The sequence below is a fragment of the Prevotella sp. BV3P1 genome (assembly GCF_000479005.1).
In the GTDB taxonomy this organism is placed as follows: Bacteria; Bacteroidota; Bacteroidia; order Bacteroidales; family Bacteroidaceae; genus Prevotella.
On the sequence record NZ_AWXC01000009.1, the window covers coordinates 1 to 43,776 of the forward strand.

The 43,776-nt window shown below is 44.7% G+C and carries 25 protein-coding genes and 1 pseudogene; 5 read left to right on the top strand and 21 right to left on the bottom strand.

What is annotated here, in order from left to right; genetic code table 11:
- Window positions 1-692: 692 nt before the first annotated feature.
- The 12 genes from HMPREF1254_RS03055 to ychF form a co-directional block, all read right to left on the bottom strand.
- Window positions 693-2,267 carry a PKD-like family lipoprotein gene (locus HMPREF1254_RS03055; RefSeq protein ID WP_023057197.1) on the bottom strand — a complete coding sequence of 525 codons (1,575 nt, stop codon included), beginning with the start codon at window positions 2,265-2,267 and terminating at the stop codon, window positions 693-695.
- Between the two features lie 23 nt (window positions 2,268-2,290).
- Window positions 2,291-3,034: a DUF4843 domain-containing protein gene (locus tag HMPREF1254_RS03060; protein WP_023057188.1), complete on the bottom strand. Its 744-nt coding sequence runs from the start codon at window positions 3,032-3,034 to the stop codon at window positions 2,291-2,293.
- 7 nt (window positions 3,035-3,041) lie between these two features.
- Entirely contained in the window at window positions 3,042-4,571 is a 1,530-nt protein-coding gene (locus HMPREF1254_RS03065) for a RagB/SusD family nutrient uptake outer membrane protein (RefSeq protein ID WP_023057196.1), read from the bottom strand.
- Between the two features lie 13 nt (window positions 4,572-4,584).
- A complete protein-coding gene (locus HMPREF1254_RS03070; protein WP_023057190.1) occupies window positions 4,585-7,917 on the bottom strand; it encodes a SusC/RagA family TonB-linked outer membrane protein in 3,333 nt (1,110 codons plus the stop codon).
- Window positions 7,918-8,386: 469 nt separating this feature from the next.
- Entirely contained in the window at window positions 8,387-10,930 is a 2,544-nt protein-coding gene (locus HMPREF1254_RS03075; protein WP_036871918.1) for a zinc-dependent metalloprotease, read from the bottom strand.
- Window positions 10,931-11,295: 365 nt separating this feature from the next.
- The gene (locus HMPREF1254_RS03080; RefSeq protein WP_023057187.1) at window positions 11,296-15,303 is read right to left on the bottom strand and encodes a hybrid sensor histidine kinase/response regulator transcription factor; all 4,008 of its coding nucleotides are present in this window, start codon (window positions 15,301-15,303) and stop codon (window positions 11,296-11,298) included.
- Window positions 15,304-15,763: 460 nt separating this feature from the next.
- Window positions 15,764-17,677 carry a RagB/SusD family nutrient uptake outer membrane protein gene (locus HMPREF1254_RS03085; protein WP_036871921.1) on the bottom strand — a complete coding sequence of 638 codons (1,914 nt, stop codon included), beginning with the start codon at window positions 17,675-17,677 and terminating at the stop codon, window positions 15,764-15,766.
- An 18-nt stretch (window positions 17,678-17,695) separates the two neighbouring features.
- Window positions 17,696-20,869, bottom strand: coding sequence for a SusC/RagA family TonB-linked outer membrane protein (locus HMPREF1254_RS03090; protein WP_231385793.1), 3,174 nt, complete (start codon window positions 20,867-20,869; stop codon window positions 17,696-17,698).
- 1,766 nt (window positions 20,870-22,635) lie between these two features.
- Window positions 22,636-23,151, bottom strand: a complete 516-nt coding sequence (locus HMPREF1254_RS03095) for a GNAT family N-acetyltransferase (protein WP_036890912.1) — start codon at window positions 23,149-23,151, stop codon at window positions 22,636-22,638.
- A gap of 57 nt (window positions 23,152-23,208) precedes the next feature.
- Window positions 23,209-25,596 (bottom strand): DUF4982 domain-containing protein, encoded by a 2,388-nt coding sequence (locus HMPREF1254_RS03100; RefSeq protein ID WP_036890914.1) that lies wholly within the window; start codon window positions 25,594-25,596, stop codon window positions 23,209-23,211.
- A 104-nt stretch (window positions 25,597-25,700) separates the two neighbouring features.
- Complete coding sequence (lgt, locus tag HMPREF1254_RS03105; RefSeq protein WP_023057193.1) at window positions 25,701-26,549, bottom strand: prolipoprotein diacylglyceryl transferase; 849 nt, start codon at window positions 26,547-26,549, stop codon at window positions 25,701-25,703.
- 66 nt (window positions 26,550-26,615) lie between these two features.
- Window positions 26,616-27,719, bottom strand: a complete 1,104-nt coding sequence (gene ychF, locus HMPREF1254_RS03110) for a redox-regulated ATPase YchF (RefSeq protein ID WP_023057184.1) — start codon at window positions 27,717-27,719, stop codon at window positions 26,616-26,618.
- 225 nt (window positions 27,720-27,944) lie between these two features.
- Here ychF and HMPREF1254_RS03115 point away from each other — a divergent pair, with 225 nt between their 5' ends.
- Together HMPREF1254_RS03115 and HMPREF1254_RS03120 are read left to right on the top strand one after the other, a co-directional pair.
- Window positions 27,945-28,865: a hypothetical protein gene (locus tag HMPREF1254_RS03115; RefSeq protein ID WP_023057199.1), complete on the top strand. Its 921-nt coding sequence runs from the start codon at window positions 27,945-27,947 to the stop codon at window positions 28,863-28,865.
- A complete protein-coding gene (locus tag HMPREF1254_RS03120) occupies window positions 28,846-31,122 on the top strand; it encodes a hypothetical protein (protein WP_051331267.1) in 2,277 nt (758 codons plus the stop codon). Before HMPREF1254_RS03115 ends, HMPREF1254_RS03120 begins: the two co-directional genes overlap by 20 nt.
- A gap of 183 nt (window positions 31,123-31,305) precedes the next feature.
- On the opposite strand, the gene HMPREF1254_RS03125 is transcribed toward HMPREF1254_RS03120, so the two are convergent.
- A complete protein-coding gene (locus HMPREF1254_RS03125; RefSeq protein ID WP_023057195.1) occupies window positions 31,306-32,928 on the bottom strand; it encodes a BspA family leucine-rich repeat surface protein in 1,623 nt (540 codons plus the stop codon).
- A 407-nt stretch (window positions 32,929-33,335) separates the two neighbouring features.
- Between HMPREF1254_RS03125 and HMPREF1254_RS12495 the strand changes: the two are divergent.
- Window positions 33,336-33,482: pseudogene (locus HMPREF1254_RS12495) on the top strand (cation diffusion facilitator family transporter); the annotation flags it as partial.
- A gap of 15 nt (window positions 33,483-33,497) precedes the next feature.
- A complete protein-coding gene (locus HMPREF1254_RS12500) occupies window positions 33,498-33,668 on the top strand; it encodes a cation transporter dimerization domain-containing protein (protein ID WP_442792394.1) in 171 nt (56 codons plus the stop codon).
- Between the two features lie 307 nt (window positions 33,669-33,975).
- Here HMPREF1254_RS12500 and nadC read toward each other — a convergent pair whose 3' ends face one another.
- From nadC to ruvB, 6 genes are all read right to left on the bottom strand, one after another.
- On the bottom strand, window positions 33,976-34,857 hold the full coding sequence (nadC, locus tag HMPREF1254_RS03135; protein WP_023057209.1) for a carboxylating nicotinate-nucleotide diphosphorylase: 882 nt from the start codon (window positions 34,855-34,857) through the stop codon (window positions 33,976-33,978).
- A 65-nt stretch (window positions 34,858-34,922) separates the two neighbouring features.
- A complete protein-coding gene (gene nadA, locus HMPREF1254_RS03140) occupies window positions 34,923-35,915 on the bottom strand; it encodes a quinolinate synthase NadA (protein WP_023057191.1) in 993 nt (330 codons plus the stop codon).
- Window positions 35,916-35,936: 21 nt separating this feature from the next.
- On the bottom strand, window positions 35,937-37,523 hold the full coding sequence (gene nadB, locus HMPREF1254_RS03145; RefSeq protein WP_023057186.1) for an L-aspartate oxidase: 1,587 nt from the start codon (window positions 37,521-37,523) through the stop codon (window positions 35,937-35,939).
- Between the two features lie 121 nt (window positions 37,524-37,644).
- Complete coding sequence (gene ybeY / locus HMPREF1254_RS03150) at window positions 37,645-38,070, bottom strand: rRNA maturation RNase YbeY (RefSeq protein WP_023057189.1); 426 nt, start codon at window positions 38,068-38,070, stop codon at window positions 37,645-37,647.
- Window positions 38,071-38,118: 48 nt separating this feature from the next.
- On the bottom strand, window positions 38,119-38,592 hold the full coding sequence (gene coaD, locus HMPREF1254_RS03155) for a pantetheine-phosphate adenylyltransferase (RefSeq protein WP_023057198.1): 474 nt from the start codon (window positions 38,590-38,592) through the stop codon (window positions 38,119-38,121).
- A 16-nt stretch (window positions 38,593-38,608) separates the two neighbouring features.
- Window positions 38,609-39,643, bottom strand: coding sequence for a Holliday junction branch migration DNA helicase RuvB (ruvB, locus tag HMPREF1254_RS03160; RefSeq protein ID WP_023057203.1), 1,035 nt, complete (start codon window positions 39,641-39,643; stop codon window positions 38,609-38,611).
- 207 nt (window positions 39,644-39,850) lie between these two features.
- Between ruvB and HMPREF1254_RS03165 the strand changes: the two genes are divergently transcribed.
- On the top strand, window positions 39,851-41,701 hold the full coding sequence (locus tag HMPREF1254_RS03165; RefSeq protein WP_023057205.1) for a heavy metal translocating P-type ATPase: 1,851 nt from the start codon (window positions 39,851-39,853) through the stop codon (window positions 41,699-41,701).
- 154 nt (window positions 41,702-41,855) lie between these two features.
- On the opposite strand, the gene HMPREF1254_RS03170 is transcribed toward HMPREF1254_RS03165, so the two are convergent.
- Window positions 41,856-42,653, bottom strand: a complete 798-nt coding sequence (locus HMPREF1254_RS03170; protein ID WP_023057208.1) for an ADP-ribosylglycohydrolase family protein — start codon at window positions 42,651-42,653, stop codon at window positions 41,856-41,858.
- A 98-nt stretch (window positions 42,654-42,751) separates the two neighbouring features.
- Window positions 42,752-43,075 (bottom strand): hypothetical protein, encoded by a 324-nt coding sequence (locus HMPREF1254_RS03175; protein ID WP_023057194.1) that lies wholly within the window; start codon window positions 43,073-43,075, stop codon window positions 42,752-42,754.
- Window positions 43,076-43,776: the final 701 nt, after the last annotated feature.

Consider the following 43,776-nt stretch of genomic DNA (forward strand, 5'->3'; position numbering starts at 1 on the left):
TTATTTTGGTACGCTCGGCATGAGCATTATCTAATGGGTGGAAGTCCCGAGTAAGCCCTAATAGCGGGAATTACATAGCCAAGAGCAAGGGTGTTCATCGTGAGGTGAAATCTGAAGGAAGCCGGCGGCAAACATCTGACCTAACGTACAGAAACTTCATACAAGGCATATGACCATGGGCAAGGTTGCTAAACAAACCAAAGTCCTATAGCTATTCGGAATGGTTGGTGGAGTTCCCTTGAGCTTAGCGAAAAAATGAAGTAGGTATAAGATGGAAAGATAATGTTCTTATCCGAGGAGGTCTCACGGACGTTTCAAATAGTTGTTTTTACGAAAGAAGCGGAGTAAAGCTTGCCGTGAGAAGTCAGTAGAGGTCATAGTACCCAAGGTACGTGTGCCTACAGGGAAGGACCGAATCGTGCAGTGCAATAGTAAATGAATGCTACTCTGCGAACCTCTTCGTCAGATGTCCGAAAGGAGCTCTCTATCCAAGACGATAGGATGGAATTCGACAATAGAATAGAAGTGACGTATCTCGAAGGGATAGCTGAAAACAACTTGCCACACACCGTGAAGTGTAAAAGAACGAAACTTCCGTATGCCGAACGGCACGTACGTTGGTGTGTGAGGTCGGTAAATGTGAAAGTAGGAGGAAAATGCCTTTAATGAGTAACATTTACCTCCTACCCAATTTATTCGTCAAGCACGGGTGCAATGGCACCATCTTCCATATCAGCCACCGTGGGATCAACGTATCCCAATGACTTTAAGATGCCTTTTCCTGAAGTTGTGTATTTGGGTGCACCTGCTGGTTCGCCACCGGTAACTTCGTAAAAATACAGCTTATAAGTATTGCCCGTCTGCGTTCCTACAATCAGATAATCGAAACTTGCCGTTTCATGTAGAAAATAACGGTTACTTAGGAATGTTATTTTTTCATTGGCAGGAAGCCCTTGAAACTTTAGTTCCTTCTCGTTTGCCAGTCCAGCAAGACTATATGAATAAATCTTATTCTGGTCAACGGCATAGGCTATTGTAGCCGATTTTGCACAAATTGCTCGTAAAGACGCCTTGGCATAGTGAGAAGTAGGCTCAATCACCTTGACATTATTTAATACAGCTTTGTCTTTTTGACACAAAATCTCATAAAGAAGTTTTTGATGATTCAGATTATTTTCAAATAAGAAATAAGCCTTAGCAGAAGACGTCTCCGCAAAATTTAACCCTGCATACAAGCATTCTAAGTTTTTTAGATTCGTTGTTTCATATTGAATTTCTTTTTCTCCAGCATTCTTTTCGATATCAAATAACTGTCCTCTGTAATTTAGCATTTTTATGTCATGCTCTGGCAATGACCAATATACTAAATAATAATTTTGTGCTTTTGTAGCCTGCACGACATGTCGGCTTGATCCATATCCTGCAATCTCTCCCAAAAGCCCATTTCCGTACTTAGCTGTATAGCCATTAAAAATTCCTTGATCCGTAAAGAGAAATTCTGAGTATGTTCCTCTTACTACCCTATAAGGTTTTATGTTGGAAACCTGCTCATAGTAGAAATTAGAGAAATCTTTGACGGTTTTGCCATCCAATGCACGTATCCAGTACACCTGGTCTTGCTCGGTTGTGATACATAGCATGTTGGTTCCAGATTTTTCATCTGTATTGGGATCTATATAAGCCAATTGATGATTGATGTCTAACGCACGCGGCTTACCACGCAACGCTTTTCCTTGGCTTGTCATAATAACATCAGAAATAAGCTTATTATCTGTATACTTGAACAAGTCGACATCAGTATCACCATCTTCATTTTCCTTTAAGATATAGAAACCATGCGAAAGCGAAGATTGTGTTTGTAGCTTAGCAACATATTGCTGAAAATATCCTGTACTTTTCGATTTAGCCGTAAACACTAACGTATATTCTCCATCACCAAGTTTTACGAGGAAATCTAAATCCTTATCTCTACCTATTGTATCAGGACTTATATAATATTTTCTTCCTTTTTTATCGGTTTTCTCTATTTCTGCATTTTTCGTATTATAATATGTCCAAAAATATGTCATATCCGACTCTGGAAAACTACTCTCAACAGAAGGCTTTATCTGAAGTTTTTCTTCAGAAAAAGAAACAACCTTGTACTCTTCTGCTATTCCTGATATTTTAATAAAATTATCAGAATTAAGGTATTCAGAACGATCTTCCGTACAAGCAGAAAAGAAAGATACTTCAGCTAACAATAATAATATAATATACTTTTTCATTGTTTCAGTTTTTCTCTTATTATTTATCTTCCTATGGTAACTATAGTACCATCTTTTTCTTTCAGCACAGACTTGCCAGCTTCTACGCGTTCTTTATTTAATTTGTCAAGCGCACGCTTCAATTTGCTTTGTAAATAACGTGTATATGATGAATCACTCCAAATAGACTGGATAAAATTATCATCCCACGCTTTACCTGTAGCATCAATCATAAACCTATGCTTAACTGGTCCCCAATCTCCAAAATAAAAAGCAATCTTTTTTATCCAACGAGCAGGTTTATTTATTTTATTGGTAATCGTTATTTGAAAGAAGTTTTGCTCTTGGTATCCCGGCATAAATATTCCGTTAGGTTCCACTTGTATGCGTAGATTATAGATGTCATTGTCTAACGTTGGATCACATAAAACAACAATTGGCACGTCTACACTTACTGCATTGGCTGGCACAATCAAATACGGCATCATTTCCTTTGTGTCGAATCCTACATAATGCTTGCCAGCTTCAGCATTTAGATTGCCAAAAGGAACCTGCTTTAACTTAAAAGCTCTGGGCTTATCAGATACGAATCCCATAGTATTGAGTCTAACCCACACTGTATCCTTTTGTTTACCTCCAGAAAGGGCAAAGGAATAATTCCTTATCGTATCTTCTTTGTGAGTATCAAAATTAAGATAAGCTTGCGTATCACTATACAAAGGTAGTTTCTCCTCACAAGACGATAGCAAAGCGATTATTGCGAATGCTAAAAATATTGTTTTTTTCATTTTGTCATCATTTTGAAAGTTTCACATTTGGATTTGCCTCAGTAGTAGGAAGAGGCAGAATATAATCTTCTTCTGCCATAGGAGCACGATTAAACATTAGTTGTTTCGCTGCCATACGCTTATATGTATAGAACATTACTCCCTCTGCATAGAACTCACGATGATAATCTTTCATCACCTCATGTCTTAAATCATTTAGCGAACTGAAATCCTCTGTTATATTCACATTGTGTGATTTCATATATGTCTTGTAAAGGGTGTTAGCCTCTGCCAAATCTTGTGTAGTTTCCATTGCAATAAGGTATATCTCTGATAAGCGGATAAGAGGCATAAACTGTAGCTTGGTAATCAACTCCGACCTTCTGCCAGCGCTCTCATACTCCTTGATTGGATAAATATATTTCAACAATGTAGGAGTTTTTTGTCCTGTCACATCTGTCGACATTTTATCCCATACTTTTAGATAACGATTGTCACTGGTGGTATTAGCGTTTTCATAAAGAACGTTATTCAACATACTTAACGTAATAACGCAGTCGCGCTCCATATTTACCTTTCCATTATAACCAAGCAACAAGTCTGGCACATATTCAGGAATTTTGTGATTACTCAAAGCAAAAATACACTCATTTGGCAAGTTATAAAGATTACGCGCAATATCTTCATTTCCAGACAATTTCATAAAAGGTTTGCCATTTACTTTTGCATCAATAATGTATTTGGCCTCTTGATAAGCCTTTTCATTTTGACCTATGTAAAGAAACAGACGTGCCTTCATGGCTCTAACAGCAAAATAGTTAAGTCGGAATTGACGGAATTGCATAAAGTCATCATCCAAGGACACGGGATTTCTACCCATCTTATTTAGACCATCATAATCATATTGCTGTATGGGATCTGAACCATCTAAAAGTTTTTCTGCTTGTTCTATGTCTTTTTCTAACTGGTCCACAAACTGGCTAAATTCCAAATAGGGCGCAACATAATTTATTCCAGATGCAAGAGAATAAGGTAGCATAATTTTTTTTGTAGCGTTTTGCGGTATTTGTCCAAACAATCTTAATATGTCAAAATGACAATATGCACGCAAGGCGTACGCTTCTCCTAATACTACATTTCTCGACTTTTCATCATAGATTGCATGTTTTGCATCATTGCTGTGTTCTATAATTTTATTAGCCTGAACTATAACATTAAATAACGCACCATAAATATACTTTATTTCGTTATCTATATCTACATTATTATATTGATGATTGTACAAAAAGGAACCTACAACATTATAGTTAGCATTCGGTTTGTTCCACAGACATGCTAAATATTCGATGTCACTGATTGTAAGTTTTTCTCCATAGAGCTCACGCGAAGCCATTGTTGAATAACATCCTGATAACGAGGATTTAAATCCCACATACGTTTTGAACAAATCTTTCTCACGCTGCTGTGATTCTGGTTGTACATCTAACCAGTCATTGCAGGACGTAAAGCAACCAACTATCAAGAAAAAAATCGGTACAATATTAAAAAACTTTCTCATAAATTTATCACGTTTAGAATGTCAATGTAATAGAGCTTTGTATATTTCGAGCGAAAGGATAACTTGTACCACGCTCATATCTTACCGATGACCAATAAGCTAAATTCGACGCATTGATACCAAAAACCAACGACTCAATACCCGTCTTGTCATGTAGCCATTGATTATTCCAGCGATACTGAAATGAGATATTTTGCAATTCCAGCTTACGGTCTTTAAATACATAACGGGATGTTGCTCTTGTTGATTCATTACTAATACCCTTAAAGAAAGTAAGATCTCCAGGTTGTAACCAACGAGCTGACAACACACGCTCATCTACATTTTTATCTGCCAATGCATCTCGCCTTATTTCTACCCTGTTCTTTAGGGTTGAGTTATAAAGGATACCACCCCAATGATAACCAAAGGACACATTAAGTGTAAAGTTCTTATACATAATGGTGGAACGCAGATTACCTCTCCACAGGGGCTGCAAACTACCAACGAACACTCTATCTTGCGATTTCCAATCTTTCGATAAGTTTCCATCCTTGTCGTAATACACTTCTGTACCTGTACTTGGATCAATACCTGCCGATCGTACCACATAAAGGGCATCAACAGGTTCCCCCTCATAATACAGATGACTTATATCAGCACCCAGTCCCAATGCACGTTGGTTTTGGGCTTTAATGGCGTCTGAAAGTTTTACTATCTTATTTTGATTATAAGCAATTTGTCCGCCTAATATCCAATTAAATTTCCTTTCATAATTGCGAACTATATAGGTGTTAAGTGAGGCTTCTATCCCCTTATTATTCATCTCACCAATATTAGCTATATAGTTTGGGAACCCTGAACTTAAAGGTAAATCCATAGAAGACAACAAATTGGTCGTATTCTTATCATAATAATTAAACTCTATCATGATTCTATTTTTTAACAATCCCATCTCCGCACCAATATTCGTTTCTCGTGTATTTTGCCATGTAAGCCATGGATTGCCTAATCCCATGAGTTCTGCTGACGACCACAATAAATACATATTGTCAGGAGAGTAACGATAAGTCGCATTCACACTTTCTGTTGAAAAGTTTTGTGAGCCTGAAATACCATAGGATGCTTTGAGACGAAAATTACTAAATGCCTTAAGTTCTTTCATGAATTTTTCGTTATGGAGATTCCACCCTACGCCGAGGCTATAGAAAGGTGCAAAACGTTTCTCACTGCCAAATCTGGAGTTACCATCAACACGGAAGGAGATATCGGCATAATACCGATTGTCAAAAGTATAATTGGCATTTCCTGTCAATCCTACCATTCGTACGGTAGAACGATTCCCCCCAGGTCCTTTCTGAAACTTATATTGCTTGGCATTTGCCATAAAACTTAAATCAGAATTGGAAAATCCCTCTGCCTCAAAAGAATAATTTGTAATTGTTTGCGATGACACGCTATAATCCATTCCAACGTATATTTGATGTTTATCTGCAAGAGTTTTCGAATAACTCATCGTTACATTACCACTCAACAAATCACTCATTCCCGTACCATAATTATACAATCCCTTTCTCAACATTCCTGCAGCGGTATTGTATTCAGAACGATTAAAAAACGAATGCTCGGCTGGTAAAAAATAGTCTGAATGGCTACGATTAGTTGACACGCCTAATTTAGCCCGTAACCGTAAAGCATTAGTAATAAGCCATTCTATAGAGAAGTTATTGATAAACAGCTGATAAGCCGATGAATTGATTGTTTTAAGCGAGGCATCTCTTAATGGGTTGGGTAAGGGTGAAGCACCTATTACCAAATGAGGAAAATTGGGAACTAATCTTCCTTGTCTGTCATACGGAGAGAAATATGGAATAGCATCTACATATTGGCTAAATGTTCCATAATTACTCTCATTTGCATTGTTATTTGAAAAACTGGTATAATTTCTAAAGATTAACTTTTTTACCATATACAGCAATGTAATATCACCAGTGAGCGTATGCCTATGACTATTTTTCATGGCGCCTTCTATCCCATTATATCCCAATGACGCTGCCCACTTAAAAGCATTCGACCCACCACCTAACTGCACATTATAGCGTTGCCCTACACCTGTACGCAATGGTATATGTAGCCAATCGGTATCTATACCATCAATTACATTTTTCAATCTGCTTGCGTATACCTTATTATACAGCAACTGCTGACTCTGTTTATCCTGAGTATAAAGTCCCGCCTTAAGCTCTAAATCTAATTTTTGGGCTGCATTGAGCAAATGATATGACGAAAGGTCTGGTATCTCTAAGCTCAATCCTGCTCGAGCTGTCACTCTTAATTTCCCTTCTTTTGGTTGTTTTGTTATCACCACTATCACACCATTAGCCCCTCTCGAACCATAGATTGCCGTAGCAGCAGCATCTTTAAGTATATTAATGCTCTCTATCTGCTCATCATTGTAATCCATTAGTTTGGTAAGAGATATTTCAAAGCCATCCATAATAATAAGAGGTGTATTAACAGCCTGACTAACTCCCTTACTAAATTCTTCAACATTCATAGGCAATGATGCCTTGCCTCTAATATTGAAATTAGGTATCATATTAGGATTACTTCCTAATGCGTTGTCAAGAGGAAAATTTACCGATACGTCTATATTTCTAAGGGTTTGCAAAAGGTTTGTTCCTTTATACATATCCAGTTGCTTGCTATCGATTGAAGATACTGCACCTGTATAGCTTTCTTTTGCTTTTCTAAATATACCTGTCACCAATACACCTTTTAATTGCTTTATATCGCTTTCTAAATATATCCTCATATCCTTACTGATAGGCAAGATTATTGGTTTCATCCCTATACAGGTTACTTTAATTTGTTTTGAAGATGCCAAGTTAAAAGCATTGAGCCGAAACAAACCGTCCGGATTGGTAACTGCAGCTATTTTAGTTCCAACTACTTTTATCAGCGCGCCCACAACAGGCTCACCAGTATCTTTGTCAAACACATAACCCTTTACGCTTTGCTCCTCAACACCAGTAGTACTGTTATGAGCAACAACAGATCGATTGTTTCTTTCTACATTAATAATATTTCCATCAACAGTGTATTTCAATTCCGTCTTGCTAAGCGCAAGGTCTAATATGGAAAATACCGTAGCATTAGCGACATCCAATGTTACCGTATATTTTTCAACATCACTCTTATCATAGAGAATTTTATAATTGGATTTATCCTCTAGCAATTGTAATACACTTGCTAAGGCTTTGTTTTTAACATTCATAGTAATGGCGCTACCATTTTGTGCACAAGCTGGAAACGAAATTACGATAGAAGAAGCCAAGAGAAAAAGGATTAAAAAGGCTTTTTTCATAAGTTATATATGTTTAAATGATGTTACACCAAATACTTTTTTATTATAAAAAGGAAAAACGAATGTGTCTACCGTTATACATCATAAGAAATAGATACAAATAGATTTGCTATGTATCAGCATTTTATATCTTTTTGCAAATATAGTATTTTCGTTTATATTTTAATACTAATTTAAATATATTTTTTCAACAATGTCTTTTTAGAATAGAATAATCGTTCTTTTTATTAATAGAAATACAGTCTTCTGCAAAAGTTTTTCGTATGCGACTATTTGTTTTTTTACTTTTGCTGTCACCAATAGAACCCTATTGCCCTCTCTCGGGGTTGTTGGATTATTTGTTACTGCCACCGATTTAATGAGGCACTAATGAATTTTAATTTCAATCGTACTTATACCATAAGCATAAGCTAACCAAAAACAGTATTCCTACCTGCTATCGTTGTCGACAACGATAGCAGGTGGTTTTTTACTTCACCGTTGTACGTTTTTCTTTAATCAACTTTATTTGTCTCAACAAATCTGCATAATGCAAAGCATTTACATCTTTACTTACTAAGCTCTGCGCTTTACAGAAAGTTTCAACTTTATTCATAAGCATTTGTACATACAACAGTGCATCACTTGTTATACTCGAAGAAGATGATGGCTGTACTCCCATCAACGATGCTAAAGGATTAGGTGCAGCAGGCTTCTTATTTATAGGATTAAGTATTTGATCCATACATCCTAAAAACGAACGCTCTAAAGTTCTGCGAGTAATGTTTTTAATTTCAGAATCTTTCCCAAGAGGTTTCCATATTGCGTTAAACACATCTGTAAGATAGTCTGGCAACTGATAAGCTGCAGGATTATCAAACGATCTGTTGTATATTTTAGTCAATGTTTCCATAGAGAGTAATGAAGACAACACACGAGTTTGCTGACGAGAAATACTCGTGATGGCATCATGTCCTGTTATACAAGTAATGTTAGATGGATACAGCCATACAGGAGCATCAAAGAGCTGCTTTTCTAAAAAGACTATAGCCTCTTTCTGCCGATCTTTAGGTGTTGCTTCATAAGGTTTCCGCCCAGGCAAGTTATTAACATAACGTCCCCCAACATTCTTTAGGACGTGCTCTACATAATTATTAAATTGATTGCAAGTATTGGAATACATTAATTTAAGATGATTATACTTACCATCCGTCTGCCTTGTCCATTCGGGCAGTTTTACAATCAGACGCTTCAAATTCTTGATTCCATAATCAGATGCTTTCACATTGTTGTCACCCAAATCCTCAATCTGTGAACGTGGGTCCTCGTTCTTTCCTTCACCGCCAAACCACAGCTTTGGGTTATTGCTCAAAACCTTTGTTGTCTCCTTGCGCAAGGCGTCACGCTCTTTAAATTCATCTTTGAACTCTGGACGATATTGATACCCCCACTTAATAGCCCACTTGTCATAGTCATTAATTCGCGGGAACAGTCCTCGCTCACTAATTCCATCTTCAGGTTGGGCAACATAGTTAAAACGTGCATAATCCATAATAGAAACTGTATGCCCATGCTTTTCTACCCATGCTTTATCACGTAGCTTTTCTACAGGGGTAGCATAGCTTGCGCCCATATTATGGCGTAATCCCAAAGTGTGCCCTACTTCATGAGATGACACAAAACGGATAAGCTCACCCATCAGCTGATCGTCAAAAGGTATTTTCTGTGCTCGCTTATCAAGTACTCCACATTGGGTCATATACCATTTTGTCAACAAATTCATCACATTGTGGTACCAACATACATGACTTTCTATAATTTCTCCACTACGAGGGTCAACGACATGAGGCCCATAGGCATTTTCTATTTCAGCCGGTAAATAACGTATTACATTAAAGCGAGCATCATCAACGCTCATGTCAGGCCTGTTGTCAGGCCATTCCTTACCGATTATAGCATGCTTGAATCCTGCCGCCTCAAAAGCAACTTGCCAGTCATTTATTCCTTTTATGAGATAAGGTACCCATTTCTTAGGCGTTGCAGGATCGATATAAAAAACAATTGGCTTTATGGGTTCTACTAATTCGCCCCTCTTGTATCGTTTTACATCTTTCGGAACCAAACGAAACCTTCCAATAAATTCCTCTTTATCTGCTTTATGCTGCTTGTCGCTAAAATAAGTCACCTCATCTGTAAAATATCCAACTCGCTCATCCCACAAGCGCTTACGCATAGGTGTTTTTGGCAACAATACAATACTGGTATTCAACCCCAAGGTTACCGTCCCTGTCTGTGCTGCAGCTTGATTGTATCCTGTTGCATTATAAGTTCGTGTAGACACCACTTCGATATTGATAGGATATACCTTCAATGTATCTATGAAAGTCCTATCGTCTATCAGTCCACTCAAGCGGAGTGTTTTGCTGCCATTCGAAGAGAAGGACATTATTTTGTTCTCTGACTTAAAAAACTTTGTAACATCAATAAGATACATTTTAGGATCTTTGTTTTTCCCAATAATCTTGAAAGAAGCCACAATAGGATTTATCGTCGATGCTTTAAGTGTTCGCGAGATATTATCATTTTCATTGGCTAACTGTGACAACACATAGGCACGCATTAACATGGTTTTGTCATCGCGCTTCTCAAAGTAAACAGTGGCCTCGTTCATCTCTTCACCAGCATATTTACCAAAATCTTGCGGTGTACCAGTTAGTCGCGTCACAGCCAAGAAATATCGTCCTAACAAGCTGTCTGGAATTTCAAAATACCATTTATCCTCTATATGACGAACAGTAAAAAGCCCTTTTAGCTGGCTACCTCCTTTTTTTATCAATTCATCATACTCATTCTTCTTCTCTTTCTTCTTTACAGCTACTGTATCTGTCTTAGACTTGACACTGTCCGCGGAAGCCACTTTACTCATACCCATAGTATCTGTATGAATCACATGACGATAATACGGATGTCCATGAAGACAAATACTGATAAATAGGAAACAAATCCCAAAGGTTAATTTAGTTTTAAGAAACATGATAAAAAATATTTAGTAATCTTTATTCTTTTTGGATTAACCACACTACTTCGTTTATTTTGATTTTTATTGTACCTATAAATCTATTTAAATGCTTAGAGTCTGACACTCTGTAAATACAAATTGAGTTAAGGTGTAACATAAGGTTGTAACAACACCGTAGACCAACCGCAAAGTTAGGTTTTTTTTCTTATAACTATCATTTTTCAAGCAAAATCTTTCAAAAAAATCAATATTTAATTCCGCCAACGGGTATAGGTATTTTTTATTGCAATCGTTCTTCCACATAGTTGTTGACTGTTAGTCAACCTGTTTTAGGTAAAGACAAGATTGAATAGATAGATATAAAGTTGAGATGTTATTTTTTAAAGTGCGACGATAAATTCCGTGGGACTTTTTCCATAAAACTTTTTAAAGACTTTGGAGAAATAGTTGGGGTCTGAAAACCCGCAACGGTAAGCTGTCTCGGAAACAGAAAATCCTTTCATGAGCAATTCGGAGGCCAGCGCAAGTCGTTTGTGACGGATGTATTCACCGATAGACATGTTCAGAAGGTTTTTCATTTTGGTGTGCAGCAGACTTCGACTGATAGCCATTGCTTGCGTGATGTCGGTTACAGCGAACTCGTTGTTGCTGATATTCTTGTCAATCAGTTGGTTGATTTGCAAGATAAACTTTTTGTCGATGTCATTGAGCGAGCTGGTTTCAATGTCTTCGGTCTTGGTATTTTTAATCTCGGTCTGACGTGTCTTGACCAGTTGGATGATGTTCTTAACTTGCAGATCGAGCACCTGTGGGTCGAAGGGTTTGGACACATAGGCTTCAGCTCCGCTCTTGTAGCCCGCCACCACATCTTCCTGCTCGTTTTTGGCCGTCAGAAGAATGACGGGAATGTGAGATGTGGTGACGTCCGATTTGAGCTTGGAGCAGAAGCTGACTCCGTCCATGATGGGCATCATCACATCACTGATGACAAGTTGGATAGATTCGTTTTGAGCAACTTCAATTCCTTCTTTTCCGTTGGTAGCAGTGTAAACGTTGTATTTGGGAGAAAAGTAATTGGTAAGGAAAGTAAGCATATCAGCGTTGTCTTCGACGATTAAGATAGACATTTTGTAGTCTTCTTCCATCACAATATCTTTTGAGGCATTGTTGATGTCTGTCATCGAAGGTGAGAAATGATAGTCGGTTAGCGGTACAATGACTTTGTCGTCGGTGATGAGAGATTGCCGGTCGAAAGCCTTAGCGTCTACATTCAGCAATATCCGGAAGGTGGATCCGTGCTGCAGCTCGCTCTTCAACTCTATTGTTCCCTTGTGTATGGTTACCAGTCGTTGGACTAGAGAAAGTCCGATGCCCCATCCCTTGTTGTTGGTATTGTATCCTCGTTTGGTTTGATAGAACTTCTGAAAGATGTTTTTCTGTTCTTCCTGAGCAATGCCTATGCCCGTGTCGGCCACTCTCACGTCGAGATAGGTGTAGTTGTCTTCTTGTCCTGTGATGATAGAGGCCTTGACCTTCACCTCTCCATTTTCAGGAGTGAACTTGATGGCATTGGACAACAGATTGTTCATGATGCGTTCAAGATAGGAAGGTGAAAACCATACGATTTCATCGTTGTTTTCACAATCAACGCTCAAGTTTAAATGTTTTTCAGCAGCACTTCTGCGGAACAGGTTTGCGAGAATTTTAATAAACTCTAAGGGGTTGCCTTGCTGAATATAGAACGGGAAATTATCCGACTCGACCTTGTTGAACGTTACCAGTTCGTTGATAAGTTCCTCCATCTTGTTGGTATTCTCAAGAGCTGTCTCCAGATGATGTTGTTCCGTTTCGTTCAATTTATCTTTATGGATACTTTTAAGAGGTGCAATGATTAGAGAAAGAGGTGTTTTCAGTTCATGGGAAACGGTGGTAAAGAAGTCGAATTTGGCACGGTCTACCTCTTCTATCTTTTTCTTCTCCATCATGGCCATTTTGACTTTGTTCTTTTCGTTCAGTCTTATTTTATAGTAATGCTGAATATAGTAAACGATGATAGCGGCCAGCAAGAGGTAGAACAGATAAGCCCAAGTAGAGCGATAGAAAGGTGGTGCAATGATAATTTTAATTGCTTTTTCAGGTCGGTTTTCCCAACCGGTATTTGAATTATTGGCCCGTATTCGCAGTATGTAGGTGCCGGGTTCCATGTTGTAGCTCACAAAGGTATGGTCGTTGCCCATCTCTCGCCATTGATTGTCTATACCGTCTACTTTGGTTTTGTAAATGATAGACTCTGTTTGTCCGGGAGAAATAACACCATAATCAATCATGATGGAATGTCCCTGACGATAGGAGAGCCTGATTTCATGTGTGGCATCCAGCTCTTTCGTAAGTGGCGAGTTTGCTGATGCAGCGTTGATTTCTTCGCCGTTGATTCTCAAGGATTTGAGATGAACGTTTAGATTTGTGCTTTTGGAAACCATGTTTTCAGAACGAAACATAATCAGTCCGTTCACCGTTCCAAAATACATTCTGCCATCTTGTGTCAGCAGCGTTGAAGAGAAGTTAAACTGGTTGGTGGGCAAGCCATCGTCGGTGGTGTATCGGTTAATGGTCCGGGTCTTGGGAATATATTGGAATAACCCTTGACTTGTGCTAATCCAGATACGGCCTTGTGTATCGGCATTGATGCCGCATATCGTGCTTCTGGATAAGGTTATACCGTTCTCTATCTCAGAAAACTTTCCGGTTTTGGGATTGAGCACCTGCAATCCGTTGTTGTTGGTCCCCACCCATATCTTACCATCTTGGGCAGGATAAATGTATGTGATGTAGTTGTCTTTCAGCCCTTGTGCCTGTTGGGTGGCTTTCCAATGAATGATTTGATTTGTTTTGGTGTTGAGCTTATAAATTCCGTAGGCTACAGTACCAATCCACAGATTGTCTGCCTGATCGACAGCGAGCGCATAGATAAAGGCATGATTGAGCGAGGAGTGGTTTATCCTCCTGAATTTTTGGGCTTGCGGATCATACCAATGGAGGCCTTGTGTGGTCCCCACCCAAAGTTTTCCGGAGCTTTGCCTGGCAAAGTCAAAGATGGATACGGCAGACAGATTCATTGATAGTTCAAACCGTTTGACACTTCCGGAATTCAGATTATATCGGAACAACCCGTTTCTAAAAGTCCCAATCCAAATAATGTCGGCGGACTTGTCATGTAACAGACAATGCACGTTGGAGCCGAGTTGAGGAATGGAATTGAAAGGAGAGAAGGTTCCCCGCATGGGATTATAGATATTCAGTCCGCCATCTTCGGTTGCTATCCAGAGTTCATGAGGATTTCTTTCAATGATTTGTCGCACAACCTTCCCCTGTAGTTTGTTGGGGCTGTAACTCGGTCCTTCCCATGAGAAGGGGCTGCTATTCTTTATCATATCTACGCCACCAAAATAGGATCCAATCCAAATGTTATGGTTGGAGTCTGACAGGATGGAATAAATAGCATTGTCGGACAACTGATTGATATTGCCAAATTGTTGTTTCAGCGTTTTGATACTCCCGTCTTGCCCAATAATCGTTACGCCTTGTTCGGTACCCAACCATATATTGTGTTTGTGGTCTTCGGTGATCACTCTCACCGTTCCGTCAGAAAGCTGATTGGCCTCATACACTCGCGTATTGCCTGTTTTCACGTCCAACGCCATAACTCCCTTCCCGTTCCGTCCTATCCATAGCCTGCCGGCATGGTCAAAAGTCATGGGGATGATACCGTCGGAGCCGGTAATGAAGTCCTTGTAGATACCGGTGTCTAACTTGGAAATTTGATTGAGTTTGGTGTTGTAGGCATAGATGCAGGAATTGGTAGCGACGTAGAGTTGGTCATCTTTGTCTATGGCGAGTGAAAGAATAAAGCCTCCGCCTAACGAAGGGAGAGGCGTGAACTTCCTGGCTTTCTCATCAAAGACACACAATTTCATGCCACCACAGATAATTTTTCCATCGGATGTTTCGACAATCGATTCTATATAATATCCCGGCAGAATGAAGTTTTCAAAGTCGTCTGTAGCTGGTCTGTACAAACTGACGCCCTTCGAATGGGCCACCCAGACTCTGTGTTTTCGGTCGAGAAAAAGCGATTTCACAAAATTGTGGCTCAGCGAGGAGGGTTTGTGGGGTTCGTTGAAATAGTTTTTAATGGAATAGCCGTCGTAGCGGGCAAGTCCGTTGCGCGTTCCCAACCATATATTGCCTTGGTAGTCCTGTACCATTGCTTGTACCTGCTGATGCGGCAGTCCCTGCTGACTGGAGATGTGGAAGAACCTGTAATTGTTCGCCATCCCGGTACATAGAAATAGAAACGATAAGATGAAACTGTGGATTATTCTTGTCATAATGGGGTTGCAGATGTAGTAGGGCCATAATGAAGTATGCGTTTCCGCAAGGCAACACTATGGGCAGATTTGATATGTAAGTGCAAAGTTATACTATTTTTGCCTTAATCGTGTCTCTTGGCTTTATAAATGCGGTTTCCTCTCATAGTGAGTTATTCTATTTCCGGATAATGCCCTTGATGTACGTTCTTGACATTCCCTGTTGCATAGGCTTGGGCTATATATCACCTGATGACTCTATTCATATTTTCTATAGTTCCATTTTCCACGAATGGTATATATGGGCAAAGTAAAACGTATCCATATTGTCAGTTTCCATTATTATGAGGGCTGACCAAAGCAATATTTGCAGAACACAACTATTCAGCTTCCAAATGCTTAGTAGAAACAATATCTCCCCACCCCTTTAAGCAAAGGGGTGGGGAGAGAGAGCTGTAACTATATATTAATTCTATAGATATTAATATCCCGGATTTTGTACCAAGTTGGGATCTATCTGAATCTGGTCAATCGGAATAGCAAGCCAGTAACACTTGGGTGCTTCGATGGTGGAGCGATCAACATAATCACCATCATTCATCTCGGTGAGACGGTAATATTCTTTTGCTGTCCTTCCAGCAGTATTCCAAGATTTTTCCTTAGGTCTCAAAACCTTCTCGAGTATCTTCCAACGGCGAATGTCGTGAAATCTTCTACCCTCCATGGCCAATTCGTTAGAGCGTTCGTCTCGAATCACTTGTCTCAGCTTGGCTATGTCTGTCGGTATGCCCCCAGCGTAGCTCCACGACTTTTGGAATGTGGGAAGTCCGCTACGCGTGCGCACTTTGTTGAGATATTCCAAACTTTTGGCGCTCAACTTGTGGTTATATTCCATATCTGCTTCCACATAGTTCAGGTATAACTCGGCCAAACGCAGGTAAGGGAAGACCCATTTATTAAACGTGAACTGCTTATTTCTAGGATTGTAGGTATCTTTGGTGGACACCCATTTTTGGCAAAAATAGCCATTGTCACTTTGATACTCGTTGCCCTTTATGCCATCTTCTTGTTGAGGCTCCCCCCTGCGACACTTCAGCATCATCACGCCATTGTTGACTTCAAACGGTCCACGGTCGAATCCGATAGAAGCATAGAATCTCGGCTCTCTAAACGCATGGTAGGCAGAAGTCTGCTCTTTGGGAAAGAAAGGAGACTGCACAATGTCAGTGGGCTTAAGGTTTTTTGTGTCTGGGTCGTCTTCCCAGGGCAAACCCTTCAACGTAAAGTATCGGGTTACGCAACTCCATGTGGGGAATACATATCCTCTAAAACCATCGCGGCTGTACTTATTATAGCCTACACGCGGTGCGAAATTCTTGATGCAATATCCTATTTCAGGCTGGTTGGCTATGCCGAAGAGTATCTCGTCCCAGTTGTTAAAGCTGCCCGTCTTTGGGCCAACGAAAGCCTCGTGATAGTTTGTGCCGCCCTGCAACATATTATCCGTGCTACCACCATACAATTTATAACCATTAGCCTCGCACAGCTTGATGGCATCCTCGGCGGCGTCCATGGCCTTCTTCCATTTCTCTCGGTCGTATGTCAAATTCATCAATGGCTTTCCATCCGGATTTTTGAAATTGGCATAAAACTCTGTGTTGCCATTGACCAATGGTGATGCAGCATATAAAAGTAAGCGCGCCTTGAATCCGAGCGCAGTGGCCGAAGTGGCCCTATTCTTCTCGCCATTGGTACGAACAGCAGGAAGCAGCTTAGCGGCCTCGTCGTATTTCTCAGCGATAAAGCTCACGCACTCATCGTATGGCACGCGCATCTGATTGTTTTCAACATTCTGCGAGTACTCCTCTTTGGCTAAGAAAATTGGACCATAAAACTCCAACAAAATCTGATGGTAATAGCCTATGAGGAAGAGCGCCTCACCTTTCCATAGATTTATGTTCTCTTTGGTGATGTCCGGCACCTTGTCAAGGTTGTTCAACACGTTGTAGCACTTGCGAATGGCACCCCAAATGTCTTTTTTCTGTGCGTCTACCGGATAGTTGTCAGCCGTATTGCTCCACAGTGCAAAGTAGGTGTTGGACGACGACTCATCGCCGTTTATCAAGCTCTTATAGTGGAACCAGCGTGTCGTTCCGCGGTGTCCAACGACCATTTCGTCCGATCCCATCAAGCCGGGAAAACCCTTTTGCGGCTGCATGAAATCGGGTATCTCGCTATAACAGCCCACCACCATACGCTCTGCTTGGGTTTGTGTTTTGTAAATATCGGCTTCGGTGGCGTTGCCTGTAGGCACGACGTCTAGGAAATCACATGCCGACAGCGTTCCCGCCAGAATGGTGGCGAGCATTATTTTAATATATGATTTAGTTTTCATCGTTCTGTATTTTTTCAATTAATAATGAAATTGTACGCCAATCTTGAATGTTCGCTGCAATGGGTAGCTCAAACCGCTGCCACTTCCCATTTCCGGATCCCACGTCTTGAACGGTGAGAAGGTGAGAAGATTGGTTCCAGCTACATAAACTCGCATCCACTTAGTAGGCGTGAATCCCACTTCCATCGTTTTGAGTCGCAGATAGCTGCCATCACGCAGGTAGAATGTACTGGGCACCACGTTGTTGTTCACAAATGATTGGGTTAGGCGTGGATAGGCCGCATTGGCGTTGTTGTTGGCCTCTGACCAGTGGTTGTCTACGATATATTGGGCTATACCCAGTCCGTCTCCATCCTTGTCAACAAATGGATGGATGTTTCTCATGATCAAGCTCACTTTCCCAGCTCCTTGAAACATCAGTGACATGTCCCATTTCTTATAAGTGACGGTGCCGCCGAAGCCATAGATGATTTCCGGCATCTCTGGATTTCCGATGGTCGTTACATCATTCTGGTCTATCTTCTTATCGCCATTCATGTCTTTGTATTTGATGTCACCTACAGTATATGCGCTTAATTCTTGTTTGGGCGACTGGTCTATTTCTTCCTGTGAGGTGAACAATCCTTCTGCAATCAAACCACGGAAACACTTGATGGGATGTCCTAAGTATGAGTAGTAGTCGGGCACGTTTTGTGGCTCATCTACATCGGTCATTTCGTTGTGGGCGTATGTCAGGCTACCGTTTGCTTTGACAGTAAAGTCTCGGTTAAACACCTTTGTATAGGCCAGGCTCATATCAAAACCCTTGTTTTTAACTGCTCCGATGTTGGCCCAAGGTTTGTTTCTTCCAAATCCTGACATTGAAATCACGGAGTTTCTCTGCATGAAGATACCTGTACGCGACTCGTTGAAATAGTCGAAGGTGATATCCAGACAGCCCATCAGGTTCATATCCACACCCACATTGAGCTTCTTCGATTTTTCCCATGTTGCCAATGGGTTACCATAGGTAGTGATATTGGGTACACTAATGTTGTCGTAGTTGTTGCCTATCCACCAACCACCTCCGGAGAACATGTTCACCGTGGTGATGTATGGGAAACGGTCTCGCAAGGCATCGTTACCCACAAGGCCATACGATCCACGTAACTTCAGGTTGTGAACATAGGCTTTGGCCGGTTTAAAGAAGGCTTCATTAGAGATGGTCCAACCTGCTGCGATAGCTGGGAAGAAACCAAACCGCTTGCCACTCATAAAGTTTTCCGATCCGTTGTAGCCAAATGTGGCCTCCAACAGATAGCGGTGGTCGTAGTTATAAGCAAATCTACCAGCTAAGCCCTGCTCTCTATAAGGCAACAGATCGTATTCTCCGCCGCCGTTTTTAACTTTCTTGGTTTCTTTCATGTGGTACACCAAGGTGGCGTTCACATCGTGCTTGCCAAACAGTCTTTGGTAATCCACTTTTCCTTGCAATGACCATACAGTTGTGGTGGGGTCTCTGCCAGAGTTGGATTGCAGGTAAGGCTGGCCGGGATCGCCAATGGAGGTGGTGTCGAAATGGTATTGTCCGTTCTCGTCCACGGTGTAATCATCAGTCACTTTGTAGTAAAACGGTACTGTCCAATGATCCAACCAGTTGAAGCTGTAATTATAGAACGATGCCAATCCGCTGGCTTTAAGTCCTGGTGTTACAAAGTCTAAATCCTGGTCTATATTGAATGCCGTTGTGGAATACACATAGTTGCGGTCAGTATAACCTGAGCTCAAGCGAGCGTATGGGTTAATTTGCAGTCCGCCTACACCTTGGCGGGCATTCATACCATAGCGCACAAAAGTGTCTCCTTCCTGTGCGGGGAGCACCGGTGGGAAGCTTACGGGTGACACGCGCATAGTGTAATAGAATAGGTTATTTACCGATTCCATTGGCGCATGATAGTAGAACAGTTGCGTATTCATGTTCAGCCCAATCTTTGTCGTACGTGTAAGGCGGGCCGTAACGTTGCTTTGGAATAGATATTTACGGCTTCGCATGTTCACGTCCAGCGCTTGTGCCTCTTTGGGCTGACGTATGATACCGTTCTCATAGAATATGCCGGCATTCAGGAAGTATGTCAGTATCTTGCTTCCGCCCCTAACGTTGAGGTTCAAGTTCTGGTTCATAGTCATCTTCTTGAACAACAGATCATGCCAGTCGTTGTTCGGGAAGAGGTATGGGTTGGCTCTTTCAGCAGTCTTGGCAATGCGATCATCGCTGTAATAAGGCGAATAGGTCTTACCTACCGCTTTCGCATCGTTGTAGGCTGCTTCGTTGAACATTCTCATGTATGTTGGTCCATCGGCCATTGACTGAATCATGGTAGGAGCGGAAATGGTATTATCCATGCGTACCTTTACCTGCATCTTTTCAGATAATTCTCCCTGTTTGGTGTTGACGATAATCACACCATTGGCACCACGAGAACCGTACAATGAAGTGGCTGTGGCATCTTTCAATACAGAAAATGATTCAATGGACTCTGGCGGAATGTTGTTCAACATGATAGTGTTGATTTCTACACCATCAAGAATAACCAAAGGACTCTTGTTCGCACCAAAGGTCGAGATGCCACGAATGTAGAATTCGGCATTATCGTAACCAGGCTCACCGCTTTTTTGGCGGGCGATGATACCAGGAATGTTTCCTGCAAATGATGTCGTCAAGCTGCTCGATGTCATTTTTAGGTCTTCCGGCTTTACGGCTTGTACGGCTCCAACCAGCGACTCTTTCTTCTGCTTACCGAATCCAACGACCACAACTTCATCAATTTCATTGTGGGCAGGGTACAGGGAAATGGCAATGAACGTTCGTCCTTTCAGGCTAATATCCTTATTTTGATAGCCTATGTACGCTACTTCCAACGTAGCATTTGGCGATGCCTGAACTGCAAACGTTCCATCATGAGCAGTAATAGAGGCGATGGACGTTCCTTTCACCCGTATGGTAGCTCCTATGATGGGTTCACCATTTTCATCACCGATGAATCCTTTAACTTCTCGTTTGTTGCTTTGTCCTGAGCTGCTGGCATTCTGTGCATGTGCTGTTCGCGGTAAGGCATCATTAGATGCCAAAGCAGATAGCGACATCAGATTTGTCCCTAATAGGAACAATGACGCCAAAAGCAACCTTGGTTTCAGACCTTGATTCCTTTTCATTTGTTATAAGTGTTTAGAAGGTTAAAAATATTTATACTACAAATTGAAAGATAATTCATTTTTTTATATTTTTATGTTCTTTAAGTAAAGCAAACATTTAGATCATTTATAATAAGGTAGGTTTTCATCATTCGTCCTTGCCTACAAGGCAAATCTGTGCGATGGTTTTCACTTTTTTCTACACAGCAAGATTTGCATTCCTAATTGGAATTAGTGTTTTTTCAGCATGTCGGCAACTTCTTTTTTGGCCTGTTCGCGGCTCTTGGAGAAGATTTTTTTGATGCGGTGCATGTCAAATTTCCGTTCCCGGTCGTAGGTGTAGATACCGCTTTTTCCAAAATCAAATTGATAGGTCCATGTGTTACCATTGAGGTTGATTCATTCCGTCCGCTCAAACTGCGGGCGTGGGTATTCCGGTCTTGGCAGTATTGCGGCACTAAGATTTAGTGAAAGGATAAGTGTCAAAGTTGACAGATAGACTTTTGTCTTTTTCGTAAATTCAGAGTTTCGGTTTATTAGCATAATGCAAAGTTAGAGTATTATTCAGGCTTGTAGGGGGTAATATTGTGTTTTTGTTCTGTAATATTGTTTATAAATGACAAATTTCAAAAATCACATGAGTACTACATAGTAGACACTCAAAAAGACGAGATAGCATTTTTGAGGTTCGACTAAGTATAAGTGTTTCCAGCAAATGATACAGTATACCATACTGGTTCTGTGTATGGAGGATTAAGATATAAAACATCACATTTAACATCTTAAATGATATTTTCAATTTTATCGTTTTCGCTTTCTATTCTTTCGAAGATACCATTATTGGAATCATTCCTGCTGATGATTATAGACTTTAGGGCTCGTTTATCCCAATGCTTAAGAAAAGTGCCATATACACCTACGGTATTTGACACATCAGAAACAGGTTCTAATAAACATGCTAATAACCTGAGTTCGGGATAAATCAGAATAGAGTTTTGAACGCATGACATTATGCTACTATTACTTTTATATATACCCAAATATTAAAATGTACATCGATTTATAAAAATAGATTTTGAATCTTCAGGCGATACAAAGAAAGATAAATTCACGTTGATGAAGCGTTATGGTACCATTGTAAGCAGAGATACACAACGAATTTCAATCGCAGCCGGGCTATGTGCATCAACAGGGTTAGTCTGCGGGGTTTGGGGTTGCCAGCCTGTGGTAAAGTGCCATGCTTGCTGTGCTTGCTGCTACTCAAAAAGTTTACACCGACACACCAATTTGTTGAATATTTTATCAAAAAATGGCCCCAAAAACGGCTCTTCAGAACTTTCAATCTAGAAAAAAACAATAGGCAAACGTACCGCAAACAAGCGGTTATTTGGTGCGTCCTGTCGATTTTTTCCACAAAAAAGCGGGTTTTATACGATAAAAGGCATCATTTTGCCTGCTTACCAACATGCCTTTGTCCCGCAAAAGCATACACATTAGGCACTTTAAGCAATGCTTTTGGCAGAAAAGCGCATGACTTTCGGGAGTCAATAATTGATAAAAATTCGTAACATCATGCGTATGAATGAGATACAAAAGTCGTTCATGCTTGGCGTATTTGCGCCCAAGATCAAGGTTGTTTGCAAATACGCCAAGGAGAGAAGAGTATCATGTCAAGAAAATTCTTTACGTCTAATCGGTAGCCATTTCCTGTCATCTAAAAAAATATCCAATTGCATATATGTATTTGCTTCTGTAAGAGAACTTAAGTAATTGTTGCCACAGTTTGTTCAGATTAGTTTCTCAAAAGCCTTTCTGTCGCCTTTGGCACCATAGTGTATTTGACCACAATAGGTGTAGCCCAGGTGTGGAAGGATGTTCAGCATCTCAACATTGTCATAGTTGGTGTCAACCTTGATGCTGTGAACGCCTTGCGAGGCTGCCCACTTCTCGGCCTCGTGGAAGAAGCGTTTGGACAGTCCGTGCCCTCGGTGACGGGGGCTGACGGCAAGTCTGTGAATCACCACATAGTCTTGCTCGCTGAGCCAAGAACCTTCGAGATGAGCATATTCAGGTTCGCCGTTCACGGCAAGTTTGGCGTATGCGGCTACCTCTCCATCGACGGTAAGGATGTAAGCATCTCCTCCGGCAATATCATTCTCAATCAATGCTCGTGAGGGATAGTCCTTTGTCCATTGTTTCCTACCGTTGGTCAGCATGAGGTTACGAGCTGTATCTAAGAGCGTCCATGCCTCTTCCAAATCTGCGGTTGTAGCTTTTCTGAATGCAATTCGTGTGGTATGCATGTTTGTTATTTGACTCGTTCGAGTGTGGTGAATCACTTTAACAATCTCTTCTTTCATTTACAGCGTGTGCCGTGCGCCGAATCCAAATTTAGGGGCTTTGACGGTTAATTGCACTTGTCCTTTCAGTCCATTGCTTTGCACTGTTACCACCAATTTGCCGTGGAAAAGGTGCATATTGGGGAGGTGGAAAGGCTCTAACGACGTGGCGTCGCCATTGCAGACAGCCTTGAAACGGGCAGCACCTGACACTTCGAAGAGCAACAGGTCATTGGCATCGGGACAGAGATTGCCGTCTTTGTCTACCATACTAATGGTGTAATACAGCAAGTCCTTGCCGTCGTTTGCGAGCTGTTGCTTGTCTACTTCTATCTTGAGTGCATGAGGCGCACCGGCTGTGTGAATGGTTTGCTGAGCTGCTTCCTTGCCCTTTTCATCGTAAGCCACCACCTTCAGTTCGCCCGGCTCATACACTACGTTGTTCCAGCGCAAGCGGTAACGGTCTAATTTGGAAGCCTTGTTCTTCTTGATGCGTCCTTGACTCTTACCATTGACAAAGAGTTCGGCTTCGGGATAACTCGTATAACAGTACACGGGTATTACTTTTCCCTCACGTCCATGCCATGTCCAATGTGGCAAGAGGTGTAGGGTGGGCGAGGAAGTGTTCCACACCGATCGATACAGGTAATAGCGATCTTTGGGCAAGCCTGCCAAGTCGACTGGTGCAAAGTAGCTGCTTCGTGAGGGCCAATAGCTGTAATAAGGAGTGGGTTCACCGATGTAATCGATGCCTGTCCACACGAATTGACCGATAGAGTAGGGCAAATCGTCTTGTTTGGCAAAGTCTTCATCGGGGTAACTGCCCCAGCTCACCTTCTCCACGTCGTACGATGAGCATTGTCCGTCGGCGTAGGTGGCCATATTCTTCTCTTCTACGGGGAATTTGTATACCCCTCTCGAGCTTACCGCTGACGATGTTTCCGAGCCCAGCAAGAACCCTTGTGGCAGCTTGTCAATGAGTTTTTCGTAAAGGAAGACACGGTAATTAAAGCCCGGTACGTCTGTGGCAGCATAGAAACCGCAATTGACGCTGCCCTCTGGATTGTCCACACCGCAAGTGACGGTGCGTGAAGAATCGAGGCTATGGCAAAACTTCACCATGGCTTTGGCGCGCTCTGTACCCTGCTGGTTGGCTTGTTCGGGTATCTCGTTGCCAATGCTCCACATCACGATAGATGGATGATTGCGATGCCCTAAAATCAGATTTGTAAGGTCTTTGCGCCACCATTCATCGTAAAACCGATTGTAACCGTTCTTTACCTTTGGTTCTTTCCATGCGTCAAAGCTCTCTGCCATGACCATCATTCCCATGGAGTCGCACACCTGCATCTGCATTTGCGAAGGCATGTTGTGCGCAGTACGGATGGCATCTACGCCCATATCTTTCATGATGCGTATCTGTCGAATCATGGCAGCCTTGTTGGCAGCCGCACCAAGAGGTCCTAAATCGTGGTGCAGACATACGCCCTTGAACTTTCGTGTGATGCCATTGAGCTGAAAACCGTGCTCTTTCGTAATGGCTATGGTGCGAATTCCCACCTGTTGTGAGGTCGCATCTAAGGTTTTACTGCCTCGTTTCACGCAGATTTGTAACGTGTAGAGATAGGGATGTTCAGGACTCCAAAGTTGTGGATTCTTGATGTTTAGCGTCGTTGCCACATCTCCTTTTGCATCGTTTTCCACCGTATTCTGTGCAACTGTCCTACCGTTTTTGTCTTTTAGGATAATGTGCGTCTTGAGCTTGTCCTTCTCTTTGAGTCCCTTTGCTTGAGCATTCACGGCAATTTCCGCTTCTTGTTGCGAAACGGAGAGGGTGCGGAAATACGTTTGCCAAGGGTCTATATAGGTTTTATTGGTCGTAATCAGCGTGACAGGGCGAAATAGTCCAGCTCCCGGATACCATCTGCTGCTCTCCTCCAAGTTGTTCAGTTTGACCAGTATCTCATTGTCCCCACGGTTTAAGTAGGGTGTGATATCGATGCGAAAAGCGTTGTATCCATACGCCCACCGACCCGCTTCCGTGCCATTGACATAGACAACAGGTTCGCTCATGGCACCATCAAAATAAAGTTCTGTGCGTGCATCGAGGTTGTTTACGTTGATAGTGGTGCGATATTCGCCACGTCCCAACCAAGGCAGTCCACCCGAACGTCCTGTGTGCCATATAGGGGTGCGTTGTCCGTCTTGCGTGATACCCAAGAATTGGCGGTCCCACTGCTTGTCAAATGGTCCTTTGATAGCCCAATCGTGAGGCACTGTTACCGGTTGCCACGCATCGCCATTGCGAGAAAATTGCCATGATGTAAGTTCTGTTTCTGTTCTATTTTGTGCCATGCAAGCACCACTCAAGGCTAAGAAAGCCAATAAGATAAAGGTTTTGTTAGTCATGAATAAAAAGGTATGTTGATTGTTGTTTGGTTCATCAGCATCCACCTTACTTCTTTCAAAGTAGGATGGATGCCTCAGTAAGTCTTAGCGTAGGGACGAAAATATTATTTCGCTCCCAACTTCTTCATCCATGTTCCACCCCTCATGCAGGCAATGCCAAGGATGATAAAAGGAATGCTCAGCAGTTGTCCCATGTTGAAAATCATGCCCGACTCGAAGTCAACTTGTATATCCTTGGTGTATTCTATGAAGAAGCGGAACGTGAAAATGAGGGTCAGGCACAAGCCGAAATAGAAACCAGTGCCCACCTTTTTGGAGGTTCGCTTGTAGAAATGCAGCATGACGAAGAAGAAGAAAAAGTAGGCAATCGCCTCGTACAACTGTCCTGGGTGGCGTGGCGTCATGTCTACTCGCTCAAAAATAAAAGCCCAAGGCACATTGGTTGGTGTGCCGATAATCTCGCTGTTCATGAGGTTGCCCAAGCGGATAAAGCACGCAGTGATTGGAGTGGCGATGGCAATGTCGTCGAGTACATGCCACAAGTTCATGCCTGTTTTGCGATAGTACAGATAGAGTGCCAACATGAGTCCTATCGTACCACCGTGCGAAGCCAATCCCTCGTACCCCGTAAACTTCCATGAACCGTCCGCCATCTGGTGAATAGGCAGGAACATTTCGACGACATGCGTCCACGAAGACAAAAAGTATTCGGGCTGATAGAACAGGCAGTGTCCCAATCGGGCACCGATTAAAATGCCCAAAAAACAATATATAAACAGCGGATCGAAATACGCATCCTTCACCTTTTGGTCTTTATAGAGCCATTTCACGATGAAGTATGCCAAGGCAAGTCCTATCAACCAGCAGGTTGAATACCAACGAATGGCAAAATTGCCGATGCGGAATATCTCTAAATCAGGATTCCACAGGATGTAAAGTAGGTGGTCTATCATATTGTTTTGTTATTGGGCTATTGGGCTAATTCGCCTAATCAGGCTTATTAGCCCAATTGTTGTTCATTAAACATTAAATCTAAAGTGCATGATGTCACCGTCTTGCACCACATATTCTTTGCCCTCGATACCTAATTTTCCAGCCTCACGGACGGCACTTTCGCTGCCATATTTGATGTAATCATCGTATTTGATGACCTCTGCCCGGATAAAACCTTTCTCAAAATCGGTATGAATGACGCCGGCGCATTGTGGTGCTTTCCAGCCTTTGTGGTACGTCCAAGCCTTTACTTCCATTTCGCCAGCCGTGATGAATGTTTGCAGGTTGAGCAGCGAATAAGCCTTTTTGATGAGGCGGTTCACGCCACTTTCGGTCAATCCCAACTCTTCTAAAAACATTTGCTTGTCCTCGTAGGTCTCCAACGATGCAATATCCTCTTCGGTCTTGGCGGCAATCACCATGGCTTCAGCGCCCTCTTCTTGGGCAATTTTCTCTATTTGGGCACTATAAGCGTTGCCCTCTTTGGCACTTGCCTCGTCCACATTGCACACATACAGTACGGGCTTGGTGGTCAGCAGAAACAGGTTGTGCGCTGCCTCCTCTTCCTCTTTGGTGTCGAACGACACCGTCCGTGCGTTCTTTCCTTGCTCCAACACCTCCTTGTAGGCTTCTAATACGGTAACAAGCGTCTTGGCTTCCTTGTTGCCCGAAGCAGCTATTTTTTGTTGTTTGGATAGTTGTGCCTCGATGGTTTCCAAGTCTTTGAGTTGCAATTCCGTGTCAATCACCTCTTTGTCACTGACGGGATTCACCGCCATACCGCCCTCGCGTACCACGTTGTCATCGTCGAAACAGCGGATAACGTGTATCAGCGCATCACATTCGCGTATGTTTCCCAAGAATTTGTTGCCCAAGCCTTCGCCTTTGGACGCTCCCTTTACCAATCCTGCAATATCTACTATCTCGCATGTGGCAGGCACGATGCGTCCCGGATGCACGATCTCCGCCAGTTTGGTGAGCCGTTCATCGGGTACCGTTATCACGCCCACGTTGGGCTCAATTGTACAAAAAGGAAAATTTGCCGCCTGTGCCTTGGCACTCGACAAGCAGTTGAACAGGGTAGACTTGCCCACGTTTGGCAACCCTACAATACCACATTTTAATGACATGTCGTTATGATAAACGTTTATATTATAATGTGCAAATTTACGAAAAAGATTGGGAAACGAACGAGGAAAAGCGTATAAAAGTGCTGGCTGAAAGGGAATCCATCATGCCGCGACTCGCGTGTTCTGGCTCGAATATGGTCTTTTTTGCCTTCTTTGCCAATATTTGTCCTCATTGTTCTTGTTGTTAGTCAATATTTTTATAATTTTATTCAAAAATTCCGGAGAATGACTAAACTTTGGATATCACTCTTTTGTATTTTGCTCCTTGCAGCTTGTGGTGGCAGGCAAACAAACGAAGTTGCCACCCGCAGCATATATTACTGGCGCACCACTTTCCGACTCGATTCTGCCGAGCGTGCCTTCCTTCGCATGCACCATGTGAAAAAACTCTACATCAGATATTTCGACGTGACACCAGACGAAGAGATGCACCCCATGCCCAATGCCACAATCACCTTTGCCGACACCCTGCCGCAAGGTGTCGAGATTGTGCCCGTGGTGTTTATCGTCAATCGTTTCCAAGCGGGAAGCATTGATGACATAGCCGACCAAGTGTTTCGCCGTATTCTACAGATGAACGAAACGCACGACATCAAGGGCATCAGAGAAATCCAAATAGACTGCGACTGGACTATGAGCACGCAGAAACGCTATTTCAGTATGCTCCGACGTATGCGCGATCTCTGTCATGAGCATAGGTTGACACTGTCGGCTACCATCCGTCTGCACCAGTTGTCGCTCGAAGTTCCACCTGTGGACAAGGGTATCCTGATGATGTACAACACCGGCGATTTCACCCAACTCTCCGTCCATAAGCCAATTCTCGACATGAAAGACGTGAAACCTTATCTGCACAGTTTGCCCCGATACAAATTGCCTCTCAACGTCGCTTACCCGCTATTCACGTGGCGTGTGCTGTTCCGCGATGGCAAATATGTGGGTATTATGCATGGTGATGACGATTTTCCCGTGTTGCAGGGTGACAGTGTAGCCACGCGCCAGCCTGAACTTGATGACATCATGGCTGCCCGGCGAGCTGTGGACAGTCTGCGCCCGGAGGCCAACAGCGAGGTGATACTCTATCATCTCAACAACAAGAATATCAACCGTTTTACTCCCAACGACTATGAAAATATCTATCAGTAGCATTAATTTTCGGACAGGATTAGTTACCCTGATCCTGGCCCTGATTCCTTGTCTCGGCGCGATGGCATGCGCATTTGAGGGGCCTACCCACAACTATTACCTTTTCAGCGTGTTTCATCGCAGCTTGATGGGAGATCGTTTCGGAACCGAGACCGAGGTGTTTTGGAACAAATATGTCGGCAACGATCCCCGTTTTTCTTCCTATCGGTGGAGCCGGGAGGTGGTAATGGATGTGGCCAAGCGCAAGGGAGACACCGAGATGATGGGCTACCTGAGGTTGCTTAATTCCTACATCGATGCCTCTGTCTTTTACGACGCTTGGGAATATCCGTCGAAGGAGAAAATTGCCCAGAGCCAGGCCACCATGCGAGAACTTCAGGCTGAGGCCCGAAAATACAAGGGAAGAAGGTTTCGAGCGCAATATATGCTGATGGTGATGCGCACGCATTTCGCCCTGAAACAATATCGAGAGGCCATGAACTGTTGGACGCGGCAGGGACAAAAACTGCCACAAAGCGTCTACCGAGACCTGATGCAAAACCTCTATGCGGGTTGTCTCTTGCGCCTTGGGCAACGTCGTGAGGCAGTGGAAATCTATGCTGCGCAGGAAGACTTCGCAAGTTTGCAATACAGCGTGCGCAACTATCGCAACCTTGCCGGTATCAGCAAGGTGTTTGCCGAAAATCCCAATTCGCCCACGTTGCTCTATCTTGTGCAGGACTTTGTGAACAACTTGCAGGAAACGCAGGATGTCTATGCCAACGAATGGCTCTCGAAAGAAGTTTATCCGGAGGATTCCGACAAGGTGAACTGGATTAGGGAGATAGGCGCACAGTCCATCTATAAGCCCGAAGCTCGGCAGTTTATCGACTTTGCCCGTAGGGTGGTGGCCAGTGGAAAGAGCCGCACGCCCTGCCTCTGGATGTCGGCCATAGGTTGTCTGGAGCACCAAATGGACGACTATCAACGGGCTAAAATCGACCTCGCCAAAGCGCTCACCCTCAACGGAACGCCCCGCATGAAGGACAATGCGCGCGCCATCTACGCGGCCAACTCGGTGTTTGTGGAGCCGATGAAAAGGAAGTATCGCCAATGGATGGCGGCCGAATTGCAGTGGCTCGATGCCAAGTCGAAGCTGGATATAACCGACAGCGTGCTGACCGACGACCATTATCGCGATGTGAAAGAACGCATTGTGTACAACGGATTGGTGTCCCGCTATTTCAAATCGGGCGACCGCACGATGGCCATGGCGATGCTTTGCATGATGGATAACGAGTTCAAGCGCATTGTGGGTATGCCCAACTGGCGACATCCTGACTTCAAGGCCGCCGACAAGCCATGGAACTCAGATTATTTTGGCGAGTATTTCGAGGCTCTCGACAGCGTTAATGTGGAGCAGCTCAAGCATTACGCGCGTTTCCTCAGCAAGAAGCCCAAGGATGCTTTGCAACGCTATGTGTGGGATAAATGCTATCGCGATGCCGATTATTACAACGACCTGATCGGCACCAAACTCATGGCACGAGGGAGGTTTGCCGAGGCTATTCCCTATCTTGAAAAGGTGAGTATGGCCTTTCTGAATACCCAGAACATCGTGCCTTATGTCCGTCATCGCAGCTATGAGACGGAGCGATGGCTGACCAAACAGAAAGTGGGGGACGAGTTTGAGGGTTACATGCCCCTGCTTACCACAAACCGGAAAGTAGAGTTTTGCCGTCGTATTCTTGCTGTGCAGCATCTCTATCGCAACATGCGGCCATCGGAGCAGCGTCTCGAAAAGGCCTACGAACTGGCCTCGCTCTATTATCAGGCCAGTTATTTGGGCGACTGCTGGTGGCTCACGCAGTATGGTCTCAGCTCTGCGCAAGACAGCACCAAGACGGGCAACATGGACTTTGTGGCCTATGCCATCAACCTGTTGGAAGAGAGTGCGCGCTCGTCAGACTTCTCGTTGAAGCAGAAAAGCCTTTACGCCCTGGCTTTTATCCCGCAGGATTCGTGGTATGAGAAAGGGTGGGACGGCACCATCGGGGTATATCACGACCTTAGCAACCCTTCCGTGCATCCTGCTTCGCGACAATCCCGAGCCATGATGCGACTCGCGGAATTTGCACACGACAATGCCGAGCGCATCGCCCCATACATCTCCCGCTGTGAGGAACTCAAGGCTTTCGAGAGAACCAGACTGACGACACCCTTCGCATTTTTCTCCTACGATGGTTGTTTCTTAGAAGAATTTACTTGCCCCTACTGAATTGAAGATAATCAGTATCACCCGTAGGGGCGAGATTTATCACGCTCCGAAACACATCCGGGAAATGGTGTGATGCTTCCGGAATTTATCTCCAGTCGTTGTTTGTAACCATTCGAAAACACTCCACTCTGTTCTCCTATAGGAGGGTGGAGTGGAGTGTTTTGTTAGGTTGGGATAGAACTTCTATTTCTGAATATATTTCTTTTTGTTTTTAATAACGATGCCTTTGTAGCTCTCGTTCACACGACGGCCGCTAAGGTCGTATGCTTTGCCATCGCTTGCCCGGTCGGCAGTCTTCACGTGGTCAATACCTGTAGTCTTGCTTGTGAAGTAACCCGTGGTGGGGTTAGCCATCTCAATGCCGGTTTTGTATCGGTCGTACGCAATGTTGGTACCTTTTAGTTGCTCACAGGATTGAAACATTCTATAATCATTAAATACATGACCAGTATTCCAGTTAGTGTTGCAGAAAATAGTGGTTAGGGAATAACAGAAATCGAACATGTAGCCCATGTCGGTGACGTTTTGGGTGTTGAATTTGCTTAGGTCGAGTGATGTCAATGAATAGCAGTCATAGAACATCCTACTCATGTTGGTGACGTTTTGGGTGTTGAATTTGCTTAGGTCAAGTGATGTCAACGCCTTGCAGTAATAGAACATGTCTTCCATATTGGTGACGTTTTGGGTGTTGAATTTGCTTAGGTCGAGCGCTGTCAATGAATAGCAGAAATAGAACATGCTGCTCATGTCGGTGACGTTTTGAGTGTTGAAGTTGCTTAGGTCGAGCGATGTTAATGCCTGGCAGTTATAGAATATGCGGTTCATGTTGGTGACGTTTTGGGTGTTAAAGTTGCTTACATCGAGCGCTGTCGATGCCTTGCAGTCAGCGAACATGTAGCCCATGTCGGTGACGTTTTGAGTGTTGAAGTTGCTTAGGTCGAGCGATGTTAATGCCTGGCAATGAGAGAACATGCGGTTCATGTTGGTGACGTTTTGGGTGTTGAAGTTGCTCACATCGAGTGATGTCAATGCCTTGCAGTAAGAGAACATCATCGTCATGTTGGTGACGTTTTCGGTGTTGAAGTTGCTTACATCGAGCGATGTCAATGCCTGGCAGCCAGAGAACATGCAAAACATGTTGGTGACGTTTTGGGTGTTGAATTTGCTCACATCAAGCGATATCAATGCCTCGCAGTCAGCGAACATGTCTTCCATATTGGTGACGTTTTGGGTATTGAAGTTGCTTAGGTCGATCGATGTCAATGCCTTGCAGCGAGCGAACATGTAGCCCATGTCGGTGACGTTTTGGGTATTGAATTTGCTCACATCAAGCGATGTCAATTCCTCGCAGCCACAGAACATCCAGCCCATGTCAGTGACGTTTTGGGTATTGAATTTGCTCACATCGAGCGATGTCAATGCCTTGCAGCCACAGAACATGTCCCACATGTTGGTAACCTTTTCGGTGTTCAGGTTTTGTATGCCCTTGATGTCCTGTAAATTGATACAATATTTGAACCAAGAGAGGGTGCTGGTGGGACGGTACTTGGAAAAGGAAACGTCGAACACGACGTGCTTGATATTTTCCTGATGTTTATCATAATCACCTGCCCAAGCGGGAGCTTTCCAAGGTTCGGGCATATCGTAAATGCAGATATAATACCAATGAGTGGCGCGCTGATTATCATAATAAAAAGTGAGTGTATCGTCAGGTGTTAATACGGCATAAGCCTCTTGTGCTACCGCAGGCAGGCTACCCGTGACCGCCAAAAGGGCGACGAAGAGTGAAAGTAGATAATTTCTCATGATGATTGGTTTTGAATGAATAAAAAGAGGTCATCTGTCCGTCTTGTTTCCCAAGGGGTGGTGCGGGCAAACTCGTGACCGTGATTAACTATCAATTGCGGATTGCAGTACACATTCATCTTTTCGTGAACAGATGATGTTTCTGCATCGGAAATCTCACCTTAGCCATATCGGTTGCGTGTCGCAGAAGGTGAATACGAACACAAAATTAAATATAAAAACCAGAAAAACAACGGTTTACCCTAAAAATATTTGAACGATCAATCGTTTCAATCGAGTGCGCTTCCACCTATATTAGAAAATGAGATTGAGCGTCATGTTATTTTGCAGATATTCTAAAGGTGTACACAGCGTGTAGTTAAAAATCACTATATTTGCAGGTGCAACCCTTTAATCTCAAAACATTGATGGAAAAATCCGATTCCGACCGTCAGCGAGAACAGTCCATATACCGTGTCACCATAGCCGGCAGCATCATCAATGCTGTGTTGCTGGCGTTCAAGTTCACGGCTGGAATCTTGGGTGGGTCGGCTGCCATGATAGCTGATGCCGTGCGAATGCCGTGCGAGATGTCGCTCTATGAGGCGCATGAGAAGGCCACCCGCATCGAAAAAAGGTTGCGCGAGCAATTTGGCGAGCACACCCACATCGCCCTGCATCTGGAGCCTTTGAAGGTGAATGGCTGTTATGTGAGTCCGAAAGAAATGAACCAACACAGCCGCACGTCAACACAGTCTTGAATGTGGGCGTAATGAATTATGAGTCAAAAGATTAAGAAAAGCCTTTCAAAGTCAATGACATTGAGTGGCAAAGTCATTGACTTTGAAAGGCAAAAGCATGGAGATTGGGTGCCAAAGTGATTGAGATTAGAAATCAAAGGGAATGGTCATTGATGCTATCAGCTGCGACCTTTGATTTCAGCAGCTGTTTCATTTGATTTCAACAGCTTTTTCATTTGATTTCAGCAGCTGCGAAAGCACTCGGCTTTCGCCTGTGTTTTTAGAATCAAAAAATTAGCTCAAAATCTGCCGAGGCTGATGTTTCAAGTCATCCTTGTTGGATTTTGAGCTTGTCACTTCCAGCGGCTTTCAGACTCATGTCCAGTCCCTTCACGCTGTGGGTGAGCGCACCAAAGGAGATAAAGTCAACCCCCGCTTTGGCGTATGGAATCATGGTGTCGAACGTGATACCGCCACTCGATTCGGTTTCGCAGCGTCCGTTGACCTTTTCTACGGCCTGGCGGGTCTGCTCGGGCGTGAAGTTGTCGAACATGATGCGGTCGCATCCCTCGGCCAATGCCTCGTCTAACTCTTGGAAATTGCGCACCTCACACTCTATTTTCAGGTTCTTGCCATGCTCTTTGCAATACTTCTTGGCACGCGAGATGGCATTGCGTACGCCCCCGCAAAAGTCGATATGGTTGTCTTTAAGCAGAATCATGTCGAACAGTCCGATGCGATGATTCATGCCCCCGCCTATCTTCACCGCCTCTTTCTCGAGCATGCGCATGCCCGGTGTGGTTTTTCTGGTGTCCAGCACGCGTGTCTTTGTGCCAGCCTCAATCAAGGCTTGCTGGTAGCGGTGCGTCATGGTGGCGATGCCACTCATGCGTTGTAGGATGTTCAACACCAATCGCTCGGTCTGCAAAAGGCTTTGCTCGCGCCCTTTAACCGTCAGCACGATGTCGCCCGGGTGGACGTGCGTGCCATCGGGTATGTGTATCTCGACCTCCAAGTTGGGATCAAAACGATGGAACACCTCTTGGGCAATGTTTGCGCCAGCCAATATTCCTTCCTCTTTGATGAGTAGCTTACATTCGCCCATGGCATCGGCAGGGATGCAGCACAGCGTGGTGTGATCGCCGTCACCAATATCTTCACTGAAGGCGAGGTCAAACAATTTGTCATTCAATTCTTGTACGGAGAGCATGATTTCTTGATTTTGTGATGATGAAAAATGATGAGTTGACTGGCATATAGTCGTGTGAAAAACGGTCAGAGTCCTAACTTCTTGGATATCTCCAGCATGCGGTTGATGGGTCGAATGGCCTTTCGTGCCACGTCGGCGGGAACCTCTATAGTGGGCCATTCATACTTCAAACAGTTGTATAGCTTGCACATGTTGATGAGCTTCATGTAGTTGCACTCGTTGCAAGCGCAGGTGCTATCGTTGGGAGGAGCAGGGATGAATGTTTTCTGCGGAGCCGCTTTCTGCATTTCATGCAGGATTCCGCTCTCGGTGGCCACGATGAATTCTTTCGCTTCATCGTTGATGCTGTACTTCAGCAGGGCCGCCGTGCTGCCCACCTTGTCGGCTAATTTGACCACCGGCCCTTTGCATTCGGGGTGTGCTAAGATTTTGGCACCCGGATGTTCGGCCTTGAGTTGGAGAATCTTTTCTACCGAAAACTTCTCGTGTACATGGCAGGCACCCTTCCAAAGCAGCATGTTACGGCCGGTCAGGCTGTTGATGTATCCGCCCAAATTCTCATCGGGACCGAAGATAATCGGGGTGTCTTTGGGGAATGATTCAACGATTTGGCGCGCGTTGCTGCTGGTTACCACCACGTCGGTGACGGCTTTTGTGGCAGCGGTGGTGTTGACATAACTAATCACGGTGTGGTCGGGATGCGCCTCAACAAACTGCTTGAACTCGTCGGCCGGACAGCTCTCGGCCAGCGAACACGAGGCGTTGAGGTCGGGTACCAGCACTTTCTTGTCAGGACAGAGTATCTTGTTGGTCTCGCCCATGAAGTGAACGCCGCACATGACGATAATCTCAGCATCGGTGGTGGCAGCCTTTTGCGCCAGTGCCAAGCTGTCTCCCACGAAGTCGGCGATATCTTGAACATCGCTCTCTGTGTAATAGTGAGCCATGATGATGGCATTCTTCTCTTTGCACATCCGGCGTATCTCAGCCTTGATGTCTGTTCCTTCTGGGATTGGCTCGTTGACAAAGCCTTTTTCCTTCCATTCTTGTTTGATCATAATGTATTGTATAAGTGCCTGCTAAAGGTCGTAGGCATGTTTGGGATAGTCTACTGTATAGTGCAGTCCTCGGCTCTCTTTGCGCTCGATGGCCTGCCGTGTGATGAGGTATCCCACGTTGATGATGTTGCGCAGTTCGCAGATATCTCTGGTGGCTTTGACGCGTTTGAACAGCTCTTCGGTCTCCTCGTAGAGCAGATCGAGGCGTTTCCAAGCACGATGTAGGCGCAGGTCGCTCCGCACGATGCCCACATAGTTGGACATGATTTGTCCCACTTCGCGTTCGTCTTGGGCGATGAGCACCTTCTCTTCGTTGCTCATTGTACCTTCATCATTCCATTCTGGCACCTTGTCGTTGAACTGATAGTCGTCGATAACGCGCACGGCATGTTCGGCAGCCGACTTGGCATAAACCACAGCCTCGATGAGTGAGTTGCTGGCCAAGCGGTTTCCACCATGTAAACCGGTGCATGAGCATTCGCCCACCGCATAGAGTCGGTGGATGGAACTCTCGCCGTTGAGGTCAACCTTGATACCTCCACACATGTAGTGTGCGCTGGGACAGACGGGGATGTACTCCTTGGTGATGTCGACACCTATGGTGAGACACTTGGCGTAGATGTGCGGAAAGTGCTTTTTGGTCTCCTCCGCATCTTTGTGAGTGACGTCCAAACAAACGTGGTTGAGGCCGTGGAGCTTCATCTCTCTGTCAATGGCGCGGGCCACAATGTCACGCGGAGCCAGTGACAATCGTTTGTCGTACTTCTGCATAAACTCCTCACCATTGGGCAAACGCAGCACGCCACCGTACCCTCTCATGGCCTCGGTGATGAGAAAGGCGGGGTGAGTTTCGGCCGGATTGTAAAGCACCGTTGGGTGAAACTGCACGAACTCCATGTCCTTGACCGTTCCCTTGGCCCGATAAACCATGGCAATGCCGTCGCCTGTGGCGATGTTTGGATTGGACGTGGTGGCATACACGGCACCCGTTCCGCCCGTTGCCATCAGGGTGACGCGGCTCAAGAAGGTGTCTATCTTATGGGTGTCGGGATCCAAGATGTAAGCGCCGTAGCACTCGATGTCGGGCGTTTTGCGCGTCACCTCAATGCCCAAATGGTGTTGGGTGATGATTTCAACAGCGAAATGGTTTTCCAACACGGTGATGTTCTTGTTGGTTCTCACGGCATTCATCAATCCTCTTTGAATTTCAAAGCCCGTGTCATCCTTGTGGTGTAATATTCTGAATTCGCTGTGTCCTCCCTCCCGATGCAAGTCGAATTGGCCTTCAGGGGTCTTGTCGAAGTTGACTCCCCACTTCACCAAGTCGTCAATGGCCTTGGGAGCGTTGCGCACAACATGTTCAACCGCGTTGCGGTCGGAGATGAAATCGCCCGCAATCATCGTGTCCTCGATGTGTTTTTCGAAGTTGTCTACCTTCAAATTAGTCACCGAGGCGATACCTCCCTGTGCCTTGGACGTGTTGGTCTCGTCCAGGGTAGTCTTGCAAACCAAGGCCACTTTACCTTTTCCACTGTTAGCAACTTTGAGTGCAAAGCTCATGCCTGCCACTCCACCCCCTATTACCAGGAAATCAAATTTTCGTATCATGATGTGCTATGTTATGTTAATAAACCTATCCACGCAAAGATAATGAAAAAAAATCACACATGCAACCTGGGTTGCAAAAAACGAAAAAGAGAGACCGTAGCCTCCCTTCTGATAGTTCATTTTATGTTGTTTTCTGCTTTCTCATAGCCAAAGCCTTATCTTCTGCAGCCTCCATGATTTCGCGTTCGCCCGGACCTTTGTCGTTGATGCCGCAGAGATGCAGGATGCCATGGATGATCACGCGATAGAGTTCTTCCTCGTAGGGCTTGCCGAAACGCTCTGCGTTGGTGCGCACCGTGTCCAGACTGATGACGATGTCACCATTGATGATGTCGCCCTCGTCGTAATCAAAGGTGATGATATCGGTGTAATAGTCGTGTCCCAAGTACTCGTTGTTCACTTCCAGAATCTTCTCGTCGTTAACGAACATGTAGCCCACCTCTCCTATTTTGCGTCCGTAGGTGGCTGCTACGGCCTTGATCCAAGCGGATGTTTCGCGCTTTTTAATCTTCGGCATCTTCACGCCGTCTGTGTTATAGGTAATCATATAAAAACCATTTTTCGGTTTCCACTCGTATGAGTGTGTTTGTTAGATCTATTTTGTATGATCTGTTTTTCGTTGGGGAAGAAACATGGATGCGTCGGCACTATAGTGTAAAAGTTCGCGCACGAGTGACGAACTCACGCTGGCCATCCCTGGATCGGCAAACAGCAGAATGGTGTCGATGCCGCCAATTTGCCGATTGATGTCGGCTTGTTCGCGCTCGTACTCAAAGTCTTTCACCGACCGTACGCCTTTGATGAGGTACTTGGCGCCCTCTCGTTTGGCGAAATCCACGGCCAAGTCGTGATACGACTTCACGCTGATGCGCGGCTCATCGGCATACAAATCGCCAATGGCCTTGACGCGTTCTTCATCGCTGTATCTATATTTTTTTTGCATGTTCACACCCACACCGATGACCAAGCGGTCAAACAGGGGCAAGACGCGACGAACGATGGAGTCGTGTCCGATGGTGTAGGGATCGAAACTGCCTGCGAAAATGCCGATTTTAGGCTTGCTATCCATGTTTTCTTCCTTGTCGTTAAGTAAACAGTCCGGGTTCCATCAAGTTGCCTTTGTAAAGATCTCTGCCCAGATGTTCGTAGGCTAAATGGGTGGCCATGCGCCCTCTTGGCGTTCGTTTGATGAATCCTTCCATGATGAGGAAAGGCTCGTACACCTCTTCCACCGTGCCCGTATCTTCGCCAATGGCGGTCGCAATGGTGCTCAGTCCTACGGGACCGCCCTGGAACTTGTCGATGATGGTGAGCAAGATTTTATTGTCTATCTCGTCCAACCCATATTGGTCGATGTTCAATGCCTGTAAGGCAAACTGTGCGATGCGGGTGTTGATGCTGCCATTTCCCTTGACTTGTGCGAAATCGCGCACCCTTCTCAGCAGGGCGTTGGCGATACGAGGCGTGCCTCTGGAGCGACGTGCGATCTCGTGAGCGGCGTCCTCGTCAATGGGTACGTTGAGGATGTTTGCGCTGCGCCTGATGATTTTCTGCAATGTTTCGGGCGCATAGTACTCCAAGTGCATGTTGATGCCGAAACGAGCACGCAGCGGTGCCGTGAGCAGTCCGCTTCTCGTGGTGGCTCCCACCAAGGTAAACGGGTTCAAGTCTATTTGGATAGAGCGCGCCGACGGACCCTTGTCGATCATGATGTCGATGCGATAGTCTTCCATGGCCGAGTACAGATACTCTTCGACTACCGGTGACAGACGGTGAATCTCATCGATGAACAGCACGTCGTTTGGCTCGAGCGAGGTCAAGATGCCAGCCAAGTCGCCCGGTTTGTCGAGCACTGGTCCGCTGGTTAGTTTGAACCCTACGCCCAGTTCGTTGGCAATGATGTTGCTCAAGGTGGTCTTTCCCAGTCCGGGAGGTCCGTGCAAGAGGGTGTGATCGAGCGGTTCGCCGCGGTATTTGGCAGCCTCTACGAAGATTTGAAGATTCTCCACAACCTTAGGTTGCCCGCTGAAATCGTTGAATTTCAGGGGCCTCAACGCATTCTCAAACTCTTTTTCTGCCGATGAAATGCGTTCATCTCTGATGTCGAAATCTTCTTCCATACTTGTCGAGACAGTCATCTTTAATTTATGCAAAGATAATCATTTTTAATTGATAATGCTTGCAACAGATGTTATTTAACGCATGCCGAGACAAAGAATGGCGTGTGGCAAGTGGCTCTTTTCCTTGGTGCAAGGTGCACTTTGCAACCCGGTTGCATCTTCTTTTTCGTACTTTTGCAGCAGTAAAATTTTAATATACACAAAGATATGGAAGACATTCATGAAGAAGAGCAGATGGCCTGGTGGAAGATTATCCTATCGGGCGTGATGCTTGTCGTGGGCATCGCAGCCCCATATATTGGGTTAACGATTCTCGATGACCAATGGATATCCTTGGCATGGTACGTCGTGGCGTTTGCCTTTGTGGGCCTGCCGGTGATGAAAGAAGCGTGGGAATGTGCCGCGAAAGGCGACGTATTCAGTGAGTTCATGCTCATGACGATTGCCTGTATCGGTGCTTTCGCCATCGGTGAATATCCCGAAGCGGTTGCCGTGATGCTGCTGTACTGCATTGGTGAGGCGTTGCAAGACCGTGCTGTAGACCGTGCCAGAGATAACATTCGCGCGCTGGTGGCTTTCAGACCAACCCTGGCTCGCGTGGTCGTTGATGACACAACCGTGGAGAAACAGCCCGCTGAAGTGGCCGTGGGCGATGTGATTGAGGTGAAGGCTGGCGAGCGAGTGCCACTTGATGGCACCCTGTTGTCAGATTCGGCCTCGCTGAATACAGCAGCTCTGACGGGCGAATCGATGCCCCGAACGATGGAGAAAGGCGAGGAGGTGATGGCGGGCATGATAGCCGTTGACCAAGTTTTACGCCTTAAGGTGACCCGTCCTGAAAGTCAGTCGGCCATCTCGCGCATCTTGAAAATGGTGGAAGATGCTGCCGATCGCAAGGCTCCTACCGAACTGTTCATTCGTCGCTTCGCTCGCATTTACACCCCCATCGTTGTCATGCTGGCGGCCTTGACCATTCTGCTACCTTATCTATATAGTTTGTTCGACGCCAACTTTACCTACGTTTTCAGCGAGTGGTTCCGCCGTGCGTTGGTCTTCCTGGTTATCTCTTGCCCCTGCGCGCTGGTCATCAGCGTGCCGCTGGGTTATTTTGCGGGTATCGGTTCGGCCTCTAAGCGGGGCATTCTGTTCAAGGGGAGCAACTACCTTGACGCCATTACCGAGGTTGATTTGGTGATGTTCGACAAGACCGGCACGCTCACTACGGGCGAATTTGCCGTGCAAAGTGTGGAGGGACTGGATGAGGAAACGCTCAAGACGGTGTCGGCTATCGAGAAGTCGAGCAATCACCCCATCGCTAAAGCCATCGTGCGTTATTGTCCGACGGACGAGAAGATAGATGCCAAAGACATTGCCGGGCATGGCTTGCAGACCGATGAGTGGCTGGTGGGCAACCTGAAACTGCTGGAGCGTGAAAATGTATTCTTCCCAGATGCGTTGCGCAATATTCCCGAAACTGTGGTTTGTGTGGCCCATCTCGGTCGCTATGTGGGGCATATCATCCTGGCTGACAAGGTGAAAGATGATGCCAAACAGGCTGTTGAATCGCTGCCCGTGCGTGTGGAGATGTTGTCGGGCGATCGTCAGGAGCTGGTTTCAAAGGTAGCTTCGAGCCTCGGCATACGCAAGGCATACGGCGACTTGCTGCCCGAAGGCAAGGTGAAACACATAGAACAGGCCAAATACATGGGGCAGCGTGTGGCCTTCGTGGGCGATGGTATCAACGACGCACCGGTGCTGGCACTGAGTGATGTGGGCATTGCCATGGGTGGATTGGGTTCTGACATGGCCATCGAAACCGCCGATATCATCATTCAGACCGATCAACCTTCGAAGGTGGCCGATGCCATCCGTATCGGTAAATACACGCGCCGAATCGTCAATCAGAACATCTGGCTGGCCCTCATCATCAAGGCTCTGGTGATGCTGTTGGGGCTGTTGGGCCTGGCTAACCTGTGGATGGCCGTGTTTGCCGATTCGGGTGTGGCACTATTGGCCGTGCTCAATTCGTCGCGCATCTTCTTGAAGAACAACAAATAGCAAGCGTCCCATCATGACATCCGTAGGCCTGATGCCCGTCAGTTATGGTCATGGATCATGATTGGAAATTCAACATCAATCGAAACGGCCACCCATCGTATGAAGATCGATGGGTGGCCGTGTCGATGTTGCTTGCGTGCAATGCTGCGTGATGTTACGAATCGATCCTCCTTCCCACGTGATCGTAGAAACGATCAATGACGCGTAGCATGTCGCTGGGCAGGTATTCGTAAGCCTGTTCAATCAGTTCTTCCGGCACTTCATAATAAGCTTCGGCAATGCTTCCGCAGATGGCAGCCTTGGTGTCGGTATCGCCACCCGCGCCAACGGCAATGCGAATGGCGTCTTCAAAGCTCTCACTTTCCAGGAAACAGCGGATGGCCCATGGAACCGTTTCTTGACATGTGCTGTCAAAGTGTCCCAGGTTGCCTATTCTATAGATGTCTTTCAAGGGTGGAATGTCATACCCGAATCTGCTCTTGACGGCATTCTCTATTTCGTCTTTCGTGATGCGACAGGTACGCAACCAATACACCAGCGTGGCGATGCACTGCGCTCCCCTGATGCCTTCGCTGTGGCAATGGCTTACCTCGGTGCAGCGTTTGCTTTCGCGAAGCACGTCATGAAAGTCGTCGAAGAGCCATCCTATCGGACTTACGCGCATGGCTGCGCCATTGCCAAACGAACTTTGTGGGAGTGGGTTCTTCTCTTGTAGCCAAGTTTGATACATGCTGCCATACCCGTTCATGGGGGTGGGATAGCGGTGACACCAGTCGAGAAGCGACTCTTGATAAGGGCGCATCCGGAGTATGGCGTCGGCTATGGCCACCGTACAGATGGTGTCGTCGGTGTAACTGCATTCTTCCGCAAAGAAGGTGAAACCTGCTTTTGGCGCAGATTGGTCAAATTCGTATGGCGAACCTACAATGTCGCCGATGATGGCTCCTAACATATAACAATATAATAGAATTTAAGGTGTTTGACAAATGTATAAAATACTTTCCATACTTTTATCTATCAATAAAGAAGGAGATTTGATTTTATGCTTTATTAACAAACAGTATGCGCTATAATTTGTCCTATCTGTTTCGTAGATGATATGGAGTGACTGCCAATCAGACATAAAGAATTTTCTTGACAACATACCCTTCTCTCCTTGGCGTATTTGCGAACAACCTTGATCTTGGTCGCAAATACGCCAAGCATGAGCGACTTTTGTATCTCATTCATACACATAACGTTACGAATTTTCGCCAATTGTTGGCTCCCGAAAGTCATGCGCTTTTCTGCCAAAAGCATTGCTTGAAGTGCCCAATTTGTATGCTTTTGCACGGCAATAGCATGTTGGTAAGCAGGCAAAATGATGCCTTTCATAGCTTAAACCCCGCTTTTTTGTGTAAATAATCGACATGACGCACCAAATAACCGCTTGTTTGCAGTACGTTTGCCTATTGTTTTTTTTCTATATTGAAAGTTTTGAAGAGTCGTTTTTGGGGCCATTTTTTGATAAAATATTCAACAAATTGGCGTGTCGGTGTAAACCTTTTGAGTAGCAGCAAGCACAGCAAGCACGGCACTTTTCCACAGGCTGGCAACCCAAATGCCCATAGCCTAACCCAGTTGATGCACATAACCCGGTTGCAATTGAAATTCGTTGTCTATCTCTGCTTGCAATGGTACCATAACGCTTCATCTAAGTGAATTTATCTTTCTTTGTATCGCCGTGTACAATAAGAGAATCCCCAAGAGTGGATTCTCGAAAGTTTTACCTAATTTTGCAGATAAGCTTTTGACGGCATCTCTGCAGATTTCTGTATATGGGTTGAGTGGTTCTTCTGTCATTTACTTGATGTTTAATTTGCTATAAAGTTGCTGGCAGTCTGCCTTTTAAATAAATTTTATTAGTAGATATAGTTAATAAACTCGTTTGTTTTCAAACGATTATATGAGAATTAACAGAGTATTGAGATAAATGAAATTATTTACAAACATTTTGCTTATCGGTATCGTAGCAATAGACTTTGTTGCATGTGGATTGCCATACTGTAAGAAGACGCATCTAAGTGATAATGAAC

What these genes read in the sequence shown, in the direction of transcription:
- HMPREF1254_RS03055 (WP_023057197.1), bottom strand. Translation starts at nt 2,267, where the DNA reads ATGAAAAAGTATATTATATTATTATTGTTAGCTGAAGTATCTTTCTTT.
- HMPREF1254_RS03060 (WP_023057188.1), bottom strand. Translation starts at nt 3,034, where the DNA reads ATGAAAAAAACAATATTTTTAGCATTCGCAATAATCGCTTTGCTATCG.
- HMPREF1254_RS03065 (WP_023057196.1), bottom strand. Translation starts at nt 4,571, where the DNA reads ATGAGAAAGTTTTTTAATATTGTACCGATTTTTTTCTTGATAGTTGGT.
- HMPREF1254_RS03070 (WP_023057190.1), bottom strand. Translation starts at nt 7,917, where the DNA reads ATGAAAAAAGCCTTTTTAATCCTTTTTCTCTTGGCTTCTTCTATCGTA.
- HMPREF1254_RS03075 (WP_036871918.1), bottom strand. Translation starts at nt 10,930, where the DNA reads ATGTTTCTTAAAACTAAATTAACCTTTGGGATTTGTTTCCTATTTATC.
- HMPREF1254_RS03080 (WP_023057187.1), bottom strand. Translation starts at nt 15,303, where the DNA reads ATGACAAGAATAATCCACAGTTTCATCTTATCGTTTCTATTTCTATGT.
- HMPREF1254_RS03085 (WP_036871921.1), bottom strand. Translation starts at nt 17,677, where the DNA reads ATGAAAACTAAATCATATATTAAAATAATGCTCGCCACCATTCTGGCG.
- HMPREF1254_RS03090 (WP_231385793.1), bottom strand. Translation starts at nt 20,869, where the DNA reads ATGAAAAGGAATCAAGGTCTGAAACCAAGGTTGCTTTTGGCGTCATTG.
- HMPREF1254_RS03095 (WP_036890912.1), bottom strand. Translation starts at nt 23,151, where the DNA reads ATGCATACCACACGAATTGCATTCAGAAAAGCTACAACCGCAGATTTG.
- HMPREF1254_RS03100 (WP_036890914.1), bottom strand. Translation starts at nt 25,596, where the DNA reads ATGACTAACAAAACCTTTATCTTATTGGCTTTCTTAGCCTTGAGTGGT.
- lgt (WP_023057193.1), bottom strand. Translation starts at nt 26,549, where the DNA reads ATGATAGACCACCTACTTTACATCCTGTGGAATCCTGATTTAGAGATA.
- ychF (WP_023057184.1), bottom strand. Translation starts at nt 27,719, where the DNA reads ATGTCATTAAAATGTGGTATTGTAGGGTTGCCAAACGTGGGCAAGTCT.
- HMPREF1254_RS03115 (WP_023057199.1), top strand. Translation starts at nt 27,945, where the DNA reads ATGACTAAACTTTGGATATCACTCTTTTGTATTTTGCTCCTTGCAGCT.
- HMPREF1254_RS03120 (WP_051331267.1), top strand. Translation starts at nt 28,846, where the DNA reads ATGAAAATATCTATCAGTAGCATTAATTTTCGGACAGGATTAGTTACC.
- HMPREF1254_RS03125 (WP_023057195.1), bottom strand. Translation starts at nt 32,928, where the DNA reads ATGAGAAATTATCTACTTTCACTCTTCGTCGCCCTTTTGGCGGTCACG.
- HMPREF1254_RS12500 (WP_442792394.1), top strand. Translation starts at nt 33,498, where the DNA reads ATGTCGCTCTATGAGGCGCATGAGAAGGCCACCCGCATCGAAAAAAGG.
- nadC (WP_023057209.1), bottom strand. Translation starts at nt 34,857, where the DNA reads ATGCTCTCCGTACAAGAATTGAATGACAAATTGTTTGACCTCGCCTTC.
- nadA (WP_023057191.1), bottom strand. Translation starts at nt 35,915, where the DNA reads ATGATCAAACAAGAATGGAAGGAAAAAGGCTTTGTCAACGAGCCAATC.
- nadB (WP_023057186.1), bottom strand. Translation starts at nt 37,523, where the DNA reads ATGATACGAAAATTTGATTTCCTGGTAATAGGGGGTGGAGTGGCAGGC.
- ybeY (WP_023057189.1), bottom strand. Translation starts at nt 38,070, where the DNA reads ATGATTACCTATAACACAGACGGCGTGAAGATGCCGAAGATTAAAAAG.
- coaD (WP_023057198.1), bottom strand. Translation starts at nt 38,592, where the DNA reads ATGGATAGCAAGCCTAAAATCGGCATTTTCGCAGGCAGTTTCGATCCC.
- ruvB (WP_023057203.1), bottom strand. Translation starts at nt 39,643, where the DNA reads ATGGAAGAAGATTTCGACATCAGAGATGAACGCATTTCATCGGCAGAA.
- HMPREF1254_RS03165 (WP_023057205.1), top strand. Translation starts at nt 39,851, where the DNA reads ATGGAAGACATTCATGAAGAAGAGCAGATGGCCTGGTGGAAGATTATC.
- HMPREF1254_RS03170 (WP_023057208.1), bottom strand. Translation starts at nt 42,653, where the DNA reads ATGTTAGGAGCCATCATCGGCGACATTGTAGGTTCGCCATACGAATTT.
- HMPREF1254_RS03175 (WP_023057194.1), bottom strand. Translation starts at nt 43,075, where the DNA reads ATGAAAGGCATCATTTTGCCTGCTTACCAACATGCTATTGCCGTGCAA.